Annotated in this window: 48 protein-coding genes and 3 pseudogenes (1 of these 51 running past the window's edge); 26 read left to right on the forward strand and 25 right to left on the reverse strand. The window is 46.4% G+C overall.

What is annotated here, in order from left to right; genetic code table 11:
• From AAEY83_RS04130 to AAEY83_RS04140, 3 genes and pseudogenes are all read right to left on the reverse strand, one after another.
• On the reverse strand, positions 1 to 2,498 hold a 2,498-nt coding region (locus AAEY83_RS04130; protein ID WP_351058541.1), incomplete at its 3' end, for an Ig-like domain-containing protein.
• 78 nt (positions 2,499 to 2,576) lie between these two features.
• The gene (locus tag AAEY83_RS04135) at positions 2,577 to 3,551 is read right to left on the reverse strand and encodes an OmpA family protein (protein WP_037059204.1); all 975 of its coding nucleotides are present in this window, start codon (positions 3,549 to 3,551) and stop codon (positions 2,577 to 2,579) included.
• Between the two features lie 169 nt (positions 3,552 to 3,720).
• A pseudogene (locus AAEY83_RS04140) lies at positions 3,721 to 4,953 on the reverse strand (IS3 family transposase).
• A 61-nt stretch (positions 4,954 to 5,014) separates the two neighbouring features.
• Between AAEY83_RS04140 and AAEY83_RS04145 the strand changes: the two are divergent.
• Positions 5,015 to 6,046 (forward strand): annotated as a pseudogene (locus AAEY83_RS04145) (ArsO family NAD(P)H-dependent flavin-containing monooxygenase); the annotation flags it as partial.
• A 12-nt stretch (positions 6,047 to 6,058) separates the two neighbouring features.
• Here AAEY83_RS04145 and AAEY83_RS04150 read toward each other — a convergent pair.
• Together AAEY83_RS04150 and AAEY83_RS04155 are read right to left on the reverse strand one after the other, a co-directional pair.
• Positions 6,059 to 6,391 (reverse strand): YnfA family protein, encoded by a 333-nt coding sequence (locus AAEY83_RS04150; RefSeq protein ID WP_025645837.1) that lies wholly within the window; start codon positions 6,389 to 6,391, stop codon positions 6,059 to 6,061.
• Between the two features lie 243 nt (positions 6,392 to 6,634).
• Entirely contained in the window at positions 6,635 to 7,756 is a 1,122-nt protein-coding gene (locus tag AAEY83_RS04155) for a Fic family protein (RefSeq protein WP_025645838.1), read from the reverse strand.
• Between the two features lie 351 nt (positions 7,757 to 8,107).
• Here AAEY83_RS04155 and AAEY83_RS04160 point away from each other — a divergent pair, with 351 nt between their 5' ends.
• Entirely contained in the window at positions 8,108 to 8,704 is a 597-nt protein-coding gene (locus AAEY83_RS04160; protein WP_084212634.1) for an IclR family transcriptional regulator, read from the forward strand.
• A 44-nt stretch (positions 8,705 to 8,748) separates the two neighbouring features.
• Here the strand turns inward: AAEY83_RS04160 and dld are convergent, their stop codons facing one another.
• Positions 8,749 to 10,491, reverse strand: a complete 1,743-nt coding sequence (gene dld, locus AAEY83_RS04165) for a D-lactate dehydrogenase (protein WP_025645843.1) — start codon at positions 10,489 to 10,491, stop codon at positions 8,749 to 8,751.
• 26 nt (positions 10,492 to 10,517) lie between these two features.
• Positions 10,518 to 12,221 carry an L-lactate permease gene (locus AAEY83_RS04170; RefSeq protein ID WP_025645845.1) on the reverse strand — a complete coding sequence of 568 codons (1,704 nt, stop codon included), beginning with the start codon at positions 12,219 to 12,221 and terminating at the stop codon, positions 10,518 to 10,520.
• A 223-nt stretch (positions 12,222 to 12,444) separates the two neighbouring features.
• Between AAEY83_RS04170 and AAEY83_RS04175 the strand changes: the two genes are divergently transcribed.
• Positions 12,445 to 13,350, forward strand: a complete 906-nt coding sequence (locus tag AAEY83_RS04175) for a LysR family transcriptional regulator (protein WP_051397443.1) — start codon at positions 12,445 to 12,447, stop codon at positions 13,348 to 13,350.
• Between the two features lie 177 nt (positions 13,351 to 13,527).
• Here the strand turns inward: AAEY83_RS04175 and AAEY83_RS04180 are convergent, their stop codons facing one another.
• From AAEY83_RS04180 to AAEY83_RS04195, 4 genes and pseudogenes are all read right to left on the reverse strand, one after another.
• Complete coding sequence (locus AAEY83_RS04180; protein ID WP_025645848.1) at positions 13,528 to 14,163, reverse strand: AAA-type ATPase lid domain-containing protein; 636 nt, start codon at positions 14,161 to 14,163, stop codon at positions 13,528 to 13,530.
• Positions 14,139 to 14,717, reverse strand: a pseudogene (locus tag AAEY83_RS04185) (sigma 54-interacting transcriptional regulator). The gene AAEY83_RS04180 and the pseudogene AAEY83_RS04185 overlap by 25 nt, the downstream one beginning before the upstream one ends.
• Positions 14,654 to 16,963, reverse strand: a complete 2,310-nt coding sequence (locus AAEY83_RS04190; protein ID WP_025645853.1) for a hemagglutinin repeat-containing protein — start codon at positions 16,961 to 16,963, stop codon at positions 14,654 to 14,656. Before AAEY83_RS04190 ends, AAEY83_RS04185 begins: the two are co-directional and overlap by 64 nt.
• A gap of 170 nt (positions 16,964 to 17,133) precedes the next feature.
• Positions 17,134 to 19,335, reverse strand: a complete 2,202-nt coding sequence (locus AAEY83_RS04195; RefSeq protein WP_025645855.1) for a PhoX family protein — start codon at positions 19,333 to 19,335, stop codon at positions 17,134 to 17,136.
• A 171-nt stretch (positions 19,336 to 19,506) separates the two neighbouring features.
• Between AAEY83_RS04195 and AAEY83_RS04200 the strand changes: the two genes are divergently transcribed.
• A complete protein-coding gene (locus AAEY83_RS04200) occupies positions 19,507 to 20,403 on the forward strand; it encodes a 3-hydroxyacyl-CoA dehydrogenase (protein WP_025645857.1) in 897 nt (298 codons plus the stop codon).
• Between the two features lie 441 nt (positions 20,404 to 20,844).
• Here the strand turns inward: AAEY83_RS04200 and AAEY83_RS04205 are convergent, their stop codons facing one another.
• The 3 genes from AAEY83_RS04205 to AAEY83_RS04215 all read right to left on the reverse strand — a co-directional run bounded on the left by AAEY83_RS04205 (position 20,845) and on the right by AAEY83_RS04215 (position 23,061).
• Complete coding sequence (locus tag AAEY83_RS04205) at positions 20,845 to 21,246, reverse strand: ExbD/TolR family protein (RefSeq protein ID WP_025645859.1); 402 nt, start codon at positions 21,244 to 21,246, stop codon at positions 20,845 to 20,847.
• A 57-nt stretch (positions 21,247 to 21,303) separates the two neighbouring features.
• Positions 21,304 to 21,957 carry a MotA/TolQ/ExbB proton channel family protein gene (locus tag AAEY83_RS04210; protein WP_025645861.1) on the reverse strand — a complete coding sequence of 218 codons (654 nt, stop codon included), beginning with the start codon at positions 21,955 to 21,957 and terminating at the stop codon, positions 21,304 to 21,306.
• Positions 21,958 to 22,059: 102 nt separating this feature from the next.
• The gene (locus AAEY83_RS04215) at positions 22,060 to 23,061 is read right to left on the reverse strand and encodes an energy transducer TonB (protein WP_025645864.1); all 1,002 of its coding nucleotides are present in this window, start codon (positions 23,059 to 23,061) and stop codon (positions 22,060 to 22,062) included.
• Positions 23,062 to 23,522: 461 nt separating this feature from the next.
• Here AAEY83_RS04215 and modA point away from each other — a divergent pair, with 461 nt between their 5' ends.
• On the forward strand, positions 23,523 to 24,338 hold the full coding sequence (gene modA / locus AAEY83_RS04220) for a molybdate ABC transporter substrate-binding protein (protein WP_025645866.1): 816 nt from the start codon (positions 23,523 to 23,525) through the stop codon (positions 24,336 to 24,338).
• Positions 24,339 to 24,371: 33 nt separating this feature from the next.
• Here modA and AAEY83_RS04225 read toward each other — a convergent pair whose 3' ends face one another.
• The 4 genes from AAEY83_RS04225 to AAEY83_RS04240 all read right to left on the reverse strand — a co-directional run bounded on the left by AAEY83_RS04225 (position 24,372) and on the right by AAEY83_RS04240 (position 26,885).
• Positions 24,372 to 24,851 carry a hemerythrin domain-containing protein gene (locus AAEY83_RS04225; protein WP_025645868.1) on the reverse strand — a complete coding sequence of 160 codons (480 nt, stop codon included), beginning with the start codon at positions 24,849 to 24,851 and terminating at the stop codon, positions 24,372 to 24,374.
• A gap of 68 nt (positions 24,852 to 24,919) precedes the next feature.
• Positions 24,920 to 25,426 (reverse strand): alpha/beta fold hydrolase, encoded by a 507-nt coding sequence (locus AAEY83_RS04230; RefSeq protein ID WP_025645870.1) that lies wholly within the window; start codon positions 25,424 to 25,426, stop codon positions 24,920 to 24,922.
• A gap of 371 nt (positions 25,427 to 25,797) precedes the next feature.
• Positions 25,798 to 26,094: an alpha/beta fold hydrolase gene (locus AAEY83_RS04235; RefSeq protein ID WP_025645872.1), complete on the reverse strand. Its 297-nt coding sequence runs from the start codon at positions 26,092 to 26,094 to the stop codon at positions 25,798 to 25,800.
• A gap of 2 nt (positions 26,095 to 26,096) precedes the next feature.
• On the reverse strand, positions 26,097 to 26,885 hold the full coding sequence (locus tag AAEY83_RS04240) for a class II aldolase/adducin family protein (protein WP_025645874.1): 789 nt from the start codon (positions 26,883 to 26,885) through the stop codon (positions 26,097 to 26,099).
• 344 nt (positions 26,886 to 27,229) lie between these two features.
• On the opposite strand from AAEY83_RS04240, the gene yihG reads away from it, so the two are divergent.
• Together yihG and AAEY83_RS04250 are read left to right on the forward strand one after the other, a co-directional pair.
• Positions 27,230 to 28,171: a 1-acylglycerol-3-phosphate O-acyltransferase, YihG family gene (yihG, locus tag AAEY83_RS04245; protein WP_025645876.1), complete on the forward strand. Its 942-nt coding sequence runs from the start codon at positions 27,230 to 27,232 to the stop codon at positions 28,169 to 28,171.
• 135 nt (positions 28,172 to 28,306) lie between these two features.
• Positions 28,307 to 29,935 carry a long-chain-fatty-acid--CoA ligase gene (locus AAEY83_RS04250; RefSeq protein WP_025645878.1) on the forward strand — a complete coding sequence of 543 codons (1,629 nt, stop codon included), beginning with the start codon at positions 28,307 to 28,309 and terminating at the stop codon, positions 29,933 to 29,935.
• Between the two features lie 91 nt (positions 29,936 to 30,026).
• On the opposite strand, the gene AAEY83_RS04255 is transcribed toward AAEY83_RS04250, so the two are convergent.
• From AAEY83_RS04255 to AAEY83_RS04275, 5 genes are all read right to left on the reverse strand, one after another.
• Entirely contained in the window at positions 30,027 to 30,518 is a 492-nt protein-coding gene (locus AAEY83_RS04255) for a M48 metallopeptidase family protein (RefSeq protein ID WP_025645880.1), read from the reverse strand.
• Positions 30,519 to 30,560: 42 nt separating this feature from the next.
• Complete coding sequence (gene mobA / locus AAEY83_RS04260; protein WP_037059211.1) at positions 30,561 to 31,250, reverse strand: molybdenum cofactor guanylyltransferase; 690 nt, start codon at positions 31,248 to 31,250, stop codon at positions 30,561 to 30,563.
• Positions 31,251 to 31,255: 5 nt separating this feature from the next.
• Entirely contained in the window at positions 31,256 to 32,557 is a 1,302-nt protein-coding gene (locus tag AAEY83_RS04265) for a molybdopterin molybdotransferase MoeA (protein ID WP_025645882.1), read from the reverse strand.
• 111 nt (positions 32,558 to 32,668) lie between these two features.
• The gene (locus tag AAEY83_RS04270; RefSeq protein ID WP_025645884.1) at positions 32,669 to 33,649 is read right to left on the reverse strand and encodes a formate dehydrogenase accessory sulfurtransferase FdhD; all 981 of its coding nucleotides are present in this window, start codon (positions 33,647 to 33,649) and stop codon (positions 32,669 to 32,671) included.
• A 111-nt stretch (positions 33,650 to 33,760) separates the two neighbouring features.
• Complete coding sequence (locus AAEY83_RS04275) at positions 33,761 to 36,127, reverse strand: FdhF/YdeP family oxidoreductase (protein WP_025645885.1); 2,367 nt, start codon at positions 36,125 to 36,127, stop codon at positions 33,761 to 33,763.
• A 492-nt stretch (positions 36,128 to 36,619) separates the two neighbouring features.
• Between AAEY83_RS04275 and copM the strand changes: the two genes are divergently transcribed.
• Together copM and AAEY83_RS04285 are read left to right on the forward strand one after the other, a co-directional pair.
• Complete coding sequence (gene copM / locus AAEY83_RS04280; protein WP_025645887.1) at positions 36,620 to 37,378, forward strand: CopM family metallochaperone; 759 nt, start codon at positions 36,620 to 36,622, stop codon at positions 37,376 to 37,378.
• Positions 37,379 to 37,459: 81 nt separating this feature from the next.
• Positions 37,460 to 39,133 carry an FAD-dependent oxidoreductase gene (locus tag AAEY83_RS04285; RefSeq protein ID WP_025645889.1) on the forward strand — a complete coding sequence of 558 codons (1,674 nt, stop codon included), beginning with the start codon at positions 37,460 to 37,462 and terminating at the stop codon, positions 39,131 to 39,133.
• A 99-nt stretch (positions 39,134 to 39,232) separates the two neighbouring features.
• On the opposite strand, the gene AAEY83_RS04290 is transcribed toward AAEY83_RS04285, so the two are convergent.
• Both AAEY83_RS04290 and AAEY83_RS04295 read right to left on the reverse strand, forming a co-directional pair.
• On the reverse strand, positions 39,233 to 40,021 hold the full coding sequence (locus tag AAEY83_RS04290; protein WP_227501927.1) for a sulfite exporter TauE/SafE family protein: 789 nt from the start codon (positions 40,019 to 40,021) through the stop codon (positions 39,233 to 39,235).
• A gap of 9 nt (positions 40,022 to 40,030) precedes the next feature.
• Complete coding sequence (locus AAEY83_RS04295) at positions 40,031 to 40,951, reverse strand: LysR family transcriptional regulator (RefSeq protein WP_025645893.1); 921 nt, start codon at positions 40,949 to 40,951, stop codon at positions 40,031 to 40,033.
• 198 nt (positions 40,952 to 41,149) lie between these two features.
• Here AAEY83_RS04295 and AAEY83_RS04300 point away from each other — a divergent pair, with 198 nt between their 5' ends.
• The 17 genes from AAEY83_RS04300 to AAEY83_RS04380 all read left to right on the forward strand — a co-directional run.
• Positions 41,150 to 41,539: a RidA family protein gene (locus AAEY83_RS04300; RefSeq protein WP_025645895.1), complete on the forward strand. Its 390-nt coding sequence runs from the start codon at positions 41,150 to 41,152 to the stop codon at positions 41,537 to 41,539.
• 86 nt (positions 41,540 to 41,625) lie between these two features.
• On the forward strand, positions 41,626 to 43,101 hold the full coding sequence (locus AAEY83_RS04305) for an aldehyde dehydrogenase family protein (protein ID WP_025645897.1): 1,476 nt from the start codon (positions 41,626 to 41,628) through the stop codon (positions 43,099 to 43,101).
• Positions 43,102 to 43,294: 193 nt separating this feature from the next.
• Positions 43,295 to 44,284: a membrane dipeptidase gene (locus tag AAEY83_RS04310; RefSeq protein WP_025645899.1), complete on the forward strand. Its 990-nt coding sequence runs from the start codon at positions 43,295 to 43,297 to the stop codon at positions 44,282 to 44,284.
• A 197-nt stretch (positions 44,285 to 44,481) separates the two neighbouring features.
• Positions 44,482 to 44,667 carry a hypothetical protein gene (locus tag AAEY83_RS04315; RefSeq protein WP_025645901.1) on the forward strand — a complete coding sequence of 62 codons (186 nt, stop codon included), beginning with the start codon at positions 44,482 to 44,484 and terminating at the stop codon, positions 44,665 to 44,667.
• A gap of 101 nt (positions 44,668 to 44,768) precedes the next feature.
• The gene (locus tag AAEY83_RS04320; protein WP_025645903.1) at positions 44,769 to 46,601 is read left to right on the forward strand and encodes a hypothetical protein; all 1,833 of its coding nucleotides are present in this window, start codon (positions 44,769 to 44,771) and stop codon (positions 46,599 to 46,601) included.
• Positions 46,602 to 46,618: 17 nt separating this feature from the next.
• Positions 46,619 to 47,323: a DUF3726 domain-containing protein gene (locus AAEY83_RS04325; protein WP_227501931.1), complete on the forward strand. Its 705-nt coding sequence runs from the start codon at positions 46,619 to 46,621 to the stop codon at positions 47,321 to 47,323.
• A gap of 339 nt (positions 47,324 to 47,662) precedes the next feature.
• Positions 47,663 to 47,989 carry a hypothetical protein gene (locus AAEY83_RS04330; protein ID WP_156923968.1) on the forward strand — a complete coding sequence of 109 codons (327 nt, stop codon included), beginning with the start codon at positions 47,663 to 47,665 and terminating at the stop codon, positions 47,987 to 47,989.
• Positions 47,990 to 48,361: 372 nt separating this feature from the next.
• The gene (locus tag AAEY83_RS04335) at positions 48,362 to 49,033 is read left to right on the forward strand and encodes a 2Fe-2S iron-sulfur cluster-binding protein (RefSeq protein ID WP_025645907.1); all 672 of its coding nucleotides are present in this window, start codon (positions 48,362 to 48,364) and stop codon (positions 49,031 to 49,033) included.
• Positions 49,030 to 50,022, forward strand: a complete 993-nt coding sequence (locus AAEY83_RS04340; RefSeq protein WP_025645909.1) for an FAD binding domain-containing protein — start codon at positions 49,030 to 49,032, stop codon at positions 50,020 to 50,022. Before AAEY83_RS04335 ends, AAEY83_RS04340 begins: the two co-directional genes overlap by 4 nt.
• Positions 50,023 to 50,024: 2 nt before the next feature.
• A complete protein-coding gene (locus AAEY83_RS04345; RefSeq protein WP_025645911.1) occupies positions 50,025 to 52,538 on the forward strand; it encodes a xanthine dehydrogenase family protein molybdopterin-binding subunit in 2,514 nt (837 codons plus the stop codon).
• 113 nt (positions 52,539 to 52,651) lie between these two features.
• Positions 52,652 to 53,893: an XdhC family protein gene (locus AAEY83_RS04350; RefSeq protein ID WP_025645913.1), complete on the forward strand. Its 1,242-nt coding sequence runs from the start codon at positions 52,652 to 52,654 to the stop codon at positions 53,891 to 53,893.
• A complete protein-coding gene (locus AAEY83_RS04355) occupies positions 53,886 to 54,593 on the forward strand; it encodes a nucleotidyltransferase family protein (protein WP_025645915.1) in 708 nt (235 codons plus the stop codon). The genes AAEY83_RS04350 and AAEY83_RS04355 overlap by 8 nt, the downstream gene beginning before the upstream one ends.
• Before the next feature lie 143 nt (positions 54,594 to 54,736).
• Positions 54,737 to 55,834 (forward strand): GTP 3',8-cyclase MoaA, encoded by a 1,098-nt coding sequence (moaA, locus tag AAEY83_RS04360; RefSeq protein ID WP_025645917.1) that lies wholly within the window; start codon positions 54,737 to 54,739, stop codon positions 55,832 to 55,834.
• Between the two features lie 96 nt (positions 55,835 to 55,930).
• Positions 55,931 to 56,461 carry a molybdenum cofactor biosynthesis protein B gene (gene moaB / locus AAEY83_RS04365; protein WP_025645919.1) on the forward strand — a complete coding sequence of 177 codons (531 nt, stop codon included), beginning with the start codon at positions 55,931 to 55,933 and terminating at the stop codon, positions 56,459 to 56,461.
• Between the two features lie 52 nt (positions 56,462 to 56,513).
• Positions 56,514 to 57,053, forward strand: a complete 540-nt coding sequence (gene moaC, locus AAEY83_RS04370) for a cyclic pyranopterin monophosphate synthase MoaC (protein WP_025645921.1) — start codon at positions 56,514 to 56,516, stop codon at positions 57,051 to 57,053.
• Between the two features lie 98 nt (positions 57,054 to 57,151).
• Positions 57,152 to 57,418: a MoaD/ThiS family protein gene (locus tag AAEY83_RS04375; protein ID WP_037059218.1), complete on the forward strand. Its 267-nt coding sequence runs from the start codon at positions 57,152 to 57,154 to the stop codon at positions 57,416 to 57,418.
• A 102-nt stretch (positions 57,419 to 57,520) separates the two neighbouring features.
• A protein-coding gene (locus AAEY83_RS04380; RefSeq protein ID WP_051397445.1) for a molybdenum cofactor biosynthesis protein MoaE crosses the window boundary here: on the forward strand, positions 57,521 to 57,671 show its beginning. 380 nt of this gene lie beyond the right edge of the window; only the first 151 of its 531 coding nucleotides appear in the window; its start codon is at positions 57,521 to 57,523; the stop codon falls past the right edge of the window.

Consider the following 57,671-nt stretch of genomic DNA (forward strand, 5'->3'; position numbering starts at 1 on the left):
TTAACAACCACTGCAACTGCGTTAACTGTGATCTCAAGCTTAGAGCTATCTAGCACATCACCGCTATCTGCATCAACCACGTCATAGCCAATCACAGGAACGTCACCGGTAAAGTCAGCATCTGGGGTAAAGGTGTAGTCACCATTAGCATTAACGGTAATGCTGCCAATCGGGTCGCCATTGACATCGGTGATGGCGGTTGGGGTGCCATCTGTTGGGATGGTGTCTAGTACGCTATCGCCATCGGTATCCACTTGCACGTTCGAGACACTCAGGCTGATGCTCGGATCGGTCTCTGAGGTGTTATCCAGTAAGTTGCCACTCACAGGCTGACCTTGATCGGTGCTCTGCGCTTCATCACCATCATTAAAGTCGCCTAAGCGATCTTCACTACCAGCTACTCGGTCTTCATCAACAATGCTGCCAGTGGCAACAGTGCTGTCGATATCGGCATTATCAGCACTGTCGATAACAAAGCTCAGCTGCTCGCTGTCCTCATAGATGGCATCATCTTTGACGATAACCGTAATTTTAGGCGCAGCTGTACTACCTGCAGGTACTTTGACTTGCAAGGTGGTGGTGCCATCTAGTAACGCTTCGATGGCGGCGCTGTCGGTAATGGTCACAGGACTGCCTGTGGCATCAATGTAGCCAATAGAAGCAATGTCCGCCGCTTCAACCTCGCTGCTGCCCGTCGCCACTTTGACAGTGACTGTAGTGGCAAGGTTGCTTAGGTTGTCCTGTGCAACGGTGTATTCTAAGGTGTTGTCCTCGCCTTCTATGGCAGTATCTTTGCTCGCAGCAATGCTAACGGTCGGACGGTCGCCTTCTTGTGGGGTGCCTGGATCATTTGGATCATCAGATTCGTCAAGGATGGTACCGGTCGCACTGTCCGTGCCAATAGTGGCGTTCTGTGCATTGCTGATATCCAGTACTAAGTCTTCTGATTGTTCATAAACATCATCATCCGCCACCGTAATGATGATGACTGGGGCTTTGGTTTGACCCGCTGCAATTTTGACGCTTGCGCCATTGGTGAGGAAGTCTTGGATCTGAGCCTGGGTCGATAAGGTGATCTCAGTACCGTTCTCATCTGTGTAGACGATGCTTGAGATATCAGCGGCATCAATGTCGCTATCGCCGCTATTTAGCTTAACGTCAACGGTGCTGTCAAAGTTACTAACGTTGTTCTGAGAGACGGTGAACGCTAAGGTGTCATTACCAGCCTCGCCTTCAACGGCTTCAGGTTTGGTGGCGGTAATAGATACTACTGGCGTGTCATCACCCATACTTGGATCGGCAGGATCAACAGGTGTTTCACCATCGGTGGTGCCATCATCATAGATGGTGGTGTTGACGCTGTCATCAGGGCCAATCGTTGCCGTACCTGAAGTGATATCAGTAACGGTAACGGTAAAGTCCTCGGGTTCTTCAAATAGGTTGTCATCTACAATCGGTACGCTGATGTCAACCGTAGTTTGACCTGCTGGAATGGTGACTTTCTGGGTGACAGGTGCGGTATAGTCAGCGGAACCTTCGGTGCTGCCATCACTAATGGTGACTTCAATCACCGTATCTTCCGTACTTGGGTTGCTAATACTTACGGTATAAGTCGCTTCATTGGCACTGCCATCAACAGCGGTTTCATTCAAGCTGGTCGTGCCTGTGATGCTTACTACGCCTGGATAGTCAACGGTAATGGTCGCTTGATTGGACTTTAATCCAGCATTGTCAGAAACAACATATTCAATAGGTGTGGGATCATTGCTAAAACCTGGCTCTGGTGTAAAAGTGACTTTGCCAGTCGTAGGATCAACTATCCACTCACCTTCGCCAGGCACAGTGATGCTAGTGACTTCATCACCTGTGGTAGGATCGATCAGCTTGACACTGGTAGGGTCTAAGTCTTTTTCAGGATCAATATCATTTGCCATTACGTCGATAGTGACAGGCTGACCTGTTTCACCTTTTACGACATCGTCTTCAGCAACAGGCGCCTGATTAACAGGAGGAGTGACACCACCACTATCGTTTGAGCTGCTACTACTAGCAGCGACTATACCAACCAATCCAACGCCAGCAGCCGCTGGTATCCACCAAGGTACAACTGCAACATACTCTGTACCGCCGAGCGCCTGACCTTCGACATCACCGACTTCCAGTTGAGTCACATAATCATAGGTCTCACCAGTATCTGGAATATAATAATAGTATTCTCCATCTTCAGCGATACCAAGTAGCGCACTGTCTGGGTTATCGTAAAAACCTTGTATAATAAGGTCGCTTTCTTGACCTTCTTCTTCAAATGAAACATGTAAGTCATTTTTCAGACGTTTAGTGATGATATGGTTAGGCGCTCGACCGATAGCAGTATCATGAAACTCATAATTCACCTTATCCATAGCTTTAATAATGGTAGGCTTACCGTCCTTGGTCACGACTTGTACTTGATCTATGGTTTGAGTCGCATCATTTGTCTTCACAATAATCGTATTCATTTTTATCTCTTATATTCTTCAATCAAAATTTTAAAACTTTACAGTCTTATGTATTAGGATGTCTAAATCGCTAAAAACTCATGGCTTAGCTAGGTTTTCTTCGACCACAGCAACCACTCGGCGATTGAGCTGCCTACCTTCTACTGTGTCGTTGCTTGCTCTTGGCTGCGACTCGCCATAACCAATGGCAGTTAAACGATCTTCTGCGACTCCAAACTGCGAGATCAATACTTCTTTTACCGCATTAACACGACGTTGGGATAAAGTTTGGTTATAGCTATCTTTGCCTCGGCTATCAGTATGCCCCTCGATGGTTACTACCGTATTAGGGTACTGGGTCATAAATTCAGCCAACTCAGCTACTTTGGCATAATACTCTGGCCGTACGACCGCCTTATCCGTCTCAAATAATACCTCAAGATCAATCGTCACTTTTTCAGTTAGCACTGGTGTTTCTTTTTCTACTGTTAAAGGTGGTATCACAGTGGGCATAGCAGCGACAGGTGCTGGGCAATTCGTTACGACACGACTAATTTGATGAGACTGATAGGACTTATTTGCTAATAGCGGTGATGCACTGTCAGGCGTTATCTGCGTCAGTGTGCTCTCGCCTGTTCCGTCCATTTCGACATAAAAAAAGTACGTTTGACCACCTTGTAACTGATAATCTTGCTTATCTGCCAATAAGTTATTATTTTTAAAACCAGTCGCCTGAGCACTCAACTGATTACTTCCAGTACAAGAGTCCACCACCGTGTAGTTGTTCGCATGCAAACTGACTTGAAACCTGTTGTTGATGGAGATATTGGTACTTGTTTGCTCAGAATGATTATCGTTCTTCCGTATAAATACTAATCGAGTCTTATCAGACGCCACTTCTTGCTTGAGCACCTCTTTGAAGTCAATACTTTTTTTATTGTTCCACATAACGCCATCAACATGCTGGGTATAGCCTTCACTATCAGCACCACCAATGACAGCACAAGAAGGCATGCCAAGCAATGTTATTGGTAAAATAATAGCAACTATATTCTTTCTAAGTATCTTGTTCATAGTATTAACCAGACTTCCATTTTTTTGATAGGTAATATTTTTAAATTAACAAGCAGATGGATTTATATGTTGTTTTTCAATGACCCTGACAGCTATAGTTCTATTTGCATATATACAGTACATTGACCCCTGCCGTCAATCCCGTAGACTTAAACTTGGGAGATTTTAATTACGCAGCCTGACGATAATAATCAGACCACACTTGTCTTGGTGATTTGTAGCCCAAGCCCTTTTGAATCCTAGTCTGGTTGTAGTACAGCTCAATATATCCAATGATATCTCTGATGGCTACAAACCTTGTTTTATAGTCTTGGTGATATACCAGCTCATTCTTTAATGTGCCCCAGAAGCTTTCTATCGGAGCATTGTCGTAACAATTCCCTTTGCCGCTCATCGAGCCTGTAAAATGGTGCTGTTTAATGATCTTATGATACGCGTGGCTACAGTATTGACTACCTCTATCAGAGTGAACGATTAGCCCTTTGCTGGGTCGTTTATTTTTAATTGCCATATTGAGTGCACGGCATACTAAGTCAGCAGTCATGCGTTTGTTGATGGCATAACCAACAAGCTCTTTGGTGTATAAATCTTTCACTCCAGCCAAATACAACCAGCCCTCAGCAGTCCAGATATAGGTGATGTCACTGACCCAAGACTCATTAGGACGCTTAGCATCAAACTGCTGATCCAACACGTTTGGATAGACAAGCTTATTATGGTTTGAGTCAGTGGTGACCTTAAAGCGCTTATGACGACGACATTTAATGCCGTGTTCCTCTTTGATGCTTCTAACCATGTAAGGACTGATATCATGTCCTTGTCTATTTAGATGCGCATGCAGGCGCTCAACACCATAGCGCCCTTTAGTTTCACTGTGAGCGGCTTTAACTAATAGTTCGCACTGATTGCGGTGTACCTGCTGTTCGCTGATATCACGACTCAGCCAATCGTAGTAGCTTGACGGCTTAATCTTCAATACATGGCACATAGTAGTGATGCTAAATATCTGCTGATTGTCTTTGATAAAGGCGTACCTGACTAACTGTCACTGCGGGCATAGTCCTTCGCCTTGCGTCACTAAAACAGTCTCCCAGACTGTTTCTTAACGTCCCTCATTCGCGAAGTACGCCGTCGCCTTTTTTAATATCTCTCGTTCCTCTTCGGCTATTTTAAGCTGTCGTTTGAGGCGTTTGTTCTCTTCAATCACGGCTATGAGCTGTGGATCGTACTGCTCTGTTCCTACAAGCTTGCCTTGGTTGGCTTTGTTCTGCCAATTAGATAAGGTCTGCATGGCAATGCCAAGCTGCTTTGCAGTGGCTGAGATATTGCCGTTGTTGTCTGCTATCTTCTTGACGGCCTCGGCTTTAAATTCGTCACTGTAGGTTCTGATTTTCTTGGTCATGATAAACTCCTGTTATTGTGCTTAGTTTACCAAGTTTATCTCTACGGTTTATTCAGCATAGCTCAGCGGTGGTCAAGCTGGTTTAGCCGTTGGCTATTATCTGAGACGTGCGAAACTTGACTTCATCATTCTTGACAATCAAGACCAAAGTGGTGGCGCGTGGCAGCATACTTGGCCATCGTTACGCCTATTTTCTCCTGCTCTTATGAGCTCCTTGCCAGTTCGCTTTATGCCAAAAGCAAAAGATGGCGAGTATCCCCGTCGAGATGAGGTCATCCATTACCTTGCTGACTACGAACAACATTATAAGTTACCAATCTACCGACCTTATCAAGTCCAAAGCGTACAGCGTGATGATAAAAACAATTGCTTACGGGTGACTGATGGAAGTTTTACATGGTTGGCAAAAACCGTCGTGAGCGCAACGGGAACGTGGAGCAATCCTATAATTCCTTCTACCAAAGGTCAGCAAGCGTATCTTGGGGAGCAACGCCACTCCGCGCATTATGAAGGCCCAGACGCCTACAGAAATAAGCGCGTCTTGGTAGTAGGTGGTGGTAATTCAGGTGCACAAATCTATGCGGAGCTGGCTCAAGTGGCTAACGCCAGCTGGGTAACACGTGAGCCCCCATTATTTTTAACCGATGATGTCGATGGACGTGTCCTGTTTGAAAGAGCAACAGCACGTATTACTGGCAGCAATAATGGTGATCCTGAGGGCGGTATCGGTGATATCGTCATGGTGCCTCCCGTCAAGGCGGCACGTGACAAAGGTATCTTACATTCAGTACCTATGTTCAGCCAATTTACTCAACAAGGCGTCATTTGGGCTGATGGTAGTGAAGAAACGATAGATGCCGTTATTTGGTGTACTGGGTTTGAACCAAATCTTGACCATCTAGCACCTTTAAATGTCCTTGAAGCTGATGGAAAAGTGCAAGTTAAAGATGGGCAAGCGGTCAAGGAGCCTCGGTTATGGTTGTTTGGTTATGGTGACTGGGCAAGCCCAGGTTCTGCCACTCTGATTGGTGCTGGACGCAGTGCTAGAGAGAATGTTCCCACTCTATTGGAGTTTTTAGTACGTGATGGTTAAAACAACCGTATCCTATGTATTGCGCGGTGCAAACATAATAATAGCCATACCTAGAAGTGCCACTGCTGTACCTAATATGTCCCATGTCGTTGGTCGAATACCATCAACAGTCCATAACCATAGAATTGCCATTGTTACATACACCCCACCGTAGGCGGCATAAACTCTGCCAACGGCGGTTGGATGTAAAGTCAGCAACCATACAAAAGCGACCAAACTAAGCGCACTAGGGACAAGTAGCCATATTGACTTACCTTCTCTCAGCCATAAGTATGGCAAATAGCAACCTACAATCTCTGCTAATGCAGTAATGGCAAAAAGCCCAACTGTTTTTAATTCAGACAAAAAACTTACCTCTTTAGTCATTCATAATTTAGCGCTAAAGTTTATCATCACACCGTAAAAAACATCCTCAAAAAACACACTGTTATGTATACCCTAGCAGAACCAGCTATTTCATACTTCAAATCTATTAATAGACTGATGTAAAGAAACCACTCATATTAGGTCACTGAATGGGTTGTCTTTATTACGGCTTATTTGAATACTTTCTTGCTGTCATAGCGGAATTAAAAAATACTATTTTTATCATAAAATCAACTCATAACTCGTACTGCGTCCCGATGCCCCAGATTTTTGCATCATATCCTTCTCTATTAAATCATTAATATCTCTTAGTGCCGTGTCTATAGAACACTTAGTCATGGTCGCCCATTTTTTAGTGGTGAGTTTGCCATAAAAATCAGTCAGCAAAATATTTAACATCTTCACCTGCCTATCATTTAAAGCATGCTGTCGATGCGTCTGCCAAAAGCCTGCCTTATTGATAATTTTATCTGTAGTTTCTTGAGCTACAATGAGGGATTGCTCTAGCGTTTGTAAAAACCACATCAACCAATCCGTGATATCTTTATCACCTTTTTGCGTACGCTCTAGTATTTTGTAGTAGTCATTACGCTGTTTAAGGATTTGCGCTGACATACTATAAAAGCGTTGGGCACTGTTATCGCTTTTTGCCAGCATTCGTTCTGTGAGTGCTCGTGTTAGTCGTCCATTTCCATCATCGAATGGATGCAAAGTCACAAACCATAAATGAGCAATACCTGCTTTTATGACCAAATCTATATCTTCTTGCTTATTTGGCGAAGTGTTAAACCACAATAAAAATTTGTCTAGCTCATCTGGCAACCTATCCGCACTCGGAGCAACAAAATGAACCCGCTCGCGACCATACCTACCAGACACTACTTGCATAGGCCCTTTACTATCATCACGGATACTGCCTGCTTGAATACGATAAAGCCCACTATATCCATCTGGAAATAATGCTCGATGCCATCCGAGTAAGTCACCTAATAATAGTGGCTTTTGATAGTGATAGGTGGCACTTAGCATCATCTCTACCACTGCATCGATCTCACGAGTAGTGGTTGGCATACTTGCATTATCCAGCCCTAAGTGCCGCGCAACTGAAGAACGAACCTGCTCATCATTTAGCGTCTCACCTTCTATCTCAGAAGTTTTGATAATCTCTAAGGTCACCGCATCTAATTGTGCCTCAACATTCAGATCGAACCCTAGTGTTAGTAGCTTTCCTAATAAATGGCCTTGTAATATCCGCACACGACTGACGAGTGGCAATAGCTTCTTGTCCGACCATTGCCATTCAGTCCAATTTGAGTGCTCATGAATATAAGTAGTATGCTTCATACGTTCCCCAGAGATATGCAGAGATTAGAACAGTAATCTCCTTATATTATGCAGAGAATAAGCAGTAGAAACAATACGTAGAAATTCAAAAACGACAATAGCAGCGTAATAAGAATAGACTCTCAACGAACAAACATAGTTTTTTTGTTCTGAGAAGGGCTTGAGTAGAGGTAAAAACACTATAAAAATACAGTGCCCAAATACGATTTAAATTTTATTGCATTATAATTTACATTGTGTTATTCAATTGAATAATATTTACAGGCTAACAATATCAACGTGTGTAAGATATTGTCAGGATATGCACTTTGGTCGACCTACCTTGACATGGTATAGGTTACGCTCGGGTTTTTGCGTACTAATGAATACGGACAGTATCAATTGGGCAGTAATGCGGTGCGCTTGAGTGCCACGGCATGGAGTCGCCATGACATGGTGGCGTACGCTGAGCCATTACTGAGACAGTTTGCTAGCGAAAATGAGGTATCGGTGAATCTAGCAACCGAGGTGGAAGGAGAGATGCGCTATCATGCTTGCTGCCGTAGCCCCGCGCGCCTATCGGTCAACCTGCAAGTCGGCTCAGCGGTACCCGTGGCACGCACGGCGATTGGGCGAGCGTTTTATGCAGCAAGCTCACGGGCAAGGCAGGCGGTCATTATTAGCAATTTAAAAGAAAGTTTGTCTAATGAAGCGTTTACTCATGCAAAAAGCGCCCTAACCTGCGCGGCAGAGCACTATGAGCAATACGGCTATACCGTCTCTGATGGAGAGTTTTCTACTGATATATTGGCAGTCGCGGTGGGCGTCTATGATATCGCCACGGGGCAATACGTCTATTCGCTCAATGCTAGTGTGCCAAGCGCCAACTGGGCAGTGGATGACTATACTGCGATGATTGTACCCAAGTTGCAGGCATTGGCGGAGCGGATTGGCGGTGGTGATGCGTAAGAGCAGGCGACTGTCACTTCAAGCCTCATCACCATTATAAATGGCTATAAACAGCACGCGCAGTTGCGTTTGGTTTTTGGCATTTGACCGATACCAGGGTTAAAAGTATTGGTAGGATCTAGGCGCTCATAAAACTGCTGCAAATCAGGTTCGGCTTCATATAAGTGGCCGACATTATGCTCAGCAGGGTATTTGGCACCGCGCTTGTTTAATAGCTCAAGCATCATCTTTTTGACCTGCTTGGCATCACTGCCCTTTTTTAAAATATAATCTTGATGAAACACATAACAAAAAAAGTGACCGTAATACAGCTTTTTTTCTAAGTGCTGAGTGATGCTCTCAGGCAAATTTTCCAGCCAATCAAGCGTATTACGCGGGATAGCAATATCGAGCGCCAGTATCTCTCCGGCGGTCTCTTCATGCATGACTTCATAACGTATGGCGGCCCCTGCGGCAGCAAAGCGATGTAAAAAGGCGCTGTCTGACTCAGCTTGCGTGCAGGTAAAATAACTGCCCGTTTCTGAATCTGCAAAAAAAGACTCTAAAAAAGACTGTGCCTCATAGATGCCCTCATCACTCATTTTGATAATCAGGTGATGCTCATACTGGTTGCGGTACTCAAGCATGCGCTTGGGCAAATGCTGCGGCAATACTTGGGCGATCATTTGCATAACTTTATCGGTCAAATGATTGGGCACCCATGACCATTTACTCAGTTTGGCATCAATACTGCCTTTGATAGAAAACAGCTTGGGCAAAGCATTGGTACCCAGATGCTTGATGCTCAAAAAGGTGTCTTTGCCGTACTTGGCAGACACATCAAATATATCGCGGTGCATATATTCGCCCACTTCAGGGACATTTTTAAAGCTCGATAGTATTTGTCGTCTCAGTAGTGCCAGCTCATACACACTATTGCTACCGACATAAAAGGTTTGCTCTTTGGTTGCGGTGGGATACGTATCCAGGCGAACGGCAAAAACGGCCAACTTGCCTGCACAGCCACTGGCTTCATACAGCCTGCGCTTATCCGCATTAAAGCGGCTCGGCGTGTCGGCATTGACATCCTGTATTCGGGCGACATACTCTTTGTCTGAGGCCAGTTTGTTGCTTTGAGATAACTGTGACTTGTCAAAATAGCCGTTTTGTAAATTGGTGAGGATTTCTTCGGGCGTATCGCCCAAATCGACCTCTAAATGATTCACCAATACCAGCTGACCGTGCTCGTTGATTTGCGCAAACAGCGACAGCTCCGTGTAAGCAGGGCCTCGTTTGACCAGCGCGCCGCCTGAATTATTGGAGACACCGCCGACGATTGACGCGCCCAAAGTCGATGAGCCAATCACCGAGTGCGGCGCTCGATTGACCGCTTTTAACTCGTTCTGCAATTGATGCAAAGTCGTACCCGGTAGGCTGATAATTTGCTCATTATCATTGATCAAATACAGCTTATTTATCGCCAGTGTATTGATCACCACCACGGGTCTGTCGTAGTCATCACCGCTGGGCGTTGAGCCTTCTGTCAGACCTGTTTTGGCCGCCTGCATGATGATGATACAGTTGCCCTCAACACACACTTCCAGACATTGCCAAATTTCAAGCAGCGTTTGCGGAAACAACACTGCCAGCGCGCTACCGCCGCCTGAGCGCCAGCCCATGCGGTAGTGCTCATTTTTTGCTGGATCTGCCTGTATATTGGCGGCGCCCAGTATTTTGGTCAATTTAACCAACACCTGATCTGATGGTAGCTGGCTTGTATAGGAGGCGGTCGATCGATAACGGTTCATTACTTGCTCTTTTTTTTACTGTGCATTCATAAGGTTAGCGGTCCTTGAACGCCAAAGAGATAAATGGCTGCCATAACGATGATGCCACTGAACAACACATAATAGATGGTTGGTAAGATGGTGCGTCTCAGCGTCGCGCCCTCCATCCCAAGCAGCCCAACGGTTGCTGATGCGGCCACCACATTGTGAATGGCAATCATGTTACCCGCCGCGGCGCCAACCGCTTGTGCTGCGATGATGAGTGAGGGCGAGATGTGCAAGCTCATAGCCGCTTCATACTGGAACTGACTAAACATCATGTTTGATACGGTATTCGAGCCTGCGATAAACGCACCTAGGGCACCGATGGTTGAGCTGATCAGCGGAAAGGCGCTGCCAAACGTGCCTGCAAACAACTCAGCACTGGCAACTGGCATACTCGCGACATCGGATAGATTGACCCCAGAGTTGATAAAAATCCGAACCATAGGGATGGTAAAAATAAGCACAAACCCAGCGCTTAAGACGGTTTTGCTTGATTCGCTCAAAGCATCACCCAGCGCACGCGTTGGATTTTTAGTTTGCACAAAAGCTGCGATTAAGGCGCTGATTAACAACAGGCCGCCGGGCAAGTATAAAGGACTAAAACCTGCACTGATATCGGCCTCGCCCAAAATCGTATTAAAGTCTAGCGTGGCGCTGCTGAGCAAGTCCTTAAAGTCAGCAAACATTCTCGAACACACCAGTAGCAGCGCCACTAGCAAGTAAGGAAACCATGCCATCAGCGTAGACATGGTCTTGCCTGCTGGGGTGGCCACATCTTCTTTGCTGACCACCAGTTTACCCATCCAATCGCTTGGCCAGCTGCTTTTGGCTTCAAAGTCCCACGTGGTCTTTGGTACCAAAAATCCTTTTTTAGCCGCCTGAATGACAATCGCCACACTGACCAGTCCACCAATCAACGATGGAAATTCAGGACCCAAGAAAATACCCGTTAAAGTGTAAGGTACAGTGAAGGCCAACCCTGCAAAGATGGCAAAGGGCCAAATGGCTAAGCCTTCTTTCCAGCTTTTATTTTTACCAAAAAAGCGGGTGAGCATCATCACCATCAGCAGCGGCATAAACGTCCCAATCACACCATGAATGATCGCCACTTGGGTGGTAATCAGTTGTAAAAATTCTTCCCATTGCATGCCTTCTTGCGCCAGCAGCGCACTGATGGCCACGGTATCTAGACCCTTATTCACCCCAATGACAATCGGCGTACCGACCGCCCCGAACGATACGGGCGTGCTTTGGATCATCATCCCCATAAGCACCGCACCCAATGCAGGAAACCCTATCGCGACCAGCAGCGGTGCCGCAATTGCAGCCGGTGTGCCAAAGCCCGATGCACCTTCCAAAAACGTACCAAAACACCATGCAATGATGATGGCTTGCACTCGGCGGTCAGGCGATACGTTGATAAAACCTGCGCGAATCACTGCAATAGCGCCCGTGTGTTTTAGAGTATTTAATAAGAACAGGGCACCAAATACGATCCACAATACTGATATCGTAATCACGGTCCCTTGAAGAATAGAGGACGACACGCGGTTAAACGTCATGTCCCAAATAAAAAGTGCGAGCGCGGCAGTCACCGCCAAAATGATCGGCATGGTTTTTTTAGCCGACCATTGTAGACCAATAAGAAATACGCCACTGAGTATGATTGGCAATAGGGCAAGTAGCCCATAGACAGTCTGATTCAAAATTCCCTCTCCCTGTTATCGTCTGTGCATCCTTAAACGCCGCCCTTAAACACAGTCCTTACATACAGCCACTTAATCGCTCAGATTAACAGCCTCATTGTGCTTAGGGTAGAATTCACACACTCTACGCTTTACAAGTGCAAAGATAAACAGCATGATCAGACAAGGTTATTTTCCTTTTTTGCTATAATACGAAATATATTACCCTGATTAGAGAATCGGTATGATTAAAGCTGATGACATGGTTTTGTTTGTTTTGGTGGTCGATGAAGGCTCTTTTTCCAAAGTTGCTGACAAACTGGCGCTGACCAATTCTGTAGTGAGCAAACGTATCGCGCGCCTAGAAGCCAACTTAAATGCACAACTGCTCTACCGAACCACCCGAAAACTCAGCTTGACCGATGCCGGCCGAACGCTGTATCACAAAGCCAAATTGGCTCAGCTTGCCTTTCAAGAAGCGGAAAATGCTGTCGTCGGCTATGGCGAAAACATGAAAGGCCATATCCGCGTCACCGCCCCTGTGGTCTCTTCTGACTTACTACTCAGCACGGCTATCGCTGAATTTTGTAAAAAATATCCTGAGATAACCGTAGAGCTATACATCACCAACCGTTTGATTGATTTGGTCGAAGATGGCTTTGATTTGGCCATCCGAACGGCGGAGCTTGAAGACTCCTCCTTGATTGTCAAACGCCTGATAGACAGTCAATGGGTGATTTGCGCCACCCAAAATTACCTCAACAAATATGGTACGCCGCAAACCCCCGCCCAACTGCAAAATCATGATTGCCTCATCTATAAATTTGATAACACCAGTAGCGACTTATGGCCGTTATATGAGGATGGTGCTGAGCTGCTGCTGCCCGTCAGTGGCCGCTTCCATAGTAATCATTTAAGCGCGATCAAACATGCTGCGCTGAGTGATTTGGGCATTGCTTTTTTGCCGCAAGCACTAGTGTATAAAGCCTTTCAGCGCCAGACTTTAACCCAAATTTTGCAAGATTTTACCCGCAAGCGTATGGGGATGTTTGCGGTGTATCCCAAATCAAAACAGCCCGATCAAAAGCTCAAATTATTGGTTGCTTATTTGCAAGACGCGCTAAAAAACAAAGAAGCCTACTACTGCTAAAGCACTAGTTTTATAAGCGGCCTCACACCCAACTGTTTTATCAGACATAAAAAAGCCACCTGTTTGGGTGGCTGATTTAATATTTTTCTGTGACATTCTAGATAGCGATACGACCAAATACGTCATCGTTTTTTGAAATGAAATTAGCAGCGTTTTTCATGTACTTTTATAGGCTTATTATCTATATTGACCTACTGACTGATTAAAGCCATTATCCAATCCATCAAACTTCAGCTCATCAAACCTTAGCCCAAACTTTAGCAGATACTTACGCAGTCGGTCGCTGTCGTTATTGCTTTTCAGTTTATTTCTGGAGTTTGCATACAGATAGCGCCCTGCCGCCGCTTGGCTGCTGTGCTGATAGCAGACCTCAATCACATACGCCAGCTGCACCGCGTCAAAGGGGTCGAGCGCGTCTTTGTCGTCGCTTGATAGATGACGACTCAGCACCGTATCCGCGTGCGCTTGCTGCTCGGTTAGGCTGGGCGCGTACGCCCTATCCGTTTGATACTGCGCGCTATTGGGCAATGCCCACAAATGCTTAAGGCGGGTGATTTCTGCCTTAACATCGGGCATACGAATCATTTTGCCTTCGTACAATGTCGTTAAGCGCGTCATGCTGGCGCTTAAATCACGAAAGTTGCCCTGCCATGTCGCCGCGTGACTCATGGCAAAGGCTTCAAAGTACGCCCGCGCCGCTGGCTCAAAACGGTACTGGTACTGCTGCTCACTGCCCAGACGCGCCAGCTCGTAATCAATATTGGCAGGCAAGTCCTCGATACGGTCTTTTAACGATGGTAAAAAAACGTCCACGTGTTCAGGCGCGCAAACAAGTCGGCACGGAATTCGCCATCCGCGACCGCTTGGCGCAAGTCCTTGTTCGTCCCCGCCATCAGCTAAAACGACACGTCAATCGAGGTGTCACTCCCAAGCGGATAAAAGCGCTGCGCCTCAAGGGCGGTGAGGAGCATCGCTTGCTCATCGAGTCCCAGCTCACCGATTTCATCCAAAAACAGCAAACCGCCATCCGCCGATTTAAGCAACCCCTCTCGGCTGGACGCGGCACCCGTAAACGCGCCTTTGACATGACCGAACAGCACGCTCATGGCAGTATTACCGCGCAAGGTGGCGCAGTTGACTTCCACAAATGCCCCCAGTGCGTATTTGCTTTGTGCGGCATTGTTGGCTTTGGCTTTTTTGAGCGCATAGATTTGCTGTGCCAGCTGCGACTTGCCTACCCCTGTCGCGCCCAATAGCAAAATCGGGGCGGTCGAGCGCGTGGCGACCTTTTCTACATCGGCAATCAGCTGCTCATAAGCGGCATTTTGGGTGACCAAATTGGCTTGTAGAGTTGTTCGACAACCCAATATTCACCTTTTTCAGGATGCAGCTGTCTATTATTCGCATCGATACTAGTCGCAGTCACTGTACTCGATGTATCTAATCCAGCAGCAGCACCTGTACCTAATAGCGTCAAACTGATGACACCACTTGCCGTGCCATTAGCAATATCTGCATTCATGCCTTTATCAGTTAGCGCTTTAGCTAGCTTAGCTTGCACATCATTTAGTGTAGGCGCAGCCGCAGCAACGCCACCCGCTGTCAACGTACCTTCCACACTGCCTGTGCCTAACGCGCCTAAAGTGGTATGAGCGGCAACTCGGTAAATACCACCTTTATCCCATTTGGCAATCGCTGTAAGCTTTTCATCTATACTCAAATCAGGATTGGCTTTTATAGCATTAATACGGTGTTGTGCAAACTCAGCCACTGCCTTTGGCGCTTCTTTCCCAAACTCCTGCGTAATCTGCGTCTGCGCACCTAACTCCTCATTCACTCGACCAGCATCAAAGCTATTCTCAAGAATGCCTGCATACTCGGCACGGTTGTCCGTGGTGATGTCTTGACTGCCTGCAATACCTGTAATACCAGCACGCGTGACACTGCTATCACTGTCACTATCGCTGCCATAACCTAAGCCGTTCATACTGGCTTGGGGTTTATTATTGGTTTGACCGATGCTCACACCCACTTGGAGGGCATCACCATCATAGCTAGTTGTGTTATTAATGTCTTGCGTCTTGATACCGTCTGCACTGGTGTAACGGTTACGTCCAGCATCACGAGCGGCTTCGGTGGTGGTGATTGCACCGCCTATAAGCGTGGTTTTACCGCCAGCGGCAATATCAAAGCCACCATCACCAGTAAAGATGCCTGACTGCTCACCGACTGCTTGATAGTCAGAATTAAGGTTTGTCTTGCCACCATTAACGGAAAGACTAGAGCCTGCGCCACCACCTGCGATGTCGATATCAGCACTGAAGCCCATGTTCTTTTGTTTGCTGTCGTAGGTGGCCGTATCTTGTAATGACTCTATGTTGACGTCACCACAAATGGCGCCTTGGGCGCGATTGGTGTTAATCACGCCGCCTTTGATGTTGACGTCGTTGCCGATATCGAAGGTGCTCGTTCCACCGACGTTGATTTGGCTGTTGGCATAGGTAGTGCTATCGCTGTTGGCATAGCCTTTGCCACGACTGGCACTGGCAGTGATACCTGCACTAGTGTTTTGACCAAAGCTGGCATAACCACCAATAGCCGTACTTGAGCTTTTATTATTACTACGCGTGTTACTGTTTTGCGCGACACCATTGACGTTAAAGTCATTGTCCGCTTGGAATAAGGCATCATTGCTGACGGTTAGACTACTGCCATTGATGTTGATATTGCTGTCTGACCCTGCCCCTGTAGCGATCAAGGCAAGATTGTTAGTATCAATACTTGAACCTTGACTCTTCTCCGTATAGCTGCTGCTGTTCGATTGGCTCTTTTGACTACCGATGGTGGCTTGGATGCGGGTATTGCCCACTCCATTTTGAATACTACCAAGTGTTTCCTGTGCTTGCTCTGCAAGTGCTTGTGCTTTTAAAAGGCCACTGATCGCTGCTATACCTTTCATACGTGTACTGCCTGTGTTACCAGCAGCCTCTTCTAAATCTCTAATAGCGTTGACATTATCCACTAAACTATTAGAAACAGAAACAGTCAGACCCGTCTGCTTAAACTTTTGCTCGCTTTGAGTGGTAGTGACATTCATACTATTATCAATATTAATGTCTTGCGCGCGAATAACGGTGTTACCACGATCAGCAGCGTTAATATCTGCACCAGTGTCTGCACCCATTCCGGCAACGATGTTGCTGCCTGTCTGTTGGTAAGTAACACCAGCATTGATGATGACGTTACCGTCAATCGCACCGATGTTGCTAGCAGTATGCGTCAGTGCCGTTTGAGCACTACTATCATCAGTTTGCTGCTGGCCGATAGTGAAGCCCATGCCGCCACTTGTGCCGAACAGTCCTGATTTTTTGGTTTGACTAAACGAGCTTTCACTAGACGTATTCTCAGCCGCTAGAATGTTGACATCACGACCTGCTGAGAGCTGGGTGCCGCGATCACTGATAGCGTTGACGGCTGTAAAGTTGATATCTTGTCCTGCTTGGACGATGACTTTGTCACCTTCGATATTGCTGCTGATGGCACTATCGCTTTGCATGTCATAGCGATCTTGGGTGGTGGTTTTACTTAAGAAACCCTTATCAGTGGTTTTCACCGCAGTGAACTGAACCCCATAAGTTGAACACAACTTATGGGGTTCAGTTCACGCTTGCGGTTTTAGCTAACATCACTATCCGTATTTGTAATCACCGTGCCGCCGCTTTACCATCGCAGCCGTTCACTATTTCAGCCATTTCACTATCGTAGCCGAGTCATCCAAGCGCTCTAAGTAAATGATTCTGCCAATATGACATCGCCATCTTCGCGAGTAATCATCACGGTGGCCGAGCGCGGCGTACTACCTCCAGCCACCGCGCCCCATGTGTTGCCAGGATGCTGAATGTTGATAAATAACGTTTTAAAATCTGGCGTCATGGTGATGCCTGTCACCTCACAGCCTTCAGGACCGACAAAAAAACGTTTGATATTGTCATCACGGGCGGGCATTCCGACGCGGGTTTGCTGGCCTGCAGATGTGGTGATCAGCGTACCATCGCTGACCTGACCAGGCAACGCGGCCAATAGCATACAACTGCTGGTATCGGTATACGCGCCATCATCGGTCTGAATCCATAATACCCCGCGCGGATCAAAGTACAGGCCATCAGGCGATGACAAGTCATTGTTTTTGTTTAATTGCGATAAGTTCTCTGCCGTAAGCTCACTGGGCGCGGCAAACAAGTATATATCCCACTCAAAGCGTGTCGCCGCATGGTCACCGCCTGCTTCGGCCCAGCGAATGATATGACCATTATCATTTCCGCGGGATTTGCCGCGCGCTTCGTAGCTGCGCGGGTTGGCTGCTAAGAGAGGCTGATCCTCACGCTCGCCGCGATATTTGTTGTTGGTCAAGGTCACATACACCTCACCTGTCATGGGACTCACCGACACCCACTCTGGTCGATCCATCTTGGTCGCACCCAAGGCATCGGCGGCAGCGCGCGCAAAGACCAACACCTCATCTTGCCCAGCAAAGGGCAGCTCAGCATTGCTCGCATCAAGTCCATTTTGTCCATGGACCAGTGGCCGCCACTCGCCGCGACCATCTTCGTGAAACACCGCCACATACAGCGTGCCTTCATTTAGGTATTTGTCGCCAGCTTTGAGGCCGCCGCCGATATCTGCATTGGACCATCGTGCCTTTGAGACAAACTTATAAATATACTCGCCGCGCGCATCATCCCCCATATAAAACACCACAGGTTTACCTGACTCGACGGGCGCATACGCACAGTTTTCGTGTGCAAAACGACCGAGTGCCGTGCGTTTTTGCGGTGCTGAGTGCCGATCAAAAGGATCGATTTCGGTGATGTAGCCAAAGGTATTAAAGCCATTGCGATAATCCTCAGTAGCATCAGCGCCTGTCGCGGTCATATCCCAGCGGACAAACTCATCAGCTATGATTTCATCTTTGGCATAAGGCGTATGCCACAGATACTCCCAGCCAGAGAAGTTTTCGCTGGCCCCATAGCGCTCACGCCCGTAGTTATGACCTGCGCTTAGCTGCTCGGCGTCTTGACCACGCGCAAATACGCCCAAGAAATTTTCTTCTGTCGTCAGATAGGTACCCCACGGCGACAGTCCTGCGCCGCAGTTGTTGTTGATGCCGCGCGTCTGCAACCCTGTTGGATCAAACTTTGTCTTGACCAAATCAGAGCCTGCCACAGGGCCTGTCAGCTGGGCGGGCGTACTGCTGGTGATACGGCGATTGTATTTTGAATCCTTGACCATCTCATAACCCATCCCATCGGCACGGCGCGTCATCTCAACGACAGCGACCCCGTGGCAGTTGACCTCGCGGCGCACATCACTGGCCAGACGACGGTTTTGATAAATGGGTGCCGCATTGTTATCCGAGATGACATGATAACCAAATGGGCTAAGCTCGCTGCTATTGACATACTCATGGTTCATGACCAGCAGGCCGTTTTTAGAGGCTTTGGCATCGTAGGTATTGCCTTTTTTGCCAAAAAACCACATGCCATCATGGTTGTCACCCATACGCCACTCAAACGACTCAGCGGACTGCTCACGGTTGTCCTTCCAGTCGGCGATACCAGACATCAGCGGTGTCCCTAGTGGCAATATCATTTCTGCCTGATAGCCTTCTGCCACACTCATGGTATCAGCTGTCGAATGCGCCACTGCAGTGAATTTTAGGGTGTCGGGACGTTTGAGATTTCCTTGTGCTGGGATGGCGGCTTGGTCATCGTCGCTGGGCAGGCGAGATGGGCTGTCGTCATCGTCGTCACTACAGCCAACCAAAGGCAGCGCCCCAAAAAACGCTGCCGCCGCCAGCCCTGTACCGCCTTTTAAGATATGGCGACGATGCATACGGCGATTGATGATGGTTTGAAATTCGATATTATTGCTCGTGTTTGAGTCTTCTACGGCTTCATGAGCGAGCGGTTTGTTCAATAACGTCATGTTCAGTCACCTTGCTATTTGGCTAGAGTGGCGTAAAGGGTGGGTTGCGGCTTTATCAAATCCACCACAACGATATAAGTTACGCTCAAGTCTACCGAGCATTTATGACAGTACGTTGACAATAGCCACATAATAACTCTAAAATCATAGTCATTATTTCAGGGAGTCATCATGACGTATAAGAATGTAACTGTCGCAGGAAGCGGCGTCCTAGGCTATCAAATCGCCTTTCAAGCTGCATATCATGGTTTTAATGTCATCGTTTATGACATCAGTGACGAGGTGCTAGAGCAAGCTAAGTCAAAGTTTAATTGGATGTGTAAGGCCTTCAGAAAGGATTTAAGAGCGACGCAAGAGCAGTTAGATACGGCGTTTGATAATCTTAGCTATACCTCAGATTTGGCAGAAGCAGTCAAAGACGCTGACTTAATGATTGAAGCCATTCCTGAGATTCCAGAGATTAAAATCGAATTTTATGAAAAACTGGCCAATCTGGCTCCAGAAAAAACAGTATTTGCGACCAATACCTCAACCTTACTGCCGAGCCAATTTGCTGAATCAACAGGACGGCCTGCTCAGTTCCTAGCGCTACATTTTGCCAATAAGATCTGGATGCATAACGTCGCTGAAATCATGGGGCATCCTAGAACCGATCCTAAAGTATTTGATGAGGTAGTCGCGTTTGCGACAAATATCGGTATGGTGCCAATGCCGCTGTATAAAGAGCAACCCGGCTATATTATGAATAGCTTATTAGCGCCGTTTATAGACGCAGGTTTGCAACTACTAGCCAAAGAAGTGGCTGATCCGCATACCATTGATAAGACTTGGATGATAGTGACCGGTGCGCCTGTCGGACCGTTTGGTATCTTAGATACCATAGGGATCAACACCGCTTATAACATCACTAAGATGTCTGCTGAGCGGACTCAAAGCCCTGTGAGGTTTAAGGCGGTTAAGTACCTAAAAGAGCAACTGATTGATCAAAATAAACTAGGCGCGGCAACTGGCGAAGGGTTTTATAGCTATCCAAATCCTGCTTATATGAATCCTGACTTTTTAAAATAGTAGACCGCTTCTTACGCTGAATGTTTGCCCAGTTGAGCGCTGACTAGGCAAACACTTCCTAAAAGATATTGTAGAGATATTAAATACAATAAAAATGAGACTTAGTGTTGTGGTTGAGGACTGAAGTCAGAATCAAGACAGCTCTAAGCTCATTTTAGGGCCAAACGGCTCATAGTGAACACTATCTACGCTGTGATCAAGCATCATAAGACCATCGACCATACTCTCCATAAATTGCGTATTCATGAATGAAAAACGAGTATCTTTATAAGATTTATTTAAAATGAATTTTATAGCGTCATTCGTAAAACGCCAATGCCAATGACTATTGCAATCACTATAAAAAAGAAAACCCTACTAGCTATGTCACTAGTAGGGTGTGGAGTAAAGTACTTGCCAGCTTTATTGTTATTATTATTTTTTAATATAGTCTAAAATGAGCTACTCATTAACGAACGCAATCTTCGTTAGGCCCGCGGTACTGGCAGCGGCTAGTACTTGCGCGACATTGTCATAGCGGCTGTCCTTATCGGCGCGTAGCTGAATAGAAGGGTTATCGCCGCTTACTCCTTGCTGCTGTAAGCGCGACTCAAGCTCTTCCATACTAATCGCCTTATCATCCCAAAACAGGCCTGCATCTTTATCAATACTGATTTGAATGGGATCGGCTGGCGGCTCATTGATCTCAGCACTGGTTTGCGGCAGATTCAGCGGTACGGTTGGATTGAGTACCGTCGCCGTCAGTAAGAAGATAATCATCAATACCAGCATGACATCGATGAGCGGAATGAGGTTCATCTCATTCATACCTTGTGTGTCGTCATCACCTAATTGAAAAGCCATAGTTGTCTCTTATTCTCAGTTGTCTTCTTCTCAGATCTACTATCCTCAGTGCTTGTACTAATGCTGATATTGAGGCTGTGTTTGTTTGTTAGAAGTCGTTGCAGCAACTCGTTCACTAGTCACAGCTCTTGGAGTAGACTCTGTGTTTGGTAGCGCATCACGCGTAGACTGCGCTAGGAGGTCATGGGCGCAATCATTAGCATAATGCATAACTTTGCGGTTGATACGGATAGCTAGGTTATAAAACACCACTGCAGGTATCGCTACGGCAATACCAAGACCGGTCATAATCAAAGCCTCCCCTACTGGCCCTGCAACTTGCGCAAGTCCCGCCTGCCCGGTAGTACCAATGTTATGCAAGGCATGAAAGATCCCCCACACCGTACCAAACAGCCCAATAAACGGGGCAACGGCCGCCGTCGTGCCCAAGATTGGTAATCCGCGCTCACTGGCAAAGCGATAACGACCAATATGTTTGAGCAGCGTCTGCTCAGTGACGAGGCGCTGATCTTTACTATCGGATGCTGCTAGTTCAGCACGGCTTGCCTGAATCTGCTGCGTTAAGTCGTCAGCAACCGTCGCTGCTAATTTGCGGCTTTGAATAACACGGATGATACCTGTCACCCAAGAGAGTATCGACAATGCTAACAGCAAGAAAAACAGAGTTCTTGTCACCATATCGCTGTATTGCCAGTAGATTGCAAAGTCCATTGTAGACTCCTTATTTTTGGTTGCCCAAACTAAATAGTGGTTAGTATTTATCAGCTCTTAACTGTGATGAAAGCGCTTTTTTAGGGAATACGACGATAGCCCCTAAGATCTAACAGCAATAGACAAATTCACAATACCAGTAACCGGTACGCCATTTTGTATAAATGGGTTTAATTTACTACGTCCAAGTCGACGTTTGGCATCTCGAATTATCCGGCGGTCATTTGAACCCGTAACTGTGATATTGCTGATATTACCTTGCTTGTCGACTCTAAACCTTAGGTTTAAGGTGAGTGCCTCATGAGTTAAACCCTCAAAATTAGGCTCTCTCGCCCATGATGCATCACTACCGCTAAAACTTACGGGCTCACTATTTGCCGCTGCAGCTTCAGCTTTTGCTTGAGCCGCTTTCTGCGCTGCACGTGCACGTTCTGCAGCGGCTTCCCTAGCCTTTTCCGCTTGCGCTAAACGCTCATTTTCAGCTTGCTGTCTAGCCAATGCTTGTTGTCTGGCTATTTCTTGCTGTTTTGCCAATTCTTGTGCGTTTATTCGTTCTTGTTCTTGCTTTCTGGCGTTTTCTTGGGCTTGTCGCTCTGCTTGTTTTTGCGCGTTTATTATCGCCTGCTGCTGTTTTTCTGCTAGCGCTTGCTCTGCTGCTTTTTTGGCTTGTACTTCTTGCTGGGTTTGCTGCGTCTTAACTGGTGGTTTAGGTTCAGGCTTAGGCTTTATGTCGGGTTTGGTTTTAGGCTCAGGCTTAGCTTTAGGTTTTGGTTCAACTTTAGGCTCAGGTTTAACCTGCGGTTCAGGTTTAGATTGCGGTTCAGGTTCAGGTTTAGGTTGCGGCGCTACAGTAGCTACCGGCTTAGGCTTTGACTCAATGACTGGTTCCGGTGTTGGCTGAACTTCTACAACTTCAGGCTTTTTGATAATCGGTGTAATCATTTCGATTTCTAAGGGCGACACCTCGTTAGGCTCAGCGATAGTCACATCTGGTGTTTTGACATTCGCAAGTGCCCAACCTGTGATAGCGTGCAGCGCGATGACAGCGATAAATGTCCCGGTATAAAGGCTTGGAAAACTTTTTTTATTCGTTCTTTCAGTCATAACGATCTATCAAATTGTATTTGAGTGATTCATCTTATACGTTATAAGTCATTTGAGACTTATGGATATTGATGACATTAAGATGAGAGTTTTGCGAGCAATCAGTGCAACACAGGCCATCGGGCTGCTACGTCAGCAGCGCCTTTTAATATCATATTTATATGTTCAGTTATAAATGCAACGTCACTAAAGCTGTATTATAAATGATAATAATTATTATTACCATAATCAATTCGGTGTTAATTTGGTGTTATGGCAAATTCACTAAAAAATAAATCTAGTGCTACTAATAGTCCTACTAAGGTGACTAATATAGCAAGCCATGACTCTCAATATAAATCGACGACACTTAACAATAGCTAATGAGCGAGCGTACTTATCTTTACACGGTGAAATAGCGTTTTCAAAACTGACGGCTCTTAGGTACACTGACGGTTGGACAATTAAAAATTAGAGTGGTAATGAAAGCAATAATAATAACCGTAAGCTGTCTAGCAGTTACGCTGACAGCGTGCGCTAAAGACAGTGTTACAGAGAATACTGAATCGTCTCAAACGCTACGTATCGCTGCTGCTGCCAACTTATCGGACGTCTTGCCGAAAGTCGTCGAAGGCTATAAAACCGATAATAATCAACCGAACCAAGAAATTGAGATCACTTACGCCTCATCAGGTAAGCTATATGCGCAAATCACCTCAGGCGCGCCATACGATTTATTTTTATCTGCGAATCAGGCGTTTCCGGCCAAGCTTGCCGCACAGACACTAACGACTGATCAGGCGAACAGTCAAAAAGACGCTCAGCCCTTCACTTATACTCAAGGTCAACTGGCGCTGTATAGCGTTATTCATCCGCTAAGCGAGCTCAAGCCGGCGGCTTTAAATGCATTATTGATGGCGAAATCTACTAAAGTGACTATTGCCAACCCGCAGCTCGCGCCTTATGGTAATTCCGCCAAAGCTTATCTACAAGCCCAAAATAGTTATGAGACTATGGTAACCCAAAAACGTCTCATACAAGCTGAAAACATCGGCCAAGCTTTTCAATATACGCATACCGGTAGTGTCGATTATGGCTTTGTTGCGCTGGCACAGCTGCTAGCTATCAAAGCAAAGCCTACGCAGTTTGATACCTTAGCACCGAATTCTTATCCGTCGATATTACAAGACGGTATAGTGCTCAGTGAGCGACCTAGCGCTGCTGGATTTTCAGAGTATCTACGCTCTGAGGCTGGGCAACAGTACTTTGCTGATGCCGGCTATCTACCGGTTCAGTAATTAATCTTGCTATCGACTAAGCCAGCAATATTTTTAACGATTTTCATCTGCTCTTTTGACATTATCAGGACTGGCGGCATAAATCGTATCTAACTCTGCTGTTGTCAGGTAGCGCTCAGCAATAGGAAACAAGTCACGCTCTTCAAAACGAATATGGTCGTATAACAAAGTGGCGAGCGCTTTGACTTGGGCGGCGCTGATAGGATGGCTTTGAGAGTTTGCAGAGTCTTGGGCTTGGCTCACGAGAGCCTGCAGAGACTTATGTTGCTCATTGAGCGTGGTAAGCGCGGAAGCGACTTCGGGTTTACTAATACTATAAGGCAATAGCGCCGTCGCGATCAGATGATCTTCAATCGCAAAGTGACTTTGCAAATCATCAATATATGAAGTGAGCTTGTGCCAGTGCTTACTGATATCTTCAGGATTATCAGAGCACTCTTTGGCATGGCGAGAGATGTTGAGACCTAAGTGATGTTGGCGAGATAAAGGCTGTAGTTGCGCGGCGCGTTTCATAGTGAGTCCTTGTCGTGATGTCTTTTTAATAGCCAACCCTCATTGATTGATATTATCTCTTAGTGCTACTAACTCTGATTGAGACTATCTCTAAACTGCAGATAAGCTGTCGTCACCGCCTCAGCATCTTCAAGCTGCGGATAATGACCCAACTGTGTCAGCTCAGTGACATTGACATCATTAGCATTACTGGCATTAGATATTAATTGCCGATAGCGCTGAGCCATGTGCTGGCCTGAGATAGGGTCTTTGCTACCGTTAATAAGCTTGACCGGAACATTACTTTCGATAATGGCTTCAACCCACCTCTCACGGTGCTGCTGACGCTGCGGTATATAGTCAATGAGCTTATGCATCACCGCAAGACCGTTATTATGATTGAGCAGCTGCCATAAGCTATCGACAACCTCAGGAGTCGGCGGCGTATTGGGTCCAAAGATGCGCCGTAGATTGTCTGCAAATTTGCGTTTAGTGATAAGCTTGGACACTAATGGCCCTAAAGGCGAGAGTAGTAATTTTTGGATTAACACCGGCTTATGGGTTTCTGGGAACAGACCACCATTTAATAAACACACACTAGCGATACGCTGTTTTGCGCTACCCTCACGCTGTCTGGCGAGCAGCTCTTGCGCTACTGTATCGCCATAGTCGTGAGCTAATATGTGATAGTCCGTGATATTAGGGCGTGTTGAACATTCGACCTTGGCACTGACAGAGACTATTTTTTAGGCGATTTGCAGATAAAAATGGTAAGTTTAGTCGTTCTAAGCGTCTATTTTTATCAATAAAGCGGCAAAAAATAGTCCTGTCCCTATTGTTGTAGTAAGGGCTGATGCTAAAATCGCCCTAGTCGTTGCGAAAATCTAGCCAATGCAATAAGCATTACCTGCAATTTTCACTTAGACTAGAACTATTTTAGCGATCAGCAGTGCGCATTTGTGAATGTTCAACACGCCCTAAGTTTATGCAAATAATACTCAAAAATATCCGCTTGCTCCGTTATCAAGTAGCGCGCGTCTTTAGGCTTGGCCGAAAACCCAAACCCTAGCATATCAAGCGTAATCACATAGTAGCGCTGGGTCAGCGCCTGCCACATGCCCTCCCAGTCCCAGCTGGCGCTCGGATAGCCATGGATGAGCACAAGCGCTGGCACACTTTTATTACCGCCCGTGCGAGTAAAAATTTGCTGCCCATTGATCGACTCAAGCTCTCCTTGTTGTCGCCACTGCGCCAAAGTAATCATAACTACTCCGCAAATGAGGGATCGGTACGGCGTAGTTTGCGGAGTAGTGCTGGCCAAGCGATATCACCACCTGCGCCTCTCGTCACCTCTTTTGAAGCCGCTTGAATACCGGCTAATATCTGCGGCGGTATATGAGTCAGATTACCACCGCCGCTTTGCGCTTTGATTTGCACCTCGCAAGCTCTTTGCATGATATACATAAATAAAAAAGCATCCGCGACCGTGCTGGCGCAAGTAAGCAAGCCATGATTACGTAGAATCATGAAATTCGCGTCGCCTAAGTCTGCGACCAGACGTACTTTTTCATCAGGGTTTAGCGCCACCCCTTCATAGTCATGATAGGCCAGGTTCGATAGCGGAAAGAGCGACTGCTGTGATAAAGGCAGCAAGCCCTCGGTTTGAGCTGACACTGCCACGCCGTCGCTAGTGTGTAAGTGCAGCACACAATGTGCATCGTCACGGGCGTTGTGTACGGCGCTATGAATAGTAAAACCGGCGGGATTGATATCGTACTTCGATGGCGCAACTTTTTCGCCGGCCTGATTGACTTTTACCAAGTTTGAAGCGGTAATCTCTTCAAAAAATAAGCCATAAGGATTAATCAGAAACTCATCTTCTGTATCGGGCACGCGCGCTGAGATATGGGTAAAGACCAAATCATCCCAGCCATACATGGCGATTAATCGGTAGCAAGCGGCCAAATCAACGCGCATCTGCCATTCTGCGGCGCTGACGTTGTCTTTTACAGTCGCAGCTGAGTTATTTAGATCGTTTGTCATGTCATTTTGCATGGTGTCATCCTTTACTGTGTTCGCTCTTTAGAAATAAGCGCTGTTGTCCGTTACTTCATTCTAAACACTTTTATTGGCTTAAAGCTATCCCTAAAAATGAGCAGTCATCATCCTTTGCTGCCTGACATAATATTGCGCTTGGTCAGTTTTAGCGTACTGCCGCCCTTTGTAACCGCCAGTCACGCTAGCCTAACTACGCTCGGCCGAATTTCTGCTAAAATTGTGTCGTAATGTTACCGCCGTAAATAACAGCTACCATAATAGCCAAATCAAAAAATAACGGAATAAAAGCAGTTCAATTAAGATAGCTCAATAAGCAGCAACAACAATAGGAAAGGTTTGCTATGCGACTACACTCACTTTTTCAAAAAATGCATGAACGTACGCCAAAGCTTGGTAAAGCGGTATCATTAGCGACAGCGACAGGGGTTATCGTTGGTAATAGTTTCGCCGGTAGTATTCCTATCTGGCTAATGGGCGCCACCAAAATCATTACCGGAGCTGACATCGCTGACAAAACCGTGATAAAAATCGCCAACTACTGGATTAATAGTAACAATACTTTGATCGATACCATCTTACCCAAAAAGGACTGGCGCATTAGCCTACCTGATGATATCGATGTCCAAGGCAAATATTTACTGGTGAGCAACCATCAATCATGGGTCGATACCAGCATTGTGCAATACATTAGTCGCGATCGTCTGCCTTTGACGCGGTTTTTTACTAAGTTTGAGCTGATATATATCCCTATCGTCGGTCAGACCTTCTACTTTTTAGATTTCCCGATGATGCGTCGCCACTCTAAGCAAGCCGTGACCAAAAACCCAGCACTGGCAGGTAAAGATATCATTGAGGCTAAACGTGCTTGCGCGCTATTAAAAGATAAGCCTTTTACTTTGCTCAACTATTTAGAAGGTACGCGCTTCACCCCAAAAAAGCGTGATACTCAGCAATCACCTTACACGCATTTGCTTAAACCAAGAGCCGGAGGTCTGGCGCTAGCGATCAACGCTTTGGGCGATGAGATCGATGGTATCTTAGATATGACCATCGTCTACCCTGATGGCGTGCCCACTTATGGTGAGCTTTGGCAAGGGAAAATCAAGCGCTTGGGAGTCGATGTCCGGCATATCGAAATCCCTGACGAGCTATTTGCAAGTCTACAAGATGGCGGTTATGAGAACGACTCTGCTACCAAAGAGCAGATGTTTGCGTGGGTTGAGCATCTGTGGCGTCAAAAGGACGAGCGCATCACGTCGATGTTGGCTGAGTTTGAAGAGTAAATAAGCTACATATAATAAAGAACTGCCAATTATCATAAAATATTTTTAGAATGGTGAGAGTGACGTATACTAAGTAAGACGTCATAGCAACGGTACTGACGGATATGTACTACTAACGATGATAAGGATATGCAAATGTTAGGAAAAATGATGCATCAACCGCTACTGATCAGTAGCTTAATTGAGCATGCTGCTCGCTATCATGGCGATACTGCCGTCTACTCAAAAGAAGTCGATGGCACGATGACCCAAAGCGATTGGGCGAGCATCTCAGACAACTCAAAGCGGCTGGCTAATGCCCTACAAACGCTAGGTCTTAAGTCCTCAGATCGCATCGCGACTCTGGCCTGGAACAACCGCCGCCACTTAGAGGCTTGGTACGCCATCTCCGGCAGCGGTATGATCTGCCACACGATCAACCCGCGTCTCTTCCCCGAGCAGCTCGCTTACATCGTTAACGACGCTGACGATCAGGTGCTGTTCTTTGATATCACTTTTTTGCCGCTCATCGCCGCTATCAAAGATCATATCAAAGGCATCAAGCATTTTATCTTGTTGGGCGAGCGCAACGAGGCAGTGCTAGAGCACTTCCCAGATGCGCTATTCTTCGATGAACTCATCAATGAGCAAGAGTCTGAATTCGACTGGCCAGAGCTTGATGAAACCACTGCTAGCTCGCTATGCTACACTTCAGGCACTACGGGTAATCCTAAAGGCATACTCTACTCCCATCGCTCCTCAGTGCTACACGCTATCGCACTGTGTATGCCGGATGTCTCATCGCTATCCGCGCAAGATGTGCTACTGCCCGTCGTACCGATGTTCCATGTCAACGCTTGGGGCACGCCATACGCCGCGGCGATCGTCGGCTGCTCTTTGATCTTGCCAGGACCCAACCTCGATGGTGACAGCCTGGTCTCAGTGATTGATGATTATAAGGTGACCATTGCGCTAGGCGTGCCGACCATTTGGCAGGGCTTATTGAACGCGGCGAAAAAGAATGGTAGCAAACTTGAGAGCATGACGCGGACTATCGTTGGCGGCGCTGCTTGTCCGCCCTCCGTGATCAAGACTTTCCGTGAAGACTTCAACTGTGATGCGATACATGGTTGGGGCATGACCGAGACCAGCCCGCTTGGTACTATGAATCAAATCAAAGCCAAGCACAAATCTTTGAGTAAAGAGGAGATCAACGAGCTGCGCAAATCACAAGGGCGTCCGCCTTATGGCGTTGAGCTGCGCTTGATGGATACTGAAAACCCAGAGCAAAGAGTTGCTGAGGATGGCGAGTCGCAAGGTCGCTTGCAGATTCGCGGACACTGGATCATCGATGACTACTTCACTCATAGACCAGACGCTATCACTGACGATGGCTGGTTTGATACGGGTGATATCGCTACCATCGACGCTGATGGCTATATGAATATTCGTGACCGATCCAAGGATCTGATCAAGTCAGGCGGTGAATGGATATCATCAGTGGAGCTTGAAAACATCGCCGCCGGTCATCCTGAGGTAAAAATGGCCGCCGCTATTGCCGCAAAGCATGAACAGTGGGGTGAGCGTCCGGTATTGATAGTGGTAAAAGAGGATGGCTCAGAGGTAACCGAGGCACAGATATTGGAGTTTTATCAAGACAAAGTCGCCAGTTGGCAAATTCCTGACAAAGTCGTGTTTGTCGATAACATCGTGTTAAATGGCGCAGGCAAGATGGTAAAAACTGACTTGCGCGATGAGCATGGTGATGTGCTGCTAAATTCGTAGGTTAGACTATAGAGTCCGCGTCACAAAAAAGCCTGCTACTACGCAGGCTTTTCTTATATGAGTATCAAATGACTATTACTATACCATCTAATCAGGACAGCTCGCGTAAGTGCAGCCACAGCCGCGTATCTAGCTCAACTTGATGATAGTCTGGCTGCATATGATGGCACAGCTGATAAAACGCTTTACTATGATCTTTTTCTTTAAAATGTGCGAGCTCATGAACCACTATCATCCGCAGAAATTCGAGCGGCGCGTCTTTAAAGACACTCGCTACGGTGATGCTGTTGTGCGACTTGAGCTTACTGCCCTGCACTCGCGACTGATAAGTATGCATGCCTAGCGCTTGTTTTAGCGTGCTAAGCTTACTGTCGTACTTCACTTGCGATAACGGAGCGCTTTTACGCATGTAGTCGTTTTTTATCTCATTGACATATTGGTACAGCGCTTTGTCGCTTTGAATTTGGTGCACGTTTGGATATTTATTATTCAGGTACTCGCCAAGCTGACCACGACTGATAAGCTTGGCCACTTGTGTTTGAATAGACTCAGGATAATGGGCGATGTATTTAAGGGTAGTCATACATAATGCTCATAAGGTTTATTTTATACTGTATCAAATATTCTAAGATAGAGCCTGACATGCTTTGACAAAGTCCTCAGGCGTATTAAAATTCGTTAAATACTGCCACTGCGGATCAAAAGCGACTTTTTGGCAAATCGGCTCTATAAAACGCATGACACGGCGTTGATCGCTATCGAGATAAGCGCGCAGTTCAGGCTCGATAGCGAGCTGATACAAGCCTAATAACGGATATAAATGGCTATCATCGCTTAGGCAAACGACTGCTCTAGCGTATAGGCTGCGGTTGGTAGCAGCGCTTAGATGTTGCCAAAGCTCGGTGGCTTTAATTAAGCTATCACAGCTGATAACCAGTAAGTAATCAGTTAGGCTATTTTTAGAACTAGCATCCTTAACGAATGAAATGCACGTTTGCAGCGCTGATTCAATGGCGGCTAATGCGCCGCCTGTGTTTTTGTACTTATCATCAGTCTTGCTATTATCTGCTTTTTTATCATTTTGACCATAGTCCTTGATATGAAAAATAGGCGCTTCGGAGCGAGCCGCTAACGCTTCATCTACCTTAAACCCATGCTCATTATCAGCAATCATAATCGGCACGTTTAGCGGCGTTGCATGTCTGACATGATAGTTCAGTAACGTCTCACCACCGGGCAGCTTGAGCTTGGCTTTGGGCGTACCCATACGCTTAGAGTTGCCGCCTGCTAAAATGACCACTCCGGCTAATCTCATATGTTTTATGACCACGGAAATGGCTGCACGGTTACGCTCTCACCTGCCGCTAAGTTGCCGTTATCTTTTGCCAAAACAATCAAACAATTGGCTTGGCTTAACTGCTTGATACGGTGCGATTGCTGTTTGCTAAAGGCTTTTACGGTAAAACTGCCATCACTGTTTTGCGCTAATACGCCGCGCTGAAAGTCTTTGCGTCCAGCTAACTTACGCACGTCATTGTCTAGTGTCGCCTGTACTGTCCTTACCATCGGCATATCATCGGCACTGACGCTAGATAAACGCCACAAAGACGGTATTACTAGCTGTAGCGTACCTACCAGAGTGGATAATGGGTTGCCCGGTAGCCCAAAAAACAAGACAGGCTTGGCAAGCTTATTATCGCTATCGCCTAATAGCTCACCAAAGACAAAAGGCTTGCCCGGTTTCATCGCGACTTTATAGTGATTGATTTTGCCTAATTGCTCGATAACCGTCGTCAAAAAATCATAGTCACCGACCGACACGCCTGCGCTAGAGAGGAGCACATCGCATTCGTTCATAGCGGTAGTGACAGTCGCGACAGTCTGCTCTAAATTATCAGGAATAATACCGTAGTCTTCGATAGTTACTGGCAATCCTGCTAATAAGGTTTTAAGCGTTGGCGTATTGGAGTTATAGATTTGCGCTAGGCTCTGTAGCGGCTGACCGACAGCGACTAGCTCATCGCCTGTCGCCATGACGCCTACCTTTAACGGCTGATAAACTTTGACTTTTGCCACTCCAAGATTGGCCAGTAAGCTAATGTCGGCAGGATTAAGACGCTTGCCTTTTTGTAGTACCACCTCGCCCTCTGCAATCTCCTCGCCTTGCTTACGAATATTATCATCGGCTTTCGCGGCTTGCGTCAGCGTTATATGATAAGGCTGAGACTTATCGATGGATTCGCGTATCTCAGCAAAGTTGGTATTCTCTTGCATGATGACCGTATCGCTATCGTCTGGCACCACAGCACCGGTAAAGATACGAACCCCTTGTCCCGCAGTGAGCTTACCCGTATAAGGACTTCCCGCTTGCGATTCGCCCACGATTTCGATACTAGTGTCTGCATCAAGCGCGCTACCCGCTGCGATACTGTAGCCATCCATCGCAGAGACGTTTTGTCTGGGTATATTGAATGGCGAGCTAATATCCTCCGCCAAAATATGATTTTGGCACTCAAGCAAATCGATCGTTTGCACCCTGCGTTTGGTTACAGGAAAGTCCGTTTGATTATAGCGCTCAATACGCTCAGTGATCGCTTGTTGCAGCGCTTCTAAGGTAATCATAAGATGGGTACTCACTTATAAATATGTATACGCGTCATTATAGTCGTTAACTGCCAAAACAAAGAAATCTTTAATAAAAATAGCTTTTAAAAAAAACAATCTCACATAGCTCTAATATCTTGAATAATAAGTCACTCTGTCAGCACGCAAAAACCCTGCAAGCCCTAAGCCATAACGTTCAGCCACTCGCACTGCGGTACTAGTCGGCGCGGACATCCCCACTAGCCAAGGCAGCTGCATCCTTACGGCTTTTTGCACCAGCTCAATCGATAAGCGTGAGGTCATCACCACGCAATCAACCTCTGCCTTTTGTCGTAATTGCCAACCGATCAATTTATCTAATGCATTGTGCCGACCCACATCTTCGAACAGATATAACTTATCTTTGTATAAAGTCGCCGCCGCATGTACCGCCCCTGTCAGCTGATGGGTGTGCTGCGTAGCATCGATTTGCGCTCTAATATTTAGTAGATACTCTAAACGAGGTTTGGCAGTTAACTGAGGGCTGTTATCGGCATAATCACTAAGATCCGGCAAAGCTTGACTCAATCCTGTGATACCGCACATACCGCAGCCTGTACGCCCTGCCAGCTGCCGCTTTTGCGCTTGAATGCGCTGATGACAACGCTGGCTCAGTACCAGCTCGACCAGATAGGTATCGTAATCTAATAAGTGCGCAAAACTAGAGTGGTCAGTAGAGTTATCAGCATCATCGACTCCCACAGCATCTTGGTTAAAAGCCGTCAACTTAGCGTCATCGCTTAGGTGCGTCACTTCCCAATCGAGCAAATCACGACTTTGCTCAATCAGCCCCTCGCTATACAAAAACCCAAGCGCCAAATACTCAAGCTGATTGGGGCTCGCCATCAACACTGCATAATGAATGCCGTTGATAACGATAGCGACCGCCGCCTCTACCGCAAGACTCGCTGGCTGGTTGTCGATAGCAACCGGCTTTGCACGCTTATTCTCAGACGGTGTTAGATTCGGAGCGTTCTTTAGGGCATAGTGATGTTTTTGCGTAAGATGGCTGCGTGCTAGCGGTACTGCAGATGTTGAAGCAGTGTCTTGCTCTGCCTGTTTGTAAGTCATGTTAGTGCTATCTTTAGCCATCATTAGTTAGCGAACTCATTTATCATTTAATATTAAAAATGGTGGGTTATACTAAGACAACCCACCTTATCATTACCACCGGACAAACCGTTAAGCCGAGACAGCGTGACCCTTGGCAACAGAGTCTTGGCTGACTTGCTCGGTACTGACTCGCTCTACTATCACCGTTGAGGACTTATAAGCGGGTATGTGCGAGCTTGGCGCATGCGTATCTAAATCTAATAAGTCATTACACTCAGGATAATACGCGGCTACTGCATTGGCAGCGATGTCCATCTCGGTCAATACTAGCGGCCCTAACGTACGCATTTGCTCATGGCTATCTTGGCGAGAAATAGTAACTTTATCGCCTTTTTGCCAGCCCAAACGGCTGATCTCATCTGGATGCATAAACAGCACATCGCGGCGCTCGGTTTGACGATAGCGATCTTGGTGACCAAATATCATGGTATTGAACTGATCGTGACTGCGCACGCTAGTGAGCTGCCAGACTTTTTGTAAGTCATTAGCTGCCGCATTCTCATCCAAGCTATGATCTATCTCAGCTTGCAAGTCCTCAGACGCCTCTGCCATCTGCCGAGCGACAAAGGTAATCGGATACTTAGGTACTTCAAACTGTGCTTTGCCACTATCGGTATTCCAGACCCGATGACGCGCTGGATGATACAGATGGAAGCCGCGATCCGCCTCGCGCACACGGTGATTGAAGTCCTCAAAACCATCGATGGCTTGCGCCACATAATCACGAATAATATCGAAGTCTTGGCTCATTGCTTGCCAAGGAATATCGCTATCACCTAATACATACGCCGCTAAGTCCGCGATGATCTGCACCTCTGACTTAATGTCTTTGCTGATAGGTTTGAGGTTACCTTGCGAGCGTGAAACCTGACACATAGAGTCTTCGGTAGTGGCAAACTGCTCGCCTTTTTTGGTAATAATCTTCTCAGTACGGCTAATACACGGCAAGATAATATTGTTCGCGCCTGGATAGAGCATAGTGCCATTGAGCTTAGTACCGACAAAGACATTGAGCTGGGTCGTTATGAGCGCTTGCTGAATAGCGCTCATATCAGGAGCGGCGACTGCATAGTTACCGCCCATACTGACAAAGGCTTTGAGCTTACCTTCGATTAGTGCTTTAGCGCCACCGACGACATCGAAGCCATCCTCGCGCGGCATTTCACGCTCAAAGACACGCTCTAAGCTATCGAGCAGCTCTTGCTTAGGACGCTCATGCACGCCCATAGTGCGATCGCCTTGCACATTTGAATGTCCGCGTACCGGAGAAGCGCCCGCCCCATCGACACCGATCATACCCATCATCAGCAGTAGGTTAGTAATCATCGCTACGTTATCATCGCCTTGCACATGCTGGGTGATACCCATGCCCCAAGTACAGATGGTCTTAGGGCTAGCGGCGACTTGCTTGGCTAGCGCGACAATCTGCGCTTGCTCGATACCGCAGCCAAGCTCAATATCCGCCCAAGTTTGCTTATCAAGCCACTGCTGCAAAGGCTCATACCCTGAGGTATGCTCGGCGATAAAGCGCTCATCAATTTTATCATTATCAATCAGCCACTTGGCTAATCCTGTCAATAGAGCAGCATCGCCGCCGATTTGGATTTGTACCACATCATCGACCATAGCATCGCTTTGGCCAGCGGCCATATGGCTCGGCTTTTGCGGATTTCTAAAGGCGCTTAGGCCCTGCTCGCGCATTGGGTTGACGGAGATAATCTTGCAGCCTTGTTTGTGCGCGTGAGCGAGCATCTCAAGCATACGCGGGTGGTTCGTTGCTGGATTTTGTCCGAACATAATGATCAGTTTGGCTTGCTCGAAGTCCTCTAGCATCACCGTTGCTTTACCGACGCCTAGCTGCTTACCGAGCATGATTGAGGTCGGTTCGTGACACATATTGGAACAATCAGGTAGATTGTTAGTGCCATAGCAGCGCACAAAGAGCTGGTATAAGAAGGCCGGCTCATTGGTGACGCGGCCTGAGGTATAAAACAGCGCTTCATCTGGTGAGGTAAGTTTATTGAGCTCATCAGCGATGATTTGATACGCATCATCCCAAGCGATAGGCAGATATTTGTCTTGTTTGGCATCATAGCGCATCGGCTCAGATAGGCGGCCGCTATGCTCAAGCTCGTAGCCGCTCCAGCCTTGTAGCTCTTTCACCTTATGGCGAGCAAAAAACTGAGCATCGGCTTTCACGGACATGGTTTCGCTAGCGAGTGCTTTAATCCCTGTTTCGCAGACGTCAAAGGTCTTATGCGACTTATGATCCGGCCAAGCACAGCCTGGACAATCAAAACCGCCATTTGGCTGATTGCTTTGTAATACGCTCAGGCTACCACGCAAGAACGACTTATAATCCATAAGTTTGCGCGTAGAAGCCACTAACGCCGGCCAGCCTGCCGCAGGATGGGAATAAATAGGAATTTTTCGCATAGCAAACCTCGCGCACAAATGGGTGAAAAACCGATAGTGATGACTTTATCTTAGCACTACTTTTACGCAAATAAACGCGCCTATAATAAAAAGTAGCAAAACTCCTTAAACCAGCACCAAATGAGTCATATTAATCCTGCATAATCTTATACTTAAATCTGCATCGGTTGTTATGCGTATATGCGTAATTGTTGTTTATCCATTATAAAAACACCATGAGAACAGCATAAAACTAGCTATAAAAGCAGCTATAAATATTGACTGTCATTCGCTCTTTACAAGGGTGCCGATTCTCATCAGCGCTCTTAATTTTTATCAATTCTCTTAACTAGGAAGCTCTTATTGGGCTTGCCTATCTGTATGACCGATGCTTGTATCCCGTCCACCTTTCTACTCTACTTTTATAAAGACACTGGGCATATAAGACACTGAGTAACATCTTTTTATCACTCTATTTCTATTTTTATCACCCTATTTAAGTAAGGACGTACCATGATAGCTATTAAGCGTTCACGCTTAGCAGTAGTAACCGCAAGTCTTAGTGCCATCTTAGCACTTAGCGCTTGCGGGCCGGCCAATGACGACGCTGCCCCTACTCCCAAAGACGCTGCAGCCGCGTCAGATCTACATGACCAGCATCATATAAACGACAAAGACTTAGCTGGGGCTGATGATGCAGCGCATAGTGAATCGAGCACGGCTATGTATCAGGCCTATAATGACTCTATGACTAAGATGCACAGTGAGATGATGTTGGGCATGGGCTACAACGACCCTGATTCAGCTTTTACTCAAGGAATGTTAGGCCATCATCTCGGTGCCGTTGATATGGCTAATATTCAGCTCAAATACGGTAAAGACCCGGAGATGCTCCAACTGGCGCAAAAGATCATCGACGCACAAGAAGTCGAGATCGAACAGATGCAAAACTGGCTAAATAGCCATCCTGATGTCGCCGCCCCCATGGCTGACACTGGCGCTATGCAGCAAGCTTATGCCACTGGTATGAATGATATGCATGGTGAGATGACGCTTGGTATTACCGACCCTAATCCCGATATGGCCTTTGCGCGCGGTATGCTCCCCCACCATAGAGGCGCGGTAGATATGGCTGAGGTGCAGCTTGAGTATGGAAAAGATCCGGAGATGCTGCAATTGGCGCAAGAGATTATTGCCGCTCAGCAGCCGGAGATTGAGCAGATGCAAAACTGGATCAAAGCTAACGGCGGTGTAGAGTCTAACGCTCAATAGCGCCTTAGGCGGTCACAGCCAAAGAGCCAAACAAGGTTATCAACAAAGATATAACACTTATAAAAATAACGAGGTATAACTATGTCTACTACAAACCGTAAAATACTCATCGCAGGCGGCGGTATCTCGGGGCTAACTGCTGCTTTTGAGCTGTCCGAAGACCCAAATCTAGAGATTACTGTTGTGGAGTCTCGTGCGCGCTGCGGTGGCAAAATGATTGGGTATTTTAATGAAGAGGCGCAGCGTTTTGAAGAGCACTCTATTCGCGCTTTAAGCTCGACTTATTTTTCTTTGTTTAATCTCTTCGATCGGGCGAGCTTATTGCATATGTTGACGCCTGTTGATAACTATCAGTTTTATCAAAGTGGTAATAACGCGCTTGATGACGAAGAGATACAGAGCAAAAATAGCGGTAATAAAGTCGCTGTCGATAGACGCGCGTCGTTAGATTTGGCGACTATTGAGTCGATGATTGAGACCTTTAATCTCAACAAAAAAGACATGCTGCAACTGGTGCAGCGCATCGTCCATCACGTCAATGCCTCTGATGAAGAGCGTGCAGCAATGGCTCATAAAAAAGCAGGCGATATTATCGGTATCGATGACTTTGACGCGTATACTAAGCGCTTTATAACCAATTGGTTCGGGATTTTGACGGGCGCGCGCATGCATAGTAAAGCGGTCGATATCATGGACAGCTTTGTACTGATGTTCCTGCCGATGCTTGACGCGCCTGTGCTGCCAAAAGGCGTGGCTTCTAAGTCCTACTGCTTTAATCGTCCCACATCCAAGGTCATTGACGCGTTAGTTGATAAGCTAAAAAAGCGCGGGGTCAAATTCATCACCCAAACACGGATAATCAATCTGCATCACCATGATAACGAGCAGCTGAGCATAGATATTCAAGCAAGTGACAGTCAATTACAACATACCCTGCAAGACCAGCGTTTTGATGCGGCAGTAATGGCGCTACCGCATGAGGTGCTGTGGAAACTGGGGCTCATGCCGCAAGTCAAAAAGCCGTTCAATGATGAATGGTCGTTTGGCACTCAGTATCCGTTGAGCGAAGTGCCAAAAGTTTTTGAGCCATTTTTGGGTAAGTCGTACAACCTATGCTTTGATGCGCCGTGGAATATCGTCTTTCAAATTCAGCATCGTGACGGCTTTTGGCAGGATGTTGAGTTTCCTAACGGCTTTGACTATAATCTATCGGCCACTTGTAGCTCACCGTTTAATAAAGGCTCGCTGTTTGGCAAGCGCTTTATGGAGTGTAGCCCTGAGGAAGCTGCCAAAGAAATCCTTTATCAGCTAGGTATCACTGATGCCGCCGAGCGTAAAGCTATTGCAAAAGGCGGCTCTATTGACGCTATCAATCTACGCTATACCGAGGATTGGCAAGACTATGCTGATATCGAAACGGCGGAGATGGGTATCTTGCAAGAGAACGGTAAGCGCTGGGTTAACTTAGCGCAAATCTACGTACGTAATGCCGATGACGAGCTGATTGATACTGCGACGCAGTGGGACAATATAGTGTTAGCTGGCGAGATTATCTCAGTGACTGGGCGCTGGAAAATCCCAACGATGGAGCAAGCAGCAACCTCTGGTAAACAAGCGGCGCAAGCGCTATTTGATTATCTAAACATAGATAAACCAGTCAGCTTAGAGACGTCAACTTTGCTTAATCAAAAGCGCTATAAATATCTTGATCCGTTAGTGACGGCTATGAGCAAAACAGCCAATGCGCTGTCCTAGACTACTGTAAACGTTAAGATAACCACTAACCCTTAGTGAAGGTGTTATTCACTAAGGGTTTTTATCGATGATACATCTGTTTTATAGAAGTAAACACTATTAAAGCAACCACTCTATATTCTGTACGATCATTACCAAACCACTGACTACCATGAGTAAAATCAGCATGACTCGAAACTGCTTCACACTCATGCCCGCCAAAAAGCGCTTGCCAATGACATTACCGGCGATAGCGCCTAATCCTAATACCAAACCATATATCCAAAGCTGCGCGGTCAAGATACCAAAAAAAGTATAACTACCTATCTGAGCGATACCTACAAAGAACGAATTGGCGGTTTTGGTGGCGATAAGGTCTTCTTTTTTGAGTCCCGTATTCATATAAAACGGATTGAGTACAGGCCCCAAACCTCCTACCAAAGTGCTGATAAGAGCGGTCACAAAACCCAGAGGTATAAAGCCTAATTTTGGCATATTAAAAGACTTATCAACTTTGCCAAACCTGTATTGAAATACAGTAGAGATAAGGAAAATACCAACCAATAGCTGAATCCAATTAGCATTTAGACGACTAAACAAAAATGCTGCCAGCCACGCACCGATGACAGCGCTTGGCACATAGTATTTTACCAATGACCAGTCGATATCCTGCCAAAATAAGTACAGCCGCGAGGGACGACTTATAAAAGTACCTAGGTTAATAATGGGAGCGGCTGACGAGGCACCGAATAGCCAAGAGGTAACCGGTATCAGCAGCAAAGCACCGCCGCCACCTGACACAGTAGATATGATAAAAGCCAACATGCCTGCAAAAAACAAGGCTGCTAAGTGCCAAGTCGCCATCGATTGTAAAACCGCAAAAATATCAAACATTATCGAATGAGACACTACCAATCCTTATAACAAATAATCCTGTTTGACATACTCCACGCACCACTTATGAAACGTTTGCGCCGCAGGTGAGATCGTCTTATTCGCTCTCTTAAAAATGCCTATTTGCCGGGTCAAAGCTGGCCTGAGTAGCGGCAGCCAAATCAGATCAGGCTCATTAGACGGAAAAGCCAGCTTAGGCAAAGTGGTGATACCAAGACCGTGACGCAATAAAGAAAATAAGGAAGTGATATTCTCAACCGTATAGCGCGCTTGCCGGTTTAACACCTCGGCAGGGGTGTTCTCTAGCAGGCCACAAGTACCATTATAAATAAACGGCTGCTCGATAAGCTGCTGCCATTTTAGACCTGCCGCGAACCCTGCTTTTCTTTGCGCCGCTGTCGCGTTCTGTAGCTCATCAGTTAGCGCATTACTCTTTAGGCAAACCACGCCGATCGGATCCGCTATCAAAGGCGTAAAATCGATATCGGCTTGGTTAATGGTATGGCAATTCCCCAAAGCCAAATCCACCTCTCCTGCCAGCAGCCTATTGGTCACCCCAACCGAATTGTCATCTATCAGGACAATCTCAATGTCAGGATATCTTTTGGAATACTCAGCCAACACGCTAGGCAACAGTTTAGTCACAAGTGACGGTACGCTTGCCACTCTGATCTTACCTTTATCGCCCGCCGCTACTGCTTGCAAATCTTCCTCAAGCGCCTGATACACCGCCATAAACTGAGTAATTTTGGGTAAACACACCTCGCCAAAAGCGCTAAGGGTAGCTTTGTTACCGCTTTCAAATAATGGCTTGCCAAGCGATTTTTCCAGCTCTTTGATAGAAGCTGATAATGCCGCTTGCGTGCGGTGTGCGTGCTCTGCGGCAGCGCGAAAACCGCCCTCTTCTACCACGAGTAAAAAATGCCGCAGCTGTTGTATTTTCATAATTCATCACCTAAGACCATGCACTGACAATTTAACTTACATGATAAATAAAATCTATCATTATCAATATTTAATGAGTTAGATTTGTCATATTAAAACAAGTAGCATAAATGCTAACCACAGGACTATTGACCAGAACTATCAAACAACGATTTAAAGTTGTGACATCTATTAATGTTATCTAAGGAAGCTTGCGTTATGACCACTCATTCAGCCAAACAAGCGGTAAAAACCTCACTTTACGCCTCAAAAGCGCCCCTTGAGTGGGCAGTTACGAGTAATGGTGCCTTATACACCGCGCAGATCCCGATCGATGATAAAGGAGAAGTCGTTAGCGGCGGCATCGAAGCACAAACGCGGCAGACGCTTGATAACCTCAAGCATACCTTGCAAAGCGCAGGCGTGGGCATGGACGCGGTATTACAAGTGCTGATCTATGTGACCGACCGCGAGTATCTCAAAACCGTTAACCAAGTCTATGCCGAATATTTTGAAGCGCCCTACCCAAACCGTGCTGCGCTCGTAATAGCAGGACTGGCTCGCGAAGAGATGCTGGTTGAGCTGGTCGTTTATGCTGCTGTGCCTTAAGCTCTATATGCCTTATTGGCGATAATTATAATTATATTTAAATCAACTTTTTCGTTTATTCAAACTATCTTATCAAGGATTTATTTATGTCTACTCAAACTGCACAAACCACCCTAAAGCAAGACCCAACGAAATCCCTTTATATCAATGGTGAATGGCAAAGCGGTACAGACACTATCGCCAATATTAACCCCTCAAACACTAGCGAAAATCTGGGTGATTTTGCCCAGGCGAGCAAGGATCAAGTCAAAGACGCCATCGCAGCCGCCCGTGCTGCGCAGCCCAAATGGGAAGCGACGCCACTTGAAAAAAAACAATCTATCCTACAAGCGATCGGCGATGAGATGATTGCGCGCTGTGACGAACTAGGTACGCTACTATCACTAGAAGAAGGTAAACCGTTCGCAGAGGGTCGCGGTGAGATTTATCGCGCCGGTCAGTTCTTTCATTACTACGCCGCTGAAGTCTTACGTCAAATGGGCGATCTGGCAGATTCAGTCCGCCCAGGCGTTAAAGTCGAAGTCACTCGCGAAGCGGTAGGCGTGGTGGCAATTATCTCTCCTTGGAACTTCCCAACTGCGACTGCCGTTTGGAAAATCGCCCCTGCTCTCGCCTTTGGCAACAGCGTGATTTGGAAGCCTGCCAATTTAACGCCAGCAAGTGCTGTGGCGATGGCTGAGATCATCCACCGTCAAGGCTTGCCAGAGGGTACGTTCAACTTAGTATTAGGTGGCGGCTCATCTGTCGGCGACGCGCTGATTCACTCAACCGATATCGACGCGGTCAGCTTTACAGGCTCTGTACCGACAGGCCGCAAAGTTGCTGCCGCTACTGCGCCGAACTTTGTGCGTTGCCAGCTTGAGATGGGCAGCAAAAACGCTCTTGTTATCGCTGATGATGCCGATATGCAAATCGCAGTTGATGCCGCGATTGCCGGCGCATTTGGCGGCTCGGGGCAAAAATGTACCGCCTCCTCTCGCTTGATTGTAATGGATAGTGTCCATGATGCCTTTGTCGAGGCGATGGTTGAACGTATGAAAACCCTAAAGGTCGGTCACGCATTAGATGACGGTATCTTTATGGGGCCGGTGGTCGATGACAAGCAACTAGCAGCCAATATGGACTGGGTTGAAAAAGCCAAACAAGCAGGCGCTAATCTTGCCTATGGCGGCGAGCGTCTACAAAAGCAGCACGACGGCTACTATATGGCGCCAACGCTATTTACTGAGACTGACAACAGCTGGGATGTCAACCAAGAAGAAGTGTTTGCTCCCTTAGCTTGCGTGATACGCGCCAAGGATTTAGAAGAGGCGATTGCCATGACCAACGACACGCGTTTTGGCTTGACTGGCGGTATCATCACCCAAAGCTTGCGTAATAGCGCCCTGTTTAAAGAGCAAGTACAAGCCGGCTGCGTCATGGTTAATTTAGCGACTGCGGGTACGGATTATCACGTGCCCTTTGGCGGACGTAAACAGTCAAGCTTTGGCCCGCGCGAGCAAGGTCAATACGCCAAAGAGTTTTATACCATTGTGAAGACAGCTTATCAAAAGGCGTATTAAGAAAAATGAATATAAAGCACTTAATTTGTCATAGCTAATGTAAAGTTAAGTATGCTGGGATGAATTTTTCGAAGCCTCTGTGAGCATGGCGAACAGCAAGCGAGGAAAATTTATACCAGCTATGCGAAATAACTGACAGCCTTATTTTAATGAGTGCCTGACACACTTTATCAAAGCACAAAAGGATAACAAGATGTACCAAGACCATATCGTCATTGACGGCTTGCAATATAGCAATTGGGATCGTGATTATTTTAAGATGCTACAGGCCAGCGGTATCAACGCGGTACATGCTACTTTGGTCTATCACGAAGATGCGCGTCAGACCATGACTCGCTTTGCTGAATGGAATAGGCACTTTGAGCAAAACAGCGATTTGATTTTACCTGTCTATGATGTTGAAGATATCAAAACCGCGAAAGAGGAAGGCAAAGTTGGCATCTTTTTTGGCGCACAGAACTGCTCGCCTATCGATGATGAGATTGGCCTTATTAGCGTGATGCGCCGTTTAGGACTGCTGATTATGCAGCTGACTTATAACAACCAAAGCCTGCTCGCCACCGGTTGTTATGAGTCCAAAGACAGCGGCGTGACCCGTTTCGGTCAGCAAGCGATTAAAGAGATGAACCGCGTCGGCATGATTATCGATATGTCGCACAGCGCCGAGCAGTCCACGCTTGAGGCGATAGAGCACTCTAGCCGTCCGATCTGTATCAGTCACGCCAACCCCACTACTGCCCACGATGCGCTGCGTAATAAGTCTGACACCGTGATTAGCGCCTTGACCAAGGCTGGCGGCTTGCTTGGCTTTAGTTTATATCCGTTTCATCTGCCCAATGGTAGCGACTGCACGCTTGATGATTTTTGCACGATGATTGCTGATTGCGCCGATAAGTACGGCGCCCGGCACTTAGCCATCGGTAGTGATCTGTGTCTTAATCAGCCAAAATCTGTACTCGAGTGGATGCGTAATGGCCGCTGGTCAAAGGCGATGGACTACGGCGAAGGCAGTGCTAACAATTCAGGTTGGCCAGATAACTTGCCTTGGTTTGCTGGCGAGAAAGGTATGGAGAACATCTATAACGGTCTGCTTCAACACGGTTTCAATGAAGCTGACGCAGGCAAAATCATCGGTCAAAACTGGTTCGACTTTTTAGAGCAAGGAATTAAGCCTTTGACTTAAATCTTTTGATCACATCTTTAATACTCAGACTTATATTTTATTCAATCCTTTATGACGCTATAAGGCATCAGTTGTTTTTGGCGTTAACCTTTATTTGACATCATACCATTGAAGCTCTTGAACTTTTACGGCTGATTTCATTGATATAATTTAAGCTAACGCATGACGACGTCATGACAACTACAGGAAGCCAAACCATGGCTGATTTAAAGGGACTTAAGCAAGACGAGCTCGGACGCTCATTTACTCTAGTAAATGGGCCGCAAATTGCTCAACAAATGGCACGCGATCAGGACCTTTATCGTCCTAATCGCATGGAGACTGACTATCTCATTCAAGAGGAGAGATTAGAAAAACAGGCTATCGTTAAAGAGCTGGATTAACTTTAAAACCTTAACCGGCAAAGCTCAATATAATCGGTCATTTCGTCACTTAATACTGTACTAAATGACCAGCTCAATACACGACTTACCACGGAGGCATTATGAATTTCGATCATGCAAATGATAATAGTATGACAGGCATTGAGCTGGCAAAACGTTCTTTACGTGCCCCTAATGTAGTCATGGACGCTGAGCGGCTTGGCGCTATGCATCAGACGCGCATTAGCTTTGTGCGTACTTTGCTACGTAAGATAGATAGAGAGCAATGGACGCTCAAAACCTATCTTTGGGATTTAGATGACAACGGTTATGGCCAAGTGATTTACCGCTTGCAGACCGCTGAGCATGTCTATCATTTGGTAGTGTTTTGCAATGAGCTGGCAGATGATGAGCGTAACGACAGGGTGATTGCACAGAAGTGGGATGTCACCTTTGGTCTCGTGTATGGCGAGATTGGGCAAGAGCTACTCGATCAGCTCAAAGCTAACGTACCGCTACAAGAAGCAGGCCGCAACTCTAACATGGTCATGGTGCTGGCGCGCGCGAACAAGAGTGTGCGCGTGTTTGAGCACACAGTCTCACGCTTAGCAGAGGGCCAGCAGCCGGATCTTGATATCCTAGCGAAAGTGGGCTACATCCTGCGCACTACCGCCGTTTATGGTAATGGCAAATTTGGTATTTATGATTTTGAGCCGCTGAATCACAGCGAGGATTTTAATCAGTCTTTTCGCGCGCAGATGTGCGCCGTTTATTTATTACGTGAATTCAGTCTTGATTGGGTCGACTATTTAGCGCATAAGCGCGGCGGTGACAAGGCCATCACGCTACATCCTGAGATAAAGCGCTATTTGGGCATCGGTAATGCCACAGGTCTAGGCATGGCGCCTTATTTGATTAATCATCCCTGCATTGTCGATCAATGGCTGACCACGCGAGAAGAGGCGCTACAAGCGACACTCGTCAACGAAATCAATTCAAAAAAAGCGGCTTATTTCTCAACTTTACTCAACCGCGCTATTCAGCATTTTACCCAAATCATCACTATCGATGAGACACAAGCCTCGTTAAACAACACTGCAGTAAAAGAGCTGACCTTACTACGCAATAATTTACTGACGACAATAAAGAGCTACCAGACTTGGGGCGATTTTTTGCACGCGCATAATAACTTAAGTTATGAAGCCCAAGAGGTCATTATCTCTTGCTTGATGGAGCTGTATCCTGAGCAAGTAGACGCCTTTCAAGAAAAGGTCAACGCCGATGAGACCTTGTCGCTACCGAAAGGTAAAACAGTTGAAGACTTGCTCGAGGTATTACAAAGCCGTTATCAGTGGGCGATTAATCTTGACTTCAATGAGCCGGATAACAGTTATTGGTTTTGGTATCGCTCGATAGATAAAGAAGAGCCGCGTATGGGCGTGCGCGGAGAGGAACCTGGCGATGATCGTGAGCTGTCGTTAGATATCGCGCGGCAAGTGAACCGCTTATATGTAGCGCTCAAACAAGCCGAGCCTGAGCGGCTGCTTTCAGAATTTATCTTAAAACAGCCCAAGTATCGCACTATCGCCCGCCGCGTTTGGACAATGGGTCATAAAGCAATGGGCGATATCCAAATGAACGTACTACAAAAGGACACTCTGCCTATTCATCTGCTGCGCTGCAAACTATCGATGTTTGGCGCAACCAAATTCGATCCACGCTCCGATCGCTGGGTACGAGTGACGTTATTTCAGGGTGCGCCGCTGTTCAATGAAGTCCATAGCGATGAGTGGCTGTTTCCGCTGCTGCCAAGACTACCTTTGGATAAGAGGTCTATAGCGAAGCAGCCAACAATACTGGCTACCGATGCGCCCAATGGACCACTGCCGACAATGCCCGTTGCGCCCATTGCGCCCAACCATGCAGATAAAGCGATGAAGGAGATAGAGTTATGATCGTCTGACGCAATGAGATTGTCAGTACCGTGTACAAAGCCTTTACCGGTATGCACCGCGAAGTGGGCGAAGCCGATCTAGTCGCCACTATGGTTGCCGAATTGCAAATGGCGGGGCTTGATGGCGTTGAGCAATTCAATAATGCTACGCCTTATATCTTGACGGAGCAAGATACGCCTATCGATATCGTTGATGAGAGCGAGACTGAGATTCGCTTTAATTTGCATAGCAGCAGCTTAGCTTGCCACCTGCCCGCTATCATGGACTACGCGCTAGAAAAAATGGGAGATCTTAAGCATTATAAAATCTATATCGAGAACTGCCATAATCGCTGGCTGGCTTATAGCGAGCTGGTCAATTTATCGAACAAAGGTATCGCCTGCCTTGCCAAATGGGACAATGGTAGCGCGCCGAAGCACACTTTATTTACCCTAAATCAAGGCTTTACCTATCCTGATATTTACTTTTTTAATGACATTCAAGCCAATTACAACACCGACGATATGATAATTGAGCTTGCAACGTCAAATTTCGATATCGATAACGAGAGCCGAGATTTTGATCATAAGATATCGACTGATGAGCTGTATGAGACGCATAATCGCGCTTGGAAAGAAGGCATCTATGTCGATGATGAGCAGTGGCAGACCCTCAAAAAAACGGCGGCGGCTATCTTAGTAGAAAATAGTGACACCTCAAGCAAAGGCGCAGGCGGCGTATAACTAAACATTGAAGAGTTAAGCTCTCAACATCTTAAATACAATACAACCTTTATAGCCCTCATAGCTAACCACTCTGAGGGTTTTTCATCGTTTAAACAGCCGTTCAAAATAAATATGTAAAAAAATGAATATAATAGAAACAGTGTAGAAATTTTTTGCTATGATGATATTTTGCAGACATAAGTTCAACCGTATTTCTCTTACATTCTATCTGACATTGTAGTTTTAAGATTGATCATGCCAGTGTGTCAGATATCAGCGGGTTTTGGCGTTATGAGGTCGCATATGCTACAGGTCAGCTATTCTATTAAGTGTTGGTTATTGAGCTTTAGCTTTTATATGATGTTTTATTTCATAGTATTTGCTAAGGGTTATGCTTCTATCGAGCTCCTTTATTTATTAGGAGTTAGCACCTTATTGTTCCCTATATCCAAACGCATTATAGATGCCTTATGTGACACCTTGATACCCAATACTGCTCTATTTCATGGCCTACTTCTACCGTTTATTATTAATAGTCTAATATGGCTGCTGACACCTTTTATCATCGCCTTAACGTTAGTGGTCTATACAGTCTGCGCTATTAGCAAATCTATCAACCCTATAAGTCACCCTAAAGATCAGCGTCTGCAGCAAAAGATCAAGCGCCGTAGCAAGCGCAGATAAGTAGCAAGCGCAGATAAAATATCAAGATAATAGTAGAAACAAGCAGACAATAGTTTTCAAAATGAAGTTGATACTCTTGTTACCGTCATTGCTATACTCTAAGTGATTTAATAATGCCGTTACAAAAGCAAACAGTACGCCAAACTGCTATATCTTCGCTCATCGATAAAACCTATCCTACTTTCTTTTAGTAAGCCAATAGTAAGGTCTGTGCTTGATACTGAGAGCTGAATTCATCGCTCTGCTCTACTCTCTTAACGCCAAGAGAGTAACATTTACTACACAGACGCCCCAGTCTGCTGCCTCTACTATTTTATGGAGACTTATTAGTTATCCTTAAATTTAGCCATTATCTGCCAGCGGGAAGCCAGCATGAATACCTTGACTTTAAATATCAATAATCAAGATTACTCCTTTGACGATCTTGATCCGCGCACGACAATTCTAGATTTATGTCGTCAACATCTACAAATTACCGGACCCAAAAAAGGCTGTGATCACGGTCAATGCGGTGCCTGTACCATTCTTATCAATGGTGAGCGCATCAACTCGTGCTTGACCCTTGCGGTTATGCATGACGGCGATGAGATCACCACGATCGAAGGTATCGGAATGCCTGAGTCGTTATCAGCCTTGCAGCAAGCCTTTAAAGATCATGATGCCTTTCAGTGTGGTTATTGCACGCCAGGGCAGATTTGTTCCGCTACGGCTTTAATAGAAGAGGTGAAACAAAACTGGCCAAGCTATGTGACGACAGATCTCAAAAACCCGAATGGGTTGTTAGTCCAAGAGATCGCTGAGCGCATGAGTGGCAATGTTTGTCGCTGTTCTGCTTACCCCAATATCGTGGATGCCATCTCACAAGTGCTTGAGAGCGAAGTGTCAAATAAGCGTGCTTCTTCTAGTGAAGAGACGACTACAGGTTCGCTGCAAGACTCAGCAGTGACAGGTATTTGGTCACCGCCGCCCAGTCAGTCCCAACTTGGTAATCAATCAGTAAACCACAATAAAACTGCCAGTAGCACAGCAGGAGGCCGCTCATGAAACGCTTTGAATATATCCGTGCCCTTGAACCGCAGCAAGCGGTAATGTTTGCTACTCCTAAAGAAGCCTCATTTATCGCAGGCGGTACCAATTTGCTTGATCTCATGAAGTTTGAGATTGAAACGCCAACCAAGCTAGTTGATGTGACACGCTTAGAGCTTGAACAGATTGAAGACACTGCCGATGGCGGCCTACGTATCGGAACCTTAGTAAGCAATAGTGATTTGGCCGCGCATCCTAGTGTGATTGCCAATTATCCGGTATTGTCTCGTGCGATATTAGCAGGGGCGACCGGACAGCTGCGTAATAAGGCGACGACTGGCGGTAACTTCCTGCAGCGTACGCGCTGCTACTACTTTTATCATACCGATAGCCCTTGTAATAAGCGTGAACCGGGTACTGGCTGTCCTGCAATTAACGGTGAGAACCGCCCCCTTGCAATTTTAGGCACAAGTGACGCTTGTATTGCTCAACACCCGTCCGATATGGCGGTCGCTATGCGTTTGCTTGACGCTACTATTGAGACTGCAAAAACCGATGGCTCGACTCGGAAGATTCCAATAAAAGACTTTTATTGTCTGCCAAAAGACACTCCCCACATCGAAAACGTTTTAGAGTCAGGCGAGCTTATCACGCATGTCGTGCTGCCAGCGCCTATTAAAGGTATACACACTTATGACAAAGTGCGTGACCGCGCCTCTTATGCTTTTGCGCTTGTATCGTGTGCAGCTGTGATAGACGCTGATGATAATGGTAATTTGGCGACAGTACGCTTAGCATTTGGCGGTATTGGTACTCAGCCATGGCGCAATGAAGATGTGGAAGATTTGTTGACGAATACGCAGGGCGACGATGACACTATCAAACAGGCAGCAGATTTGTTGTTAAAAGATGCCAAAGGTAGCGGTCAAAACGATTTTAAAATACCACTAACACGCCGTTTGCTAAAACAGGTTATTAAGCGTGCATTAGCGGGCGAGGGAGCATAATCATGTCATTATTAGATTCAGTACTACCGGCAGAGCCCACTAACAAAGAGAAGATGGATAAGCCGGTTGAGACGTTATTCGGCAAAACAGCAAGTAATTTGGTAGGTAAACCAATTAACCGCGTCGAGGGCTCGTTAAAGGTTAGCGGTCAAGCTCATTATTCGGCAGAGATTCAATTAGACAATAAAGTGTATGGTGTCTTGGTGGGCTCGACCATCGCCAAAGGAAAAGTTGAAAAGATCGATAGCGACTCGATTGCCCATATACCAGGTATTATTAAAGTCGTCACTGACCCTAAGCGCTTCTTACGTAACTCACAGCAAGGCACTGAGACCGAAGCACCGACTCAGGGTGTGAGTGAGGTTTTTTATCATGGTGAGCCCATCGCAGTCGTTGTCGCTGAAACTTTTGAAGCGGCGACCGAAGGCGCCAACGCCCTTAAAGTCACTTATAAAGACGAAACCGATCAAGCGGCTTTGGATTTTACTAAAGAGCTGCCTAACGCCCATGAGGTAAATGAGAAAAAAGGCTCGGATAAGAATGCTAAGCACGGAGATCCAGAGCAAGGCCTTGCTGATTCGGCGGTAACCCTCGATAGTGTGTACCATACCCCAAGTCAGAGCAACTCACCGATGGAACCGCACGTTACTTTGGCTCATTGGGAAGATGACAAGCTGGTCTTATATACTTCAAACCAGATGATCGCCTCTTGTAAGCAGCAAGTAATGGACGCATTAGATTTGAAGAAAGATCAAGTCGAGCTGATCTCATACTATGTCGGCGGCGGTTTTGGTAGTAAGCTAGGTATCGCGCCAGAATCTATTGCTGCCGCTATTGCTTCTAAAGAAGTCGGTCGTCCGGTACTGATTACTATGACGCGCCCGCAAGTGATGGAGGCGACGGTAAGACGCTCAAACACCCGTCAGCGTATTGCTATTGGTTGTAATGAAGAGGGTATTATTAATACCTTTATTCACGATACCACGACCAGCAATTTACCAGGCGAGGCGTTCTTTGAACCAACAGCACTATCCACTCACTTTTTGTACCGCGGAGAGAATCGCCGCGTCAGCTATCAGATGGTGGATATGAATCACGTATTATCAGGCTCTATGCGTGCTCCTGGTGAAGCGGTGGGTATGATTGCTGTTGAGTGTGCGATGGATGAGCTGGCGACTAAGCTTGAGATGGATCCTATTGAGCTGCGCCGCCGGAACGAACCTGAAGAAGACCCTAGCGAAGAGATGCCGTTTTCCACACGTCAGCTGGTCGCCTGTATGGAAAAAGGCGCTGAAGCATTTGGTTGGGATGAGCATAATCCCAAACCTGCCAGCCGACTAGAAGGCGACTGGTGGATAGGTACCGGTATGTCTGGCACTTCTCGTGGCAATATGCTGCAGCCTTCTGAAGCGCGGGCGATACTACAAGTCGATGACTCAAAAGAGCTTGGCGTCAAAGCCATTATCGAAACCGATATGACAGATATCGGCACTGGCTCTTATACCGTATTTACTCAGGTCGCCGCCGATTTGTTAGGACTACCTATCGATCATATCGAGATGAAACTTGGCGACAGTGATTTACCGCCAGCATCAGGTTCTGGCGGCAGTTTTGGCGCGGCCAGTGCTGGTAGTGGGGTTTATTTGGCTTGTGAGCAGCTACGCAAAATGCTTGCAAAAAAAGTAGGTCTACATGCCGATACGATTCGTATAGATAACGGTCAAATCAAGAAATCAGGTGAGCATCAGCCTAGTAAGGCAGAAGCCGCTATTGGAGCAAGTAGAGAAAAAGTAGCAGATTTTGTCGATAAAAACTTGGTGGAAAAAGGAGTAGTCGATAAAAGCGAGGTAGATAAAGTATCAGGCTTGGTAGATAAGGCTATAGACTTGGCAGATAAGGTGTCGGCAAAGACAGGTATGCCGCTTCCTGAATTAAAACCTGCAAATGAGCAATACGACTTTGATGATAATCAGTCCTATGCACTAGCTGATATTATTGCTAAGTTTGACGAGCAAGAAATCAGCGCCAAAGGCCAGATCAAGCCGGGTAAAAATGGCAAAAACCTTCGCCAAGCCTCGTTTGGGGCCAACTTCGCTGAAGTGGCGGTACATAAAGTCACCGGTGAGATTCGCGTCAAGCGTATGACTGGCGTGTATGCAGCAGGACGTATTCTCAACCATAAGCTTGCAACCTCGCAGTGTTATGGCGGTATGGTATTTGGTATAGGTTCTGCTTTGATGGAAGAGGTCATTCATGATAAGCACGATGGGCGCTTATGTAACCATGACCTTGCCGAGTACCATGTGCCGGTCAACGCGGACGTACCGCAGTTGGATGTGATTTTGTTAGAAGAGGATGACCCTTATACTAACCCTATGCATATTAAAGGGATTGGGGAAACCTCTATATCAGGGTCAGCGGCAGCCATTGCTAATGCCATCTATAATGCAGTCGGTGTGCGTGTTTATGACTTCCCGATTACTTTGGACAAAATCTTAGCCGATATGCCTGAGTAATAGTCGACATCGAAGTATAGCCCCTGTTGAATAAGACCTGCTGAATGATAATTCTAATCTTAAGCAGGTTTTATTTATCTTATCCCTAAAAGTATAAAAAGAAACGCAAAAATATGAATCAAGTCGCAGACATTCTACAGCTCGCCTTTGACGCACGGCAGCAGCACGTTGATGCGGTGCTCGCGACAGTCGTGCGCACTGAAGGCTCAGCTTATCGTAAACCTGGCGCTATGATGCTTATTTGCGAGGATGGTCGCTCAGTAGGTATGATAAGCGGCGGCTGCCTTGAACCGCACATTATTAAACGCGCCTTTTGGCTGACGCGTCATGGCGCAAGCGTGCAGGTCTATCAAACCGGTGATGAGCAAAAAGAAGACTTGGAGGATGAGCTAGAGGAAAAGTTAGATAATGATGCTGTAGATTTTACAGTAGACTTAGAAGACGAGCTGAACTTTGGCTTAGGCTGCAATGGTAAAGTTCATGTGTTATTTGAGCGCTTATCTTCAGCTATGCCGTATTTAGATTTAATTCAGAAAGTTCGTCAAAGTGGAGAGTCTACTACTGTCGCTACTTTAATACGCTCTAACAGCTCTGAGGTAACCGTTGGTACTAGGGTTCATTTAAACGCCAGTTTTTTAGATGACAATAAAAACTCACAAAAGATACCAGAGCAAACCACAAATTTACCAAAGCCAGTAATCGATGAGTTATCTGCTTATAAAGTGAGTAAAAGACACGCTGATTATCTGGTTTTAAAAAGTCCGGTTGCAAATGACAATAGCTCAAAAAACGCTATACAAACCGAGTGGTTAGTGCAGCGTTTGCAACCGCAAATTCGGTTACTTGTTTGCGGAGCAGGCAATGATATCATGCCGCTAGTAACCATGGCAAAGCTGCAAGATTGGCACGTCACCGTGATCGATAGTCGGCCGCAGTATGCCACTCGCCAGCGTTTCCCGCAGGCTGATGCTGCGTTATACGTGGCTCTTAACGATAGCGAAACTCTACTTAAACTGAGTCAAAATGCAGCGGTAGCACTAATGTCGCATAGCCTCAGCCAAGATCGGGCACGCTTAGCTGTCTTGTTAAAGAATGCCAATCATTGTAATTACATCGGTCAGTTAGGCCCGCGCTATCGTACTGAGCGTTTGATTAAGGAGATTAGCGCAACTTGCGCTGACCCTACCGCCTTGGCAGACGGTATCAATCAGCTGCACTACCCTATCGGTTATAAGCTTGGCGGTGATGGCCCTGAAGCGTTAGCGCTAAGTATCATCGCGCAAATTAGCGCCGTCGTTTATGAGCAAGTTGCAGTTACTAAAGAGTTAGCGCAGCCAAAAGCCAGCTATGAATGACAAGGATAGCTCATCATTCAATCAAAACAAACCTCCAAATCATGCGGTCATTATTTTAGCCAGCGGATTAAGTCATCGATTAGGTCAGCCAAAGCAGCTTCTAGAAAAACAAGGTAAACCATTAATTAACTATATGACGATGCTTGCTTTGGTGACTCAGCCAAAAGCTTTTATTGTCGTCATTCCTCAGCAAGATACAGCTATTGCTGACGTTATCGAAACGGCTGTTAACCGTTTGACAGCGCCAAACTCAAGCATACAGATCGTTAGTAACCCTAATCCACAATTAGGAATGGCAAAGAGCTTATCTTTAGCTATTGATGCATTAAAATCTCAGCATGATTTAGCGATGAAGCGCGTATTGATTATGGGCGTGGATCAAGTGTTATTAAGCGCTCCTCATTTAGATCAACTTCTAGCACAAGATAATATAGTCGTCGCCAGTCGTTACCCGAATTTGGATGAGAGATTTATTATTGATGATAATAAGCATGATATCGTGGGTGTGCCATTAGTTGTCAGTTATAACGTACTAAAATCATGGCAATCCTCGCTCAGTGGCGACAAAGGCTTGCGGCACTTTATTAGAGCGCTAGCTCCTGAGAAAGTCACCACGGTGGCTCACTCAAATCTTAGCTATGATATTGATACTCCTAAACAATTAGCTTATGCTCGACAGCAAGGATGGCTTGATTATTGATATAACTGCCTATAGAACAGTAATTATTGCCCGCTTTGTTTAGCTATTGAGTCTAGGGGCTGTTTAGAAATACATAATTTTGACGACAACAGCGCCCGTAATCGCTTATACTCTTTTATGACCCCATTATTGGGAGTACCTTTTTGTATTCACCTGTTTTAAAGCCTGATATTTTTGATCCACAAGCACAGAATAGCTCAGTGTTATCCTCTGTCGACTCTGCTCGTGCCAGTCATTTAGGCGCTGATCATTCGGTGGTTGATAGTAAACCGCTAACCGATGGGTTTTCGCGGCGGCTGACTTATTTACGTCTTTCTATCACTGATTTTTGTAACTTTCGCTGTGAGTATTGTCTGCCAAACGGCTACCAAGGCAAACGCCCCTCCGATGAGCTCACCGTCGCTGAAATCAAAACTTTGATTCAAGGCTTTGCGCAAGTGGGCACGCAAAAGGTGCGTATCACTGGTGGCGAGCCGTCGATCAGACGCGATGTGGTGGAGGTTATCGAAACGATCAAGAATACCGCTGGTATCGAGATGGTCGCAATGACTAGCAATGGCTACAAGCTTGGCAAGCACCTAGCCAACTGGCAGGCGGCAGGACTAAACCAGCTCAACATCAGTATGGATAGTTTCGATGCCGATACTTTTCATCAGATGACGGGCTTTAATACCCAGCCCCAGCTGATGCGCGACATGGACACCCTTCTAGCGACTACTGATATTAAGCTCAAAATTAATAGTATCTTAATGGCGGAGACTGCTTTTCAAAACTTAATTGACGCGATGGACTACGTCAAAGACCGTCCTGTGACCTACCGCTTTATCGAGTTTATGCAGACCAGTGACAACAGCGATTTGTTTTTTGCTCAGCATGCGCAGTCTGATATGATTACGGATTATCTGCTCGAGCGCGGTTGGCAGTCGCATGATCGCGGTAGCGCTGATGGCCCTGCAATAGAATACAGCCATCCTGACTATCTCGGGCGTATCGGTATGATTGCCCCTTATGCCGCGCACTTTTGTGATAACTGTAATCGTCTTCGCGTGAGTAGCCAAGGCAAAGTGCATCTGTGTCTATTTGATGAAGGCAATTACGATATTCGAGATTATCTGAAAAACGACGATGTGCAAGGTCTAGTCAACACCTTGCATAGCTTTATGCCGATTAAGCCTGAGCATCACCATCTGCATGAGTCTAATAGCGGCATGATGCATAACTTATCGATTATCGGTGGTTAGAGTATGTAGATGGAGCTCTCATAGTAAAACGGCAAACTGTCAAACCGTAAAAATAAAATATTTAAACTTATCAAATGATTAGAATTAGGAATATCTATGTCTAAGCCTGCTGCAGAATTTACCCCGCTGAATATTGCTGTGCTTTGTGTCTCTGACAGTCGTACGCTTGAGGAGGATAGCTCAGGGCAGTACTTAGCCGATAGCTTGGTTGATGCGGGTCACCACTTAGCTGATCGTCAGCTGATTACTGATGATATTTATCACATTCGTGCGGTCATTAGTGGCTGGATTGCTGATCCTAATGTGCATGCAGTAATCACCACAGGCGGCACTGGGTTTTTTATCCGTGATAGTATGCCAGAAGCGGTCAGCGTATTGTTTGACAAGTCGATTGACGGTTTTGGCGAGATGTTCCGTTTGCTCTCCAAAGAGGATATCGGTATGTCAACCATTCAGTCGCGCGCTATCGCTGGTATGGCCAATGGCACAGGCATCTTCTGCCTACCGGGTTCGACCGGTGCTTGCCGTACCGGCTGGAATGATATCTTAAAAGAGCAGTTCGATAATCGTACCCGTCCCTGTAACTTTGTTGCGCACTTTATGCGCGCCAATCCAGGTCACGACTAGCGTTTTGAGACTTATAAAATATAAGTAACCTTTAATGAGTTAAGAAAAGTACATGTCTATATCTTCTGATTATAAAAATGCTCCGGCTAATACTGCAAACCGCTCGCACGCTACCCTATCGCATTTAGACAGCGATGGTGAGATTCATATGGTCGATGTGGGCCACAAAACAGCTACTACTAGAGAAGCGCATGCTGTCGGTCAGGTGTGTTTTCCAGCGGACATCTATGGTCAAATAAAAGCCGCTGATGGCATGACAAAAAAAGGCAGTATCACCCAAACTGCCCATATCGCAGGTATTATGGCAGCCAAGCGTACTCATGATTTGATTCCGCTTTGTCATCCATTGCCGCTAGATAAAATTGGCTTAAGTTTCGAGTATGACGACAGCTTAAATAGCATCATGGTCAATGCAACGGTGAAAGTCACTCACAAAACTGGGGTGGAGATGGAGGCGCTGACCGCTGTTAGCGTGGCTTGCCTGACCATCTATGACATGACCAAAGCGCTGTCGCATGACATCGTGATTGATGGAGTCAAACTCATGACTAAGACCGGTGGCAAGTCAGATTATAACCATCAAGTAACATAGTCTAAGTGTGATGTTTTATCAAAAATAATTTTAGCGAATAAACGATTTCAAGCAACGCTGCACTTTTCCATGCAGCGCCGCTCTATAGGAGTAGTAAGATGACTGACAATACAAATGATTTGATGACCATCAATGTACTGTATTTTGCCAGTCTTGCGGACGAAGCCAATTGTCAGCAAGAGCAAGTCACGCTTGCCCCTGATACTTCACTAGCTCAGCTATATGAGCAGCTTCGCGATAAGCATCACTTTAGCCGTCCGCAAGCCGATCTGCGTGTGGCGGTAAATGATTACTTTGCCAAATGGGATGACCCGATTAATGATGGCGATAGCGTGGTGTTTATTACCCCTGTGGCAGGCGGCTAGTCGCTAATTATCTGTCGTAGACTACAACTCTAGCCTAGCAAAAATAACACAACTCAAAATAGTCGAACTAAACTAGAACCGATTCATAATCTGAGCATATCAATGACTGGTGAGAATAAAAACAACGAAATAAAAATTGGCGATAAAGAAGACGTACATAGCCAATCGATGCAAATCAAGCGCAGTGCTGATGACGCTTATGCTATCGCTGAGCGTGATGGTTTTGCGCTATTAGATGAAGCTATTGACGAGA

The sequence above is a fragment of the Psychrobacter sp. TB20-MNA-CIBAN-0197 genome (genome assembly GCF_040309765.1).
In the GTDB taxonomy this organism is placed as follows: Bacteria; Pseudomonadota; Gammaproteobacteria; order Pseudomonadales; family Moraxellaceae; genus Psychrobacter; species Psychrobacter submarinus.

Coding starts and splice junctions, on each gene's coding strand:
- AAEY83_RS04355 (WP_025645915.1), top strand. CDS start 53,886: ATGAATGACAAGGATAGCTCATCATTCAATCAAAACAAACCTCCAAAT.
- AAEY83_RS04320 (WP_025645903.1), top strand. CDS start 44,769: ATGAATTTCGATCATGCAAATGATAATAGTATGACAGGCATTGAGCTG.
- dld (WP_025645843.1), bottom strand. CDS start 10,491: ATGAACCGTTATCGATCGACCGCCTCCTATACAAGCCAGCTACCATCA.
- AAEY83_RS04335 (WP_025645907.1), top strand. CDS start 48,362: ATGAATACCTTGACTTTAAATATCAATAATCAAGATTACTCCTTTGAC.
- copM (WP_025645887.1), top strand. CDS start 36,620: ATGATAGCTATTAAGCGTTCACGCTTAGCAGTAGTAACCGCAAGTCTT.
- moaC (WP_025645921.1), top strand. CDS start 56,514: ATGTCTATATCTTCTGATTATAAAAATGCTCCGGCTAATACTGCAAAC.
- AAEY83_RS04175 (WP_051397443.1), top strand. CDS start 12,445: ATGATTAAAGCTGATGACATGGTTTTGTTTGTTTTGGTGGTCGATGAA.
- AAEY83_RS04225 (WP_025645868.1), bottom strand. CDS start 24,851: ATGAAACGCGCCGCGCAACTACAGCCTTTATCTCGCCAACATCACTTA.
- AAEY83_RS04375 (WP_037059218.1), top strand. CDS start 57,152: ATGACTGACAATACAAATGATTTGATGACCATCAATGTACTGTATTTT.
- AAEY83_RS04210 (WP_025645861.1), bottom strand. CDS start 21,957: ATGGACTTTGCAATCTACTGGCAATACAGCGATATGGTGACAAGAACT.
- AAEY83_RS04265 (WP_025645882.1), bottom strand. CDS start 32,557: ATGATTACCTTAGAAGCGCTGCAACAAGCGATCACTGAGCGTATTGAG.
- AAEY83_RS04310 (WP_025645899.1), top strand. CDS start 43,295: ATGTACCAAGACCATATCGTCATTGACGGCTTGCAATATAGCAATTGG.
- AAEY83_RS04250 (WP_025645878.1), top strand. CDS start 28,307: ATGTTAGGAAAAATGATGCATCAACCGCTACTGATCAGTAGCTTAATT.
- mobA (WP_037059211.1), bottom strand. CDS start 31,250: ATGAGATTAGCCGGAGTGGTCATTTTAGCAGGCGGCAACTCTAAGCGT.
- AAEY83_RS04155 (WP_025645838.1), bottom strand. CDS start 7,756: ATGAAGCATACTACTTATATTCATGAGCACTCAAATTGGACTGAATGG.
- AAEY83_RS04200 (WP_025645857.1), top strand. CDS start 19,507: ATGACGTATAAGAATGTAACTGTCGCAGGAAGCGGCGTCCTAGGCTAT.
- AAEY83_RS04300 (WP_025645895.1), top strand. CDS start 41,150: ATGACCACTCATTCAGCCAAACAAGCGGTAAAAACCTCACTTTACGCC.
- AAEY83_RS04195 (WP_025645855.1), bottom strand. CDS start 19,335: ATGACGTTATTGAACAAACCGCTCGCTCATGAAGCCGTAGAAGACTCA.
- AAEY83_RS04270 (WP_025645884.1), bottom strand. CDS start 33,649: ATGACTTACAAACAGGCAGAGCAAGACACTGCTTCAACATCTGCAGTA.
- AAEY83_RS04240 (WP_025645874.1), bottom strand. CDS start 26,885: ATGCAAAATGACATGACAAACGATCTAAATAACTCAGCTGCGACTGTA.
- AAEY83_RS04205 (WP_025645859.1), bottom strand. CDS start 21,246: ATGGCTTTTCAATTAGGTGATGACGACACACAAGGTATGAATGAGATG.
- AAEY83_RS04345 (WP_025645911.1), top strand. CDS start 50,025: ATGTCATTATTAGATTCAGTACTACCGGCAGAGCCCACTAACAAAGAG.
- AAEY83_RS04285 (WP_025645889.1), top strand. CDS start 37,460: ATGTCTACTACAAACCGTAAAATACTCATCGCAGGCGGCGGTATCTCG.
- modA (WP_025645866.1), top strand. CDS start 23,523: ATGAAAGCAATAATAATAACCGTAAGCTGTCTAGCAGTTACGCTGACA.
- AAEY83_RS04295 (WP_025645893.1), bottom strand. CDS start 40,951: ATGAAAATACAACAGCTGCGGCATTTTTTACTCGTGGTAGAAGAGGGC.
- AAEY83_RS04235 (WP_025645872.1), bottom strand. CDS start 26,094: ATGATTACTTTGGCGCAGTGGCGACAACAAGGAGAGCTTGAGTCGATC.
- AAEY83_RS04330 (WP_156923968.1), top strand. CDS start 47,663: ATGATGTTTTATTTCATAGTATTTGCTAAGGGTTATGCTTCTATCGAG.
- yihG (WP_025645876.1), top strand. CDS start 27,230: ATGCGACTACACTCACTTTTTCAAAAAATGCATGAACGTACGCCAAAG.
- AAEY83_RS04275 (WP_025645885.1), bottom strand. CDS start 36,127: ATGCGAAAAATTCCTATTTATTCCCATCCTGCGGCAGGCTGGCCGGCG.
- AAEY83_RS04315 (WP_025645901.1), top strand. CDS start 44,482: ATGGCTGATTTAAAGGGACTTAAGCAAGACGAGCTCGGACGCTCATTT.
- moaB (WP_025645919.1), top strand. CDS start 55,931: ATGTCTAAGCCTGCTGCAGAATTTACCCCGCTGAATATTGCTGTGCTT.
- AAEY83_RS04350 (WP_025645913.1), top strand. CDS start 52,652: ATGAATCAAGTCGCAGACATTCTACAGCTCGCCTTTGACGCACGGCAG.
- AAEY83_RS04305 (WP_025645897.1), top strand. CDS start 41,626: ATGTCTACTCAAACTGCACAAACCACCCTAAAGCAAGACCCAACGAAA.
- AAEY83_RS04215 (WP_025645864.1), bottom strand. CDS start 23,061: ATGACTGAAAGAACGAATAAAAAAAGTTTTCCAAGCCTTTATACCGGG.
- AAEY83_RS04135 (WP_037059204.1), bottom strand. CDS start 3,551: ATGAACAAGATACTTAGAAAGAATATAGTTGCTATTATTTTACCAATA.
- AAEY83_RS04255 (WP_025645880.1), bottom strand. CDS start 30,518: ATGACTACCCTTAAATACATCGCCCATTATCCTGAGTCTATTCAAACA.
- AAEY83_RS04340 (WP_025645909.1), top strand. CDS start 49,030: ATGAAACGCTTTGAATATATCCGTGCCCTTGAACCGCAGCAAGCGGTA.